Source organism: Candidatus Bathyarchaeota archaeon (assembly GCA_026014725.1).
Taxonomy (GTDB): Archaea; Thermoproteota; Bathyarchaeia; order Bathyarchaeales; family Bathycorpusculaceae; genus Bathycorpusculum.
In genome coordinates, this window is record JAOZHV010000008.1 from 1 (window position 1) to 57,671 (window position 57,671).

Sequence of the window (57,671 nt, forward strand, 5' to 3'; positions counted from 1 at the left end):
AATGACCGGTACAGGCTTGCAGGAATTGTCAATCTGAAGTTTCCAAGAGGTAACCCGCTCGCAGTTCACGCCGCCGATTTTGACATAACTCTCGCTGCCTAAAACAGCGCCAGCATAGTCAGTGTATGTTGCCCCTGTAATCTTGGCCGTGCCCACCTCGACGTCTTGGGCTGGGAACTCTGCTTCGCACTCCAAAATGCCGTCTATGTCGCATGTTAAGGTGGCTTTGTCGAATCTTGCGCCCTTGTAGAGTAGGCTTATGATGTCTGTGGCAGAGGCGAATTGGTCCTTGTAGTAGAGCACTTGCAGGGATAGGCTGTTGTTTAGTTCTTGCTTGACGTACTGCAGCAGGTTTATGGGGGCATCCGATGGAATGGGATACTTGACTTTGAGAAGCGGTTGCCTTAGTCCACGTTTGAGAGCAACAACATCAACTGAGCCTGTGCCTGGTACTTTGATGTTGTTTGGGTTTATGTCTGGCTCTAAGCTGCTGCAAGAGTGCCCCAGCATCGCTGGATTTGCTGGAACTACGCCAAAAGTGCCTTCGGTGGCGTAGTAGAACTTTTCTTGGTCGCTGTGATAGGTGTCAACCATGTTTTTCACCTGTGACTATGAAATGGCTACTGACTCGAAGAGCCAAGCCACGATGACAATTTCTTCTTTGTAGAGGAACGGCTTAACGTCGGTTACATCGACATCTCGGTAACTGTGCACGTCGCAAAACGTTATGCCCCGCACATCAACGGTTGCTTGGACGAAATCGCAGTACAAAACGGCAGGCGAAACCCCATCTGACGGGTTAGTGGTCCGTGCCATCATGTAGAGGAAGCCGTCGTCGTTGACGTAGTTCGTGAGGTTTGATGTTAGAGTTACAGTCAGGGTTTCGTCTGTTCCTGAAACGCCAGTTTGTGGATTGCTCCAAGCGCCTGCGATGTTATCCCATATTTTTAGGGTTATACCGTTTCCCTGTGCTGCAAGCCCAAAACCTTCAAATGCCAAAATTACTCGCTTTAAACACTGTTTTCTGGGTTCATTTCGGCTCTCTCCAGCTTTGGAGCCGATTTTGAAGCGGAAAAGCATAAACGCAAACTCACCGTTGCCAGTCGTGCTTTTAGTGGTCCTGAGGTCGTCGCTTCCCCAAAGGTTCGCGTACTCAGGATTTGACAGTTCTGTCCATGCAAGGCTAGACGGCTCAGGCTCGGTTGTGGATATTGCGTTATAGACCTTGTGAGTTGTAGACGTGGAGTCAATTGGGTAGAAGTTGTAGAATGTCCTGTAGGGCAGGTTGCGGTTTTCGGGAATAATCAACAGCAGCTGCTCAAGCGCTTTATCTCGCATTACCCTGCCAACGTCTGCGTTTGCAGATGGCTTATCAACGGTTACTATAGTTGCTCTGAGGGAGTAGCTGCGTCTTCTTAGTTTGCCGTCTAAGGTGTGTTTTAGCTGTTGGCAGGGTTCAGAGGTTTTGGAGATGGTGATTTGGGCGTCGTAATCTTTGAGGAGTTCCCGGTCATAGTTTGCTTGAGAGCATAAGACTTGGGCTAATCCGCCATCATCTTTGACCACTCTAATTCGCGATTCGATGAGACGCAGAACTGTTATGACAGGGTTCTCTGCTTCGCTCAACTTGCTATTAGCCTCCTGGCTATACTTTTGAAGTAGAACCGCTGATTGGCAAATGTGAAGGGCGTTACTGTCTGGATTTCGTAGTCTTCGCCTTGGCGCCTAATTTTGTCGTGCACTCGGACAGGAAGGAAAGTATAGAAAGCCAAGTAGTCGTTTAGGTAGTAGCCCGCTTCTAACATTACTTGCTCAGCTTTGAGTGATGAAACAGCGGTTAGTAAATCCAAAGGTTCGCCATAAGTCACTGTTGTAGCGGCTTCTCGAACAGGATAGAGTGTGACTGTTTCGCCTTTGCTCTTCAGAATCTTGGTGAACTGGGTTACTGGCTCCTCGTAGTGTAGGAAAAGTTCGGCTAGCCAGCAAACCGTGACCATTGCCTGTTTGTTTTCGACATAGCTGTGGTTCGCATGCTTGGCGCCCCAGAACATGAATTCGTCTGCATGCTTGCCGATGATGTCTACGCTGAGTTTTAGGCTTGGCTTGTCGTGGTTTTGGCGGATTTTCCAAAGGATCCCGCTTGTGACGGCGTCGTAGTAGTCGCAAGCTGAGAATCGACCGAGGACGTCTATGTAGCCTGCCCAGCAGACTGCAGGGTCATAGGCTGGATACTTGGCGCTAGCTCGAATGTTGTTTAGGCTGTTGTAGACTTTTTGGCAACTGACACTCCAACCCTCAACCTCGTACAAGCCAATCAAGGCATAGGCAAACGGGTCATCGTAGACCTCATTTTCAGTTAAGCCGACTCTGTGCCATTTGCCATCTGCAGGGTCAAAATCAAGCCAAAGGTTCTCAAAACCCTCTCGCAGAAAGCCTATTGCTTTGCTCATAATGCCCTGGTAGACTGAAGCGTTAGCGACATCGTGTTTTTCAGCTAACACCTTTAGGCCGATCAAGCCATAGAGGCATTCAACGTCCAGTTGCAGAAGCCATGCATCACCAATCGTGACGGCTCTTGCAAAGCCGCCGTAGGCCTGCTGGTCCTGCATGGTTTTAAGGAAAGTTCCACCCGCCAGCTTAGCAGCATCCAAATATTGAGAATGACCCGTGAGTTCATAGGCTCTTAGCAGCGAAGGTATCGTTCGGCAGGCGTCTACGCTGTAGTAGTAGGTGCTGACTTCTGCGCTTTGAAACCCTCCATATGCCTTACGCGCGGGGTCGAGGCACTGCTGAGTGAGAACCCAATCGGCTAAGCTCACGATTTTGGTGTAGATGTCGGCTTTTCTGTCCTCAAACTGTGGGGCAGAGTAGGCTTCACGTAGGAAGTCGATGGCAAAGCTAGCCGCTAAAACACCTTTACCAAAAACGGGGTCTGGCGTGCTGGGTGGAATAATGTAGACATAGGGCGCATAGTCCATGACGAATTGGTAGTAGGCTTCAGGTACAGTTCCCATGGCTAAGCGCTCCCCACGTAAGGCTCTTTGAGGCTGGCAAGAATCCGCTCGAATTCATTTTGCAGAACGGTTAAGCTGGGCAGTGAAGAATTGGAACTGCTTAGGTCGCCGACACTGAAATTTAATCCGATTGCTGAGCCGCCCGTCAAATAGCAGACAGCGTAAATGGCTGCCAAGAGCGTTATGGCTTCTTTTTGGGAGTCAGTGCAGTTTTGGTAGTCGATATCAGCGGAGAGTTCCAGCTCTAAAGTGACCTCTGCACGCTTAATCATCTTTAGAACTTTAACGTCAGAAATATCCGAATCCTTCAGGTTAAGGGCATCTCTGACGTCTTCCGCTGATACGCTACCCATCCTTTATGCAGCTCCTGCGCTTTCTTGCGGTTTGCCGCCGAGCAGTTCTTTGATGCCTGCAATTATTCCGCCAACCATGGAGCTGCCAAGAATGCCTAGCTCGACGTTTCCAACTGGAAAGCCAAGCCCCATCCAAGTAGCCACCGGTGGCAGAACGAAAGCGGCAAACATCAAAAGCGCCTGCTGCTTGTCTGACAACTTCATTTCTGTTTTACCTCCTTACCTTGAACACCCGTCTGCTCTGGTGTGCTTGTGGGTTGGGCGTCCCAGAGTTCCCAACCAAATTTGACCGCGTTCTTTCGGAACTCTTCAGCCCTAACCAGTCCAAGCTCAGCAGCCTTGATCAGGTCGGCTGGAACCAGTTCAGGCGTTTCGGGACTGCCAAAATTCAACCTAACCTTCGCTTTAGCAGCGTCTAATCCTGCCTGAGCTACGGTGATAGCGAAGATTTCTTTCTCTACTTGGCGCTTGATGTAGCGCTGGACAGGTTTTATGAGCATGTCCTGCAGGTCTAAGGCTGCCCTTGCGCTAGCTTCAGTGAAGCCTGGAGTGCTAAACAGCCGTGGCAAAGGCGTTTCACAACCCAGGTAGAATTGGTTGACCATGTGGTCGATGTAATACTCGAAGCGTGCCCGCGGGTCAATCGTTACTGGAAAAACGCCGACGTTTTTGGCGCCGCTGAAAAGCCACTGCCCCTCTTCTGGGCGGTTTTTGATTGCGCTTTCGTACTTTTTGATGGTGTCCTCTTTCTGCCCTTCGAGTTGCACGACAACGTCCGGTCCAGCGTACTTGGTGAATATGCTGGGCAAAATCTTCTCTATCTTAGCTTTCATCCAAGCGTAGGATGGGCGCTTGTCGGTGTCAACTGTTAAGGTGTGCAGGAGAACTTGGAGCAAGCCGACGCCAAAACCAGATGGCACGTCACTGTTAAGATGCCAATGGATAACCGCCTGGGGTTTGAGTTCGTTTCCAGCATTGCCGCCATAAGTGCCTGACAGCTGGTAACCCGTAACTTTGTAAGGAATTTTTAGATTGGGAACAGTGCTTAAGCCAATACGTTGGACTGCGTCGATGGGCATGCGGAGTGAATCGGTTAGCCGTTCAGGAGTGAGTTTGAGCCAAAAATCGTTACCGCAGCCAATCAAAGGCTTTGCCATTTCGTTAAGCAAGCCATCGAGGTTGATGTCTTCACAGAATTTGTCCACGGCTGCTTTGGCTTCGGCGGCTTTCTCGTATTTTTCATCTGCCGTAGTGTAGAACCCCATGCCAACAGTCGAAGCGGCCAGTAGATCCACGCTGCTTTTGCAGGTTGGGTCTCGGTCATAGAGCTTCATCACATCGGCGAGCGGAATGCATGACGTGTCAAAGAAGACTCTGCCGTTTGGAGACGCAACTCCTGAAGCTGGCGCATAGGAAAGTACTTCCTTGATTTTCTTGATGACTTTGCTCATGACGTTTTAACCCTGAAGTTTTTGTTTAGCCCAAAAAAAGAGGGAAAATAGCGTATTGTTTGCCATGGCGTTTAGGTCATGGTTTGCTTAACGTTGGTCATGCGTGCGATAGCTTTGGAGCGGAGAATGCCAGCGCCAAACCGTGTAGTTCCACGTACACCGTACTTGCCAGTTTTGACGTCTTCCCAGTCTTCCACGGTTACATCTCGGCGAAGAAGCATAACTGAAGCCACGCGGATATCGATTGCATACATTGTTCCGTTGGGAACCAGAGTGCTTGACTGTACAGTCATGCCTAGCACGCTACCGATAGTGCCTTGAGCGATGTCGGTCTCATTACTTGGCAAATAGACGGATTTCACAAACTTGTCATCATTGAGCAGTTGGTGCAGTTGCATCTCGTTAATCGCCAGCACGTTAGGATGCCATTTTTCTCTTCGGACGGCTTCATGCAAACTCAAAAGAGACGCCCAACTTGCCACGGCTCCGCCACCAGCTAACTCTGCGCCTGTTGCCAAATCAGCAGCCAGAACCGCGGCGTACAGAGCAAGTATGGCTTCGGTTTCTTTTTGTCCCAGTGCTCTGCCTATGTTGTCGACTGCTTTGCTCATGACGTTCCATGTGGCGTCTTCCAGGTATTCGCGGGTCCATTCGTCTGAGGATTCGGCTAGCTGGTTTGTGTAGATGTCCACGGTTGAGGGTTTCTTTGCGCTTAGTCTTGTGACTGCGCCTTCAGCATAGCGATAACCGACTGCCCCTTCATCAAGTGGGAACCGTTCCATTGCCTCGGTTGTCGGCATGACGGTTATGATGTTTCTACCGATCAGCTCTGGCCATGCGGCGTCCACCATGGTGTCGTGCATTCTGCCCAAGGCGCCTGCAGCATCGCTGAAGAAGCCTTCTTTGACGCCCATCTGCACGTACCGTTTGAGGAATGGGTGGTCGGCTTTCTGCTTTAGCTTCTCGTAGAGTTCCCGTTGGTCGTTTGGCTTAGCCATCAAGTTTTCATAGAGTCTTGGCTTCATTTCGGGTCACTTTCCAACAGTTATGAAAATCAGGTCGCCATCGTTGACTGCGGATTCAAGGGCTGTGCCAAGTTTGCGGTTGTAGAATATGGTGTAGGTTGCAGCGCCGCCTTCGTCTACTGGCTGGTCCACGAGCTGAGAGACTTTGCCGCCTGCAGCACTGCATACAGCTTTACCTCGTGCGATGGCTCCGTTTGCTACGACTTTGACTTTGCCTTTTCTGAGGACTGGGCACATTTCTGTGGCAAGAACGGTTTTGGTTGCGATGCCTATGGCGTCATCTCCGCCTGGGCTTGGCGAAACCTTGTCGTCAGCGCTCAAATAGACGGGTGAACCTTTGGTGATGCCGACTGCGGCTTCAAAAGATTCGATTTGGACTGTTGGGTCGTCGGTTTCTCCTGCAGCTATCGAAGCATTGTCTGTTTTATCGACCATTCAAAATCAATTCAGTTCTAAACTTTGAATTTCCCAAAGTTCGTCCTTTGGTACTCTTCCCCACAAAAGTGAGCAAAATCATGGTTTCTTCAACCTCTCCTTAGCAATAGAGCTCTCCTTGTCAAGCACTCCACGCATCTCTTGACACATCCTCTGTGGCCCCAGATGCCAAGAATGCTCAACCGCCCTAGACGGGAACTTATCCCGTACACGGTCAAGACTTGAAAGGTGCTCAACAACAGGCATCAACGTCGGCGGGTCTTTTAGCAGGTCCACGCCTGGCACCAGCTTTTTGAGTTGCTCAACAGTCTGGTTTGCACCCGCAAGCTTAGTCTCGGTTTCAGCAAGCTTGGCTTTCAGTTGCTCTGCCGTGTTGTCCAAATTGCATACGGAGCTTTCGATTTTGAGTTCACCAGCAGCCGAACACAACTTTTTGAGCGCTTGAGCCTTAAGTTCAGGCGAAATCTTTGTTTGGTCGAGCCGCTGCAGGGCAGCAACGACGTGAGCTTGGTCGAGGTTGCCTTCTGCGTTCTTGTACTCTAAATGCCGTAGGCTGCGTGGCGTGGTTTTGCCTTGATCGTCTTTGGTGCCTCCGGGTTCGATAGCGGCAAAACAATCGTCCGGCAGGTTGTTGACGTAGGCGGTGTCCCATTCTGCCTCTTGAACACCAGCCTTTCGGAGTGCCTCTGCGATTTTTGTATTTACGAGCTTTTCTAAAACTTGAACATTGGTTTCGGGGATGCCTGGAACGGCTACTAGGCTTAACTCAGCGTTGTGCAGGCCATGGGGAACTTTGCCATCCACAACATCGACCGCCTCATAATCAGCACCGACGCTTACATGCTGAACGAGGCCTTTGCGGATTTTCTCGGCGGTTTCCCCATCGTAAATCTCCGCCTCATACCAGAGGTTGTGGCCATCCCAGTCAGTTTTAGTCACCTTGCCGACGGCGTTAGGCACAGCGACATGCTCAATATACACGGGTGCATTGGCCAGTTTGCTTGAAAAGCTCTGCAGCTCCTCGGAAGTGTAGATATTGAGGTTTCGGCTCATACCTGTGCACATGGCCACGCCCCGAATACGCAAGGGCTTACCTGACATGGCTTCAAGAACGGTAAAAGGCAAAAGCGAAGATAGATGTTCCCGAACACGTTTATCCTTGCTGCCAGAGCTCTCTTGAGACATAACTAAATCACCAAGAAAACAATCCGAGAACTACCCATTAATGGATTGAGAGTGCAAATACGCTACTAGCGCAAACACGCTTACACAGAAATTTTTAAATTAAGACTCCTAAAAAACTCCAAATCAGCTTCCGCTTGCTTAATCTTCTTCAAAGCGTTTAACCGCGAACGAGTGACAGTTGGCGCTTCAATCCTAAGCTTGCCTGCAATCCTATAATCATTCAACCCCTCGGACCAATAGCGCAAAATCTTCTTTTCTCGCTCAGTCAACGCCACGTTATTTCTCCTCTTCAGAACCGCTATGTAGAGACACGCCTTCGGCTAGCAAATCCTTCTCCGATACTCTGTAAGCGTCCACACCGAAGCTTGTCATTGCCCAGCACCAACCCCGTCGCTCAACAACAGTCGAATCCAACTCCTTAGCCAGCCGCTTATTCATCCGAACAATCCGACGAGTAACCTGATGACGAGCAACCCTGAAGTCAGTTAGCTTCGCCGCTATGTCTTTAGGCAACAGCCCAGGAGCGCCCGCTTCAAATAACAACTGCAGAATAGCCTTGTCAACCTCGTCACAGCAGGCAGCCTCTTCAATAAGTGACTTCTCAAAATGCAGTGAATCCTTCAAACCCGCAAAAATAACCTTGAGCAACAGCTTAATCTCAGCTACGTCACGGTCCAGTTTCTTGTCCTTAGCAAGCAAATACTTGAGCTTTCCAACTTTATCGGCTTGGCTACGCTTCGTTTTTACCGCTTTTTCGCCTGAAATGCCCATGTTTTGAACAGGTTCTTTGCTTGCTTCCATATCAAAATGCACACTCCAAGAGTTCCGCTTCATGCAGAGCAACCACTTTTAACCGTCTGACAGCTACACCAAATAACCGTAGAAAAGCAACTCCTGAAAAGCATGGACTTTTTCCATGCCCTCGGTTATGTCTCAAAAGGGCTTTTGAACAGGTTTTAACAGCTAAAAACCTAAAACTGAAGCTAAGAAACATAGCTTTTTCCTCCCTCTCCACCTGTCTTGGGTGCCTCTTGGTTGCCGCCTTCTAGACTTCCAACAAGTCGTCCTAAGGCATCCGCAACCTTGGCTAAGTCGCAGCCCATCTTCTCCAACTTTGCAAGACTACCAGAAATCCGTTCCAAATCACTAAGAGCAGTTTCCACCTGACCCTCCAGTTTCTTAACCCGCTCAGGCATCAACAAATATTCAACCGCAGCGTCACGGCCAAGATGATCCAGCTCGCCCTCATCCTCGCCTGGGCTATCATCAATCAACCGCTTTGGCGTACTCACCTCAAAGTAACGGTTTAACAGGTTAGCTACTGGGTCGTCAATACCAAGTTCATGTCGCCTGTTAATTTCGCCCTGTCCCAAAACGCAACCATATTTTGCCATTAAGCCTTGAGCTACTCTATCCGCTGAATTCTTAGCTAAAGTCACTAGTTCCCCGGGACTACGCCCATACAGCGTTTCTACATGAACAATCCAAGATGTCGTCGTATGCCTAACTTTGACGCCTTGCTCTAACCCCAAAAGTGCGGTCCAGTTCTGCATCTCAATCCGCTTAAAATCACCCAACGGATAAACACCCTCACGCAAAATCGGAAACTTGAAAAAGCACCTATGCAACCGAAAGACGCCGCTACTGAAGAGGACGCCCTCACAGGATATGAGAAAATTTTGACCGCGCTCAGTTAACTCATAATCGATGATGTTGCTGCGCTTTAATCTGCGGATTAAACCAGCCTTTTCCAGCTTTTTAACATAGTAAGCTACATGCTGGCGCTTCCATCCACGGGCACGCCCTATCTTGGCAGGGTACATCTTAACCTCGATGCCTTTGAGTATGGGGATGACGCGGGAGCGGACAGTATTGAAGTCAAATTTGACTTTTGACTTTGAAAGCGAAAAATTTTGACTTCTATCTTCAGCGCCAACCAAAACATTTTCACCTCAGCTTCGGAACCACATTTTCCCTAATTCGCTGCCTAAGCGCCTCAATGCCATCGTCGAGCTCTGCCAAACTCAGCAAGCGTTTACCGTGGAAATCGGCTAAAGCTGCCCTCAAGGAATCGCGGTTTTCAACAGTGTCTTTTATGCGAAAGAAAGCAGAGATGCCAGAAATGCCCTTGACAAGGACTGGCGCCATCATGACTTCGAACTCATCGTTTTTAGGAGTCCCAGGCGCAAAATAGCAGTGCTCCAAATACTGCCCAAAGCCGCCGTTGTAGCCAAAAACAATCCAGCGCTCATCGGTCAGCCAATCAACAGCGTTTACTCTGCTAAGAACCAGATCCAACAAAGCCCTCCTTATGCTGGATAGTCTGCCCTCTCAATTTGAACGCCGAGCAGGCTTCACTTGATGCTATACGATTGACTGATTTCTTGCCCTTCATGGTGGGCTCGCTGCAGCGTCCGCACCAAGAAACGCAGTCCATACAGTAGAAAACTTGACTACTTAAAAACTCAGAATGCGCCCAGTCAGGACTTAACCTGTCTGGAGTAGGTTGTCTAGAAAAGAAAAAAGGGGAAGAAGAACAGGATGAATTCGAGTCAAATATGGCGGGCCCGCTGGGATTTGAACCCAGGACCTCCGGCTCCGCAGGCCGGTGTCATAATCCGTACTAGACGACAGGCCCATTTGATTGGACTACGGTACTACGTACCTAAATATGAAGTTTTTAGTTTGCGGAACAGCTTTGAATCGTTTATGTCAGTAACGTATTGGAACCCTGCTTCTATGAGTTGCGTTGCTTCTTCCACTGTTTTGGCGACTTTGCAGATGTATTCTTCGTTTTGCGGTAGAGCGAGCAATTGAGTATAGCGAAGTGTCGTTTTTATGTTTCTGTGACCGAGCATTTTTTGGACGTACAGGAGGTCTTTTGTTTTTGCGTATTCTGTGGTTGCTTTCCAGTGTCTGAGGATGTGGAAGTGGATTTGTAGTAGTTTTGGGTTTTGTAGTCTGAAGGCTGTGCGTTTTCTTTGTTTCCTAAATGTGCGGTCTAGGTTTCTCATTGAGGTGTATTTCCAGATTCTGCCTTCGTGTTCATGCGGTTGGACTGCGAGCATTTTTAGGAGTTTTGGCGAGATTGCGAATGCTCGGGGGTTGCTGCCTTTTTCAGGTGTTATGCGTATTGTGCCGGTTGTTAAGTCGATGTCGGTCCATTTGAGGTTGAATGCTTCTCCTCGTCTTGCGCCTGTTTCTTTTAAGACTTGTAGAAAGAGTGCCATTTGCCTGCTTGAGCCTGCGATTAAATCGTCGATGTCTTTTTCCGTTGGGATTGGCGGTATTTTTTCGATTGGGTAATACTTTGGTTTTTCCCATGTTTGCCCTTGCATTTTTAGGAAGAGCGTATATGCCTTAACAAGGTTCCATTTTCTGCCTTTTCCGCAGTTTTGTTTAGCTATGGCTTCTTTAACGCTTTCCGGGTCGTTTAGGTTTGCACCGTTTTTTGCGAGCATCTGCAGGATTTTAAAGTATGTTTGAGCAGTGGTTTCAGCGTATCCTTGCTTTTCCATGTAGCAGAAGAATTGAACGACTTTGCCCTTCATTTCTGCGTTTAATGCTACTGTGGCTCCCGCTAGCCCTTCTCTTAGCGGCTCTATTGCTGCCAAATTTTTCACTTGCCCATGGGCGAATGGTTCAGCGCCTATTTGGCAAATAGAACCTTTACCAGAAGTCATATTAAATGATTTGGAGCCACCCTTTTCTGAGAAACGGTAACCGCAGTCTCGGCAGAGATACCTCTGCACATCGCCCGAATCGGTTTGGCGAACACCATCCTTGTATAGTCTCTGCGATGTGCACTCTGGGCAACGTAGCAAATGCTTTTTCACCTGCAAGAGAGGTAGGTTTAGATTGAGAATTTATTCTGGGAGAGTTAATTGGCCATCGTACTCCCAATACGTCTTCTTAAACAGGTCATACGTTGATTGAGAAATATCACTCCAGTTGTTGTTTAGAACCGCAACTACTGAGTCGTTTTCAAAAAGGGTATCGCCATCTTCGTCCTCTTTGCCACAATTAGAGCAATTCTAGTCGTAAACTTCCTCTTCTTCCATGGCTGAAAGCGGTATTTTGATTGTCCTATGAGACCGCATTTAGCACAGGTCGAAATGCCTGGAGTGGGATAATCCTCTAAATAATCGATTGAGCCACATTTAGGGCATAGTCTGATTTCGTTCGATTGCATTTGCATAACAATTTCTCCTTATGTTTTTAACGCTTCTCCAATTCAACTAAATGAGATAACGAGGTACACAATTTGAAAAAGCGAGTTGAGGATTGCTCCTCAATAGTACACATTTTTACCCCAAAAATATGCCAGTAGTTGTCCAGACCACTTATTCGTTGAGGATTTGTTGAAAGAGCCAGGGTTATACTCATAAATCACTTAATTGTTTTAGAGCGTCAAGACTGTCTTGCGCCATCACTGGGCTTGCTGTTAGGCGCTCACCCCAGCCAGCCACGGCGGGAGACAGCTAATTAGGTTAACACCTATAATTAGCAGAGTTACAGCTTGCTATTAAGGCTATTTGACAGATACGTGTAAATTTCGTGCTTTGCGGAGTGTGCCTGCAAGAGGAACCAGCGAACTAAATTTTAGAGAATAAGCCTTGCTTGTCTTTGCTCAATAAAAGGGGTAAATGAGCCGTTCAAAGCCAAAGACTTCGTGATTAAATAAGTAAAATAGATTTAGCTTATCTAATAAGCGCAAATTTTATATGCTTAGATGTCGTAGCTTGCTTGGTTGGATTCCGAATGAAAAGTGACATGGCAGAATGGATAAACCGCCGCTACAGCCTCCTCTGGGACGCGTTTAGCGACAAACCGTTTAGATTTGAAGATGCAGCCAAACTCCTAATGGAAAAAAACAAAGACGCTTGGGAACAGGTACCCGTTTTCCTCTCGCAGCTGCGCAAAGCAGGCTTTTTGTCTGCTGAGTCTGATGCGAGGGATGCACGGCAGAAACTTTACCGCCTCCACAGCCGCGAAGCAAAAATCGCAGAGAAGCTGGGCCGCGGAGACATCGATGCCTTGCTAAAGCGGGCAGCCGACCTCATCCGCACCCGCGTGGACTACAAGTTCATCCTGATTCTGCTCTTCATGAAACGCATAAGCGACAAATGGGAAACCGAGTACGAGGAAGCCTACAAAGAGGCGCTAGCCGACGGCCTAACCCCAGAAGACGCCAAAGCAGAGGCAAAGCGTGACGAGTACCACCTCTTCAACCTCCCCGAAGAATACCTCTGGGAGAATCTGCGCCGAAACGTCAGCGGCCTAACCGAACAATTCAGCAAGGCACTTAAGGCGATTGCCGAGCGCAACCCCGAGCTAAAAGATGTTGTGGATAGTGTGGATTTTGTGCAGTTTGCCAGCAGCCGAGAAAACGCCGAAACGCTGCGCCAGCTTGTCGAGCTGTTTAGCGAGAAGAAACTCAATCACGTCAGCGCCGATGTTTTGGGCGATGCTTACGAGTGGATTCTCCGCTACTTCGCGCCTACTAAAGCTAAAGAGGGCGAAATCTACACTCCCCGAGAAGTCATCAAACTCCTAGTCGAAATCCTCGACCCCAAACCGATGGAAAGCGTTTATGACCCTGCTTGCGGCAACGGCGGCATGTTAATTGAAGCCTTCAAACACGTAGAAGCCAAATACGGTTTCGAGGAGACGCAGAAGCTGTTTTTGTTTGGGCAGGAAGTTAACCAGCGCACCATCGCCCTCGCCAAAATGAACATGTACATTCACGACATCCGCGACGCCCACCTCGAGTTTGGCGATACTTTCCTCTACCCCAAATTCAAAGAAGCCGACACAATCAAGCCCTTCGACGTAGTTTTAGCGAATCCGCCGTGGAACCAAGACGGCTACGACGAAGAAGTCCTCAAAAAAGCCGAGTTCTACAAAAAACGCTTCAGCTTCGGTTTCACCCCCCGCCAAAGCGCAGACTGGGCATGGATAGAACACATGCTCGCCTCCGCCAAAGACAACGGCAGCAGAGTCGGCATAGTCATAGACAACGGCTGCCTCTTCCGAGGCGGCAAAGAAAAAACCATCCGCACCGCCGTCCTCAGCGCCCAGCACGACCTCGTCGAATGCGTCATCCTCCTACCCGAGAAACTCTTCTACAATACAGGCGCACCCGGAGCAATCATAATCTTCAACCACCACAAACCCGCCGAACGCAAGGGCAAAGTGCTCTTCATAAACGCCTCCAAAGAAGCCGAACAGCACCCCGAAGTACGCAAGCTCAACCGCCTCTCAGACAGCAACATCCAAAAAATCGCCGACGCCTACAAACACTTCACTGAAGAGAAAGGCTTCTCCCGCATCGTCACGCTGCAAGAGATACTGCAAAACGACAGCAACCTAAACGTCACGCTGTATGTGATGCAGGATGAGGAAAACGAAGGAATCAACATAGCCCAAGAATACGCCGAACTAAAAGAACTAGAAAAGCAGAGACAGCAAGTTACAGAAAAGTTGGAAGGCTATATTTTAGAAATAAACCAAGCTTTAGGTGAAGTTGGAGGTGAGCAAGCATGAGTCAAGAAAAAGACGCTTGTATGAAGGCAATTCTAAAATTTCTCTATGATGTTCATGAGAGCGCTCGAAGCCTAAAAAACAATCGTGCATCTATAAGCGAATTGAAACAAGCATTAAAAAAGCTTGGTTACAAAGAGCAGGAAATAGTCAGTAAACTTGACTTTTTGATTGAAGCAGGCTGGATAAAGGTTGAAAAGGATGAGTATGAGTTTACAACTCCGAGAGGATTCACAAGGAAAGGCGTCAAGGAATATTACAAAATTTCCGACACGGGAATCAACTATTTCGCTGGTCCTTCCGAGTTTCAGAGAGTAGAAAAATCGATTTCGGGCATAAACATCAACAACGTTAACGGTGTAACTATAGTTGGAGATAGTAACTATGTTGTGAACAAACAATATTTGGACTTGTTCAGAAGTTTATCATTTCTTTCAGAAGTTGTGAGAACATCCTCTGAACTTACCGATGAAGAGAAACTAAACTACGTTAAAGATATGGAAACAATCAAAGACCAACTGTCCAAGCCATCCCCTGACAAGAGTATCATAAGGTTGGCATGGGAGAAACTAAAGCCGCTGGCAACTGTTGAAGGAATTGTTTCCTTTTTCAAGTATGCTTCAGAAGCAATAGGAGCATTACTAAAATGAGCAAAGTGCAACTTTATCGAGAAACAGTGTTTCAAGAATCACCTATAGGTAAAATCCCAAGCGACTGGCTAACTCGAACCACCGATGAACTATTTACGGTTGAAACAGGAACTACCCCTTCAACAAAAGAAGAGGCTTACTGGAAAGATGGCACAGTAAACTGGATAACACCAACTGACCTGAGCAAGCTGGATGGAAAACTGCGCATAAGGGGAAGCGAAAGAAAGGTCACAGAAAAAGCACTAAAAGAATCAAATTTGACACTAATGCCAAAAGGCTCCATAATCCTGTCAACCCGTGCACCAGTCGGCTATGTGGCTACTTTAGAGGAAGAAGCTGCTTTCAACCAAGGATGCAAGGGATTAATACCCAAAGACACAGGGCAGATATTCACAGACTTCTATAGCTACTACCTATCAAGCAAAAAGGAAGTACTCCAAAACTTGAGTTGCGGAAGTACTTTTTTAGAGCTAGCAAAAAACAGGCTGGAAAAGTTCAGCATGCCCCTTTTCCCAATCTCTGAGCAGAGGGCGATTGTTGGGGTTTTGGGTGTTGTTGACTGCGCCATCGAGCTTGCTGACCGCATAATTGCCCAGACGGAGCGGCTTAAGCGGGGGTTGATGCAGCAGCTTCTAACACGCGGCATAGGACACACAGAAACCAAACAAACACCAATAGGAAACATACCCAAAACATGGCAAGTTGTCACGCTTGGTGAAGTTTGCGAACAAAGAAATGAAATGTTTCAACCGACGGAAACAGACTCTTACACGTTTGTTGGGCTAGAGCACATCGGTTCAGGCGAAGCAAAAGTGAGGAATTATTCTAAAGACGCATCTCTAAGAAGCTCCAAATTCAAGTTCTACTCTGGAGACCTATTGTATGGCAAGCTGCGACCTTACCTTGACAAGGCCGCCTTGGTTGATTTCGACGGAATTTGCTCAACCGATTTACTGGTTTTGAAAAACAAAGAGGTCGTCTCAAAAGAGTTTCTTGCATATATTCTCCATTCAAAAGATTTCCTTGACCATGCAATAGCTACAACTTCTGGAACTAATCACCCACGAACGTCTTGGAAAGCTATTAGCAAATTCAAGTTTGCACTACCCCCCATACCCGAACAACAAAGGATTGCTGATACTCTTTTCACAGTTGATAAGAAACTTACAATAGAAAGTCAAGAAAAGGCAAAATTGGAACGAGTTAAGCGGGGTTTGATGGATTTGCTTCTTACTGGTAAAGTTAGGATTAAGGTGGATTGATTAGGGTATGCCGTTGTTTAGTGAGAAGTCTTTGATTGAGGATTATTTTGTTGAGCAGTTGGTGGAGCGGAGCGGGAAACGTTGGAAATTTGTAGCCGCCGACGAATTGGAGCGGGAAGCCACTGAGGAGCCGTTGCTGACTGCCGCGTTTATCCGCGCCCTCAAACGCCTAAATGCCGACATCTGCATTGGCGATGATGAAGTTAAGCAGGTCCTAAACGAACTCAAGCTCCGTGGCAGCGGCAGCGAGGATGCAAAGAAAATCCTCAACTACCTAAAAGACGGCGTCCCCGTCAAATTCGAAAAAGAACGCGTTGTCAAATACGTTAAACTCTTCGACTACGACAAAGTTGCAGCTAACGATTTTGTGGTCAGCCGCCAAATCACCCACCAAGCCGCAGACAAGCAAATCCGAAACGACATAATCCTCTACGTCAACGGCATCCCGCTGGTTAACATTGAATGCAAGAACCCCGCCAGCTTAACCGAAACATGGTACAACGCTTTCATGCAGATACTGGGCTATGAGCGGGATGTTCCCGAACTCTACAAATACATTCAACTGGGCGTGGCATCGGATAACAAAGCCAAATACTTCACGACGCAGCCGTGGCAGCAAAACGGCGAACCCCGATACTACGAATGGCGAGACGCAGGTAAAGACTCCATAGACTCCACAATCCAGATGCTCATGCCAGAAACCCTCCTAAACATCATCCGCAACTACCTCTTTATCCGCATCGAACGGGGAGCCACAACCAAAGTCGTCACCCGATACATGCAGTACCGCGCCGCCGAACAAATCAGCAACCGCGTCTTGGGCAACATTGAGGGCAAAACCGACAAAACCAAAGGCTTGGTTTGGCATTGGCAGGGCAGCGGCAAAACCTTAACCATGATTTTCGCCGCCAACAAACTCTACCGCCACCCCACATTGGCGAATCCGACGGTGTTTTTTGTGGTGGACCGCGAAGAACTCGAAGGGCAGCTCAGCGACGAATTCAACGCGCTAGACATAACCAAACCCGAAGTTGTAGACTCTATCCATGCGCTGCGGCGGATTATTCAGCATGACGAGTACCGCGGCAAAAGAGGCATATTTATCACGCTTATCCACAAGTTCCGCCCCGAAGAACTAGCCGAACTGCAGAAAGAACTTGATACCCTGAGCAAGACACGGGAAACCATCCAAAACCGCAAAAACGTCATCCTCTTCATAGACGAAGCCCACCGCACCCAATACGGCACCCTAGCCGCCCAAATGAAGGAAATCCTCAAAAACGCCCAACCATACGCCTTCACGGGCACCCCAGTCGCCAAACAAGGCCACGACACCTATGGCGAATTCAGCTATCCCCCAGACGAGAAATACCTCGACAAATATTTCATGACAGACAGCATCGAGGATGGCTTCACTCTAAAAATCGCTTATCAGCCTCGGCTGGAGGAGGATGTGCACCTCAAAAAGGACATGCTTGAAGCCTTCTTGGAAGTGAACATTGAGGAAATCCCCGAGAACCTCCAGGATGTGGTTGAGGAGAAGGCTAAGCAGAAACTCAACATCGCCAAAGTGTACCTGGAGAACCCTGACCGCATCAAAAAAGTAGCCCAAGACATTGCTGAGCACTTTAAGGAGAATTTGGATGGCCGATTCAAAGCCATAGTCGTCGCCGTGAACAGGCTTTCATGCGTGCGGTATAAACGGGAACTCGACAAGCTACTGCCAAAAGAAGCCTCAGAAGTCGTCATGACCTACAACCCCCTCAAAGACCCCAAAGAAATCCAAGACTACCTCAAAGAAGAAATCAGCCGCAACCACGGCAAAGACATAGAAGACATCCGCAAAGAAACCATAACACGCTTCAAAGAAGAGCAGAACCCAAAAATCCTCGTCGTAACCGACATGCTCCTCACAGGCTTCGACGCACCCATCCTGCAAACCATGTATCTCGACAAACCCCTCAAAGAACACCGCCTCCTCCAAGCCATCGCACGAACCAACCGCCCATTCAAAGACCTCAAAGAAGCAGGCCTAATCATCGACTACGTCGGCATCCTAAAAGAATTCACCCGCGCATTCGAAAACTACACCAAAGAAGACATCAGCGGCATACTCATCAACACCGACGACCTCGTCAAAGAATTCACCCAAAAACTCGACGAAACCACCCAGCTCTTCGCCGACGTACCCAAAGACCAATACGACCGAGAAACGATGAACAAAGCCTTCCAAACCATAACCACCAGCGAAGAAGCCACCAAAAAATTCCAAGCCAACTACAAACGCCTAAGAAAACTCTTCGAGCTACTAGGTCCACACCCTATTAAACTGGAAAAACTCAAAGACTACGCATGGCTAACCCAAATCTACAACTTCTACCTCCACGAAACCCGCCAAGACCTAGCCAAAGAAAACGCCTTAGCATACAAGTACTTCCAGAAAACCCTCAAATACGTCTACAAATCAACCGACGTCAAAGGCATAGACGAACAATACCCACAAATCGAATTCGACGCAAACTACCTCAAAAACCTCCAAGAGAAACTCAAAACCAAAGAAGAAAAAGCCGCCAACATCCTCTTCACACTAAACCGCTTCGTCAAAGTCGACGAACAACGCAACCCAATCTACGAGGACTTAGCAGACAAAGTAGAACGCCTCCTCAAACTCTGGAAAGAAAAAACCAAAAACTTCGAAAAAATCTACAACGACAGCGCCGAAATCTTCCAGCAAATCCAAGCACGCCAAGCACGGCAGAAACAACTCCAATTCACAAACATGCAGTACGCCATATTACTGGACATGGAAAAAACCATCCCCAACCCCGGCGACCTAACCAAAGACACCCAAGAACTCGCCACCCAGCTGCAACCGTACCTGTTCAAGGGCTGGCAATACCAACAAACCGCCAAAAAAGCAGTCGAAAGCACAACCCGCAGATACCTGAGAAAATACATAAGACAAAATAACCTCTCGCTAGCTGACTTAGAAACGCTTTACCAGAAGATTATTGATAGCGTGAAGAGCTATGCCTGAAACCCCCCAGTACAGCTTTGAATACCGAGATGTGAAGCATCCCCGGTGCGAGTTCAAGACGGGGTCGCTTTTGATTGTGCTGCCTAAGAAGGGCTGGACACCAGAGCAGGTGCTGGAGAAGTATGGGAAATGGATCAAGCGCAAACAAGCAACGATTAACACGGCGGTACAGCAGACTAACGGAACTGCCCTCATCAAAGACAGAACAGACAAAGAACTCAGGGCACTCGTGCAAAAATACGTTGAAGCTGCCCAAAAAGACCTCAACACAAAAATCAACAAAATCTACTACCGCAAAATGACCACTAAATGGGCAAGCCACAGCCAAAACAGCAACCTAACCATAAACACCCAACTCAAATACCTCCCAGAAAACCTCATCAGCTACATAATCTACCACGAAACCGCGCACAACATCGAAAAGAGGCATAACGAAAACTTTTGGGCGCTCGTAAACAAAAAGCAACCTGACGCTCAAACAAAAGAGGCAAGCTTGCTAACGTACTGGTTTCTCATTCAAAATAACCTAAAGCAATCCGTTCAAAAAACTGTTTCTTGAGTAACTTTCTCACCACAGCGCCTATTTAGAAGTTCAATTATTTGCTCTATAGACGCATGCATTTCTTTTAGTTCTAAATTCAAAGACTCAACCTTCTCCTCGATTGCATTAACTTGTTCAGGCATACGCAAATAATCAACTGCATTTTTAGTTCCAAAATAATCGATTTCTCCTAAACCTTTGCTGCGGTCAATCTTAGCTTCTGGCGTACTAATCTCAAAGTACCGGCTGACAAACTCGGCAACTGGGTCATCAATCGCAAAATGAGGTTTTCTGCAAAGCTGCCCTTCTTGCAGTAGACAATGGTATTTCTGCATTAACGCTTTGGCTGTTCTGTCAGCAATAGTTTTAGCCGTATCTTGAAGCATCGAAGGATTTTCGCCATACAAGGCGTCAACGTTAATGATGACGCTTGAAGGGGTGTGCTGCACATTCACGCCGCCTTCTAAACCAAGAAGCGCCGTCCAATTAATCAACTCGACTTTCCGCCACTCGCTTGGCCAAACCCCGTCTTGGAGCAAGCCATAACGGTATTTAGCGTTATGCAACCGCCAAATCTTGCTGCCGACAAGCACGCCCTCAGCCCTGTCGAGAAAGTTTTTACCTTCATCAGTAACTATGTAGCAGACCGAACTGCTTCTTCTTTCTCTGTGGATAAAACCGACTTTTTCCAGTATATTTGTGTAGTAGGCAACATGGGGCTTGCTCATTTTCAACATACGCGCAATCTCGGCACTGTACCTACCTGCAGCTAAGAGCTGAAGGATAGGAACAATATTAGCCCTAACACCCTTAAAGTTCAATTTAACTTTTAACTTAGGGCTAACTTTGTTTTTACTTTGGTTTTTTTGTTTACTCAACTTGATTCACCTGTTATTTTGATACAGTTTTCTGAGGCGCATGAAAAATTGTCAAGCAACTGGAGTTGAAAGACCTTTGGTTCATTTTGCACCAAAGGTACGCCTGCCTGCAGGCGCATAGAAAAATTCCAAGTAACTGGAATTGAAAGCATACTCGCTTTTTTAGAAATTGCTAGATTCATGTCAAATTGCCGCTTTTATGTTAAAATATAAGTTTAAAGCGCTGAACAATAGGAGTTCATTGACGCTGTATTCTGCACTTATGCCTCTAAAACTGCAATCAAAACTTAAATTCATCACTTTATTGAATACTTTCTGTACAAAACTGTCTATATGTTATGCTTCACAGTATATTATTAGCAAGTCGGGGAGTACGCTTTAAGGCATTGCATTATAGCAAAGGGCGTACCGATCAAAACAGCGAAAGACAGGTACGTGAAAAAGACTTTGCTTTAATGGGCTGCACAGCAATGTTGCATGGAAGCATTGAGCAACATGGTCAAAGCGGTGAAAGACCATGGAGCGTCTAAGACAAGGCTTCAATGGGCCGCAAACAACATTAAGGCTTAGACCCGACTTGCACTTAATTATGAAATTCAACAGCTTCTGTTTTTGACCACTTAGCTTTCGGTTTAAAGGGATGGCTTTGCTTAAACAAATTGAAGAGACACAGCAACAGATGTCGAACCATAAATTAGGCCAAAGTCACCTTCAGCAAACCCTGGAAAGAAATCTTTTATGTTTCTTATGTTCAATGAAAGTACTGGTTTAGATGGTGTTAGCTCAATTAATTGATTTTTACTCACGTCTATTCTACCCTTTATCATGAAGGTTACAGCAAAACGCTTTTTCGCTGATAAATCAAGCCTTCAAAAGACTATCCGCATCACTAGAGATTACGGTGAAAGTAATCTATCCAAATTCCTTATGAAAAATTGACTACACAACCTGCTATGATGAAATTAATTCATTTGCGTTTAGCAAAAATATTACTATTTAGGTTTATTATTCAGACTGGTTCAAGCCAGTTCCGAGAAGTACAGATTCTCCTATTAGCTATTCTTAAACTTAAACAACTTGTCTGCGGGCACATCTCGACACATCGCAAACATAATACACACATAGATGAATCCACGTCGCCGCCTTTTAATTCGTACACTTCGTTAACCTGAACTGGGCAAACTCGTTTACAGATACCACACTTAGTACATTTTTCTTCTTCTTTATTTAAACGCAAAAGCGGCACCGCTTTTAACCACCTAAACCTATTGATAACCGCAACCGATATGCCCGTTGGGCAGAACCTGCACCATAACCGTCGCACCTTAAAAGATACCGCTAAAATTGACAAAACAAATAGGTAAGATAAGGGCTGAGATAGTTCTGTATTCCTTAAGTAAAGCAGGATTTCCCCTACATATGGAAAGGTTAAGCTTAGCTCGTTTACTTCTAAGAGAGCACCAAAAGGCGACTGCCATGGTAGAATTATCGGCTGAAGCGGTTCCAAAAGAAAAGCATATGGTGTAAAAGGCGGGCGCATCCAAATAAAATTCAGGGCGTCAGAAGGTGAAGCGGTGCCCAATAAAAAACTTGCCACAGGCAATGCAAGAATTATCAAAGCAATTAAGTACCTGCTTTTATGCAACACTAAATTTAAGTTGTCTGGCAATCTCCAGTGGCGTATTCTCAATACTTTCCGCAGCAAGGTTATTGCGTCAAGATATAGTCCAAGAGGGCAAATCCAACCGCAAAAGACACGACCAATTAGCAAGGAAGGAAATATGATAATGACTAAAAGCAACCCTTTCCACACCCCCACTATTGAAACATAGAAGATTAAAAACCAGAATACCACTTGTACACTGATTCTTAAAAGGCTAAATCGCCTAGTCTTATCTCTCAACCATTTCAGCTATAAATTCACCCATTGGCTATGGCTAAACTAATTTTATATGTTCTTTATGTGCAATAATTGAGCCTTTTGTCAGTTAAAGTGTTTTCGCAGTTCCATGTAAAAGTACGGCGCCGAAGTAGTTAAGCAGGTAGATTCGAGTTTCTATGAAAGCAGTTTTAAACGAGTCTTTGCAACTAGGTCAAAATGTCTTAACGCTAAATTTCAAAGTTGAACTTGGCTGTTTTATGGTGTTTCTTAGACTTTCAAATGATGCTACGATTAGAAAAGTCAACATAGTTCAGAACGCGCTACATTGAAATTGTGGTTTGCTGAGGCTCTAGCACCAAATTAGGGAGATTTGAATGCAAATCACTATGACTATGATCCAATTGCGAGTTGTTAACCAGAGCCTACTCAGCCCACATCTTTTTCTCCCTTCACATTTTATGACTAAAAAAGGGGAAAGGAAATTTTTTCGTGCATGCTTATGGTCTTCTTTTTAGTGTCATTAGCAGTATTAGGCCGACTATTGCTATTGCAATTATGATTGCTATTCCCATGGCGATAACGTACATTTCGATTGGAGGCAGAGTAATTTGTGGGATTGGGGCAGGGGTTGCTTCTGGAGCGCCAACTGCAAAGCTTGTTTGTGCGAACGATGGATAGTAGGCTTTCGAGCCGCCGAATGTTGCAGTAAGGGTATATGCGCCTTCAATATCCGGTGTCCAGATGTAAGAGAATGTGCCGCTTGCATCGCTGATGGTGGTGCCTATATTGCGGTAGTTGCCATTAGAGTCGATAACATCAAGGCTAATTTCAACACCATTTATGTTTGTGGGGCGCTCAAAGTTCTTGTAGACATAAAGCATCCAAGCGCTTTGGTTATTGTCAGAAACTGCTGGGACTCCGTTTGGGAATCTTGCTTCAATGGCGTATTGTTTTGTGCCTGGTGATTTGTCCGTTACTGTACCTTTTATGACGACCGATTTTCCAAAGTCAACCGAAACGTCAGGCGCTGTCACGGTTGTAGCACTTGGTCCTTTACCAATTGCGTATACTTGCTGGTCATAGGAATCCATAGTGGCGATGATGCTGTCGCCTATAATTGCTCGTCCACCCCAATCGGTTTGACGGAACAAGCCATCTGCCCTAAATATTTCCTCTCCTGTTTCGGTATCAACGCAAGCGAATGGTCCACCGCGTGTTTTAGGGTCAACTGGCGAATGTTCTGATGTGCCCATGTAAATTCTTCCGTTAGTAAAGAATAGCGGTCTGATGTGCCATTGATTTGACCACAAGACTTGGTTATAGGGGTCGTCTGCCTCGTAGGTCCATTGTAGCTTCCCTGTTTGAGCGTCATAGCAGTATAGTACGCCACTCATGCCTTGAGAGAAGAGTTTACCGTAAGCAACGAAAGTACGCAATCCTAAGTAGTCTAGATAGTTCTGCGCTCCGGTTGGACCCCAAATGTAATCGCCTGTTTGTGTGCTAAAGCCCCAGTACTGCTGGGTTTCTTTGCTCCATACTGCAATTAACCCGTCATCGATGTTTCCTGCGGCTCGACTAATGGTTTGGTTACCGTTAACCCAGTCTGCTGGTGCATTCCAAACTTTGTTATAGAGCAAGGTTCCTAGACTTCCAGGGGCTAGGCTAATAGCCCATGTTTGAACATGTGTGGTGTTTGTGTTTGAGCCTACAACGCGGTCGTCTATCTTGTATAGGTATGCGCTTCCAGGCAGACCTCTTGGTATTGTTACGTTCCATTGATAGCCGTTAAGACCTAAGGGTGTCGATGCAGTCACGCGGCAGGTTCCTGTTGCGTTGAGAGTTTTTCCTTGAGGTCTCCAAGAGCCCCATTGGAATGACATTGGGTCTGTTCCCCAGTATGCATCTATGACTGCTGAGGAATTCCACATGGTCATGTATCCTCTTGTCAAGTCAACTTGGTATCTTATGATTTCTCCATGGGGACCATAGAGGTTGCTGCCCGTGGGGACGTTGGACATCGAGAATAGCCATCTGCCTGTTAATGGGTCAAAGGCGTGCCATGTGGTGCCAGATGTACACCACAAGTAGGCATGGGTTCCGTGAGCGTTGAATGAGTCCCAATTATATATTTGACCAAAGCTTGGGTTGAGGCGTTCTCCGGCGGGCGTAAGAAGCGGTTTTTCCCATAGTATCTGTCCAGAATGTAAGTCAACGGCAACGACCCAGTTGTCGACAGCAGTGCCTCCAATCGAATCGAATTTTACGTAAAAGAGTATTCCCTGTATTATAAGTGAGCCACTAAATTTGCCTTCATACGCATCACCTGTGTACGCACCCGCAGCTCCAAGGTCTCCTCCAGCTAAGCCACCTAGCACCAATGGGTGGTTCCAGAGGATGTGAGCTGTTTCAGGGGCATAGTCGTTGCCATTAGCTATACTATTTGAGGGTGTTGCAAGCCAACTTGCTGATATTGTTGACCAGTCTCTAAGTTGCGAGTCTATAGGTCTGCTCCAATATTCAGTTGGAAGGGCATGTTCTGGATATATGGGTATGGGGTCTTGTTGTACTATTAGTGTAAGTACTCGGCTATCACTGGCAAGCATAGTTGTGCCTAGTGGTGTGCCGGGTGTTGTTTTACCAGTCTCAGTTTTTTGCTCAGGGAAGTGAGTTTGTAGGGTATAGTTGCCTTCCATGGTTGGGACGTACACGGCTCCTGTTCCGCCTGTTGAGTCAGTTTTGAATGGTCCTAGCGTTTCTTTGCTGCCGTCTGGTCTTGTTACGGTTACTGTCAGTCCTGTCCAGCTTTCCTGCACTAGTGATAGTTGCTGTGTTATGCCTATGTGGAGTAGTGTTTCTTGGTTGACACCTACCGGGTTCGGTGTAGCACCAATATAAGCGTAGGTTGCTCTTGTGTCTGCAGTAACGGTTGGTATAGTGAGCAGGGGTATAGAAATAGCAAGAATCATAAAGAGTGCAAAAATGGTCTTATTTGTATTTTTTTGCATTTTTCTTTCTCCTAAGTTTGTTAAATTGTTCCATAATTAATTTAAGAACTGTTAACTAGCGCCTTCAGTGAAAATTGAATTTAAATAAATAATTCCAAGTGACTTGGGACTGTTTAAAAAAACTATTTATACATTCTACATCAAAAATATTGCTACGATAGAGATGCACTCGGACCTTTTAAATTGCCTAATGGCATACGGATTGACTCTAAACCAAGCAAAAATCTACATAACAATGATTCAATTCAAAGTCGATACTATTAAGGCAATTTCCAATTTCTCCAAGCTACCTGTAGAAAGTATTTATCGATCTATAGAAGGTCTAGAAAAAAAGCATCTTGTTGAAAAACAACTTAGTAAACCTATTAAATTTAAAGTATTGGCCCCTAAAGAAGCCTTACTTTTATTGAAAAAAATGGATAACGACAAGAGAGTTAGCTTATACAAGCAAACAGATTTTCTAGTTAAAGAATTAATAAACAATAAACCAACTGCTGAAACTCATTCCAACGAAACCGATACGGCACTAATATCTAGTTATGATGCATTCATACAAAAACTAGGTTTAGCTGTTCACAAAATGAACAAGACATTTCAAGGAATTACATGCTTGAACAATTTCAGGCTTGGCATGTTGCATAACGGCAGGTTTTATGAAAAGTGTGTTAAACGAGGAGTAAAATGTTATCATATTGTAACTTTGCCTCCAACACCCCAATCAATACATTTAGGCGATAGCCACTTATTGAATACTGGCTGTTGGGAGCGCAAATTCATCAAAGAACATTTTATGGAATTTGCTATTATTGATAAGCGAGAACTATTTATGTCCCTTACAGTTCCTCAGCAAGGAAAAAATCATAGGGCAATCCATACAACTAACTCTTGCCTGTTAACTATGGCTATGACTTATTTTGACATGCTTTGGATTAATGGAGAAGAAGCCTAAAACATCAATTAATGAATCTCATCAATCAACAATCAAGATTTAGCAATAATGTTTTAGCAGGCTCGCTTTAATGTTCCAAGAGCATTAATTTTGGTTTGTTTTTATTGTTCTTTTTCGGCATATCGTTTGTGTATACTGGAAGGATACGGTAATTCGCTTTCTACTTAGGCTCCTGCTAATTTCATTATTAATCCGGTTGTTTTCTTTTCCTTTGCTTGCATGCCCAAAACGTGCCACTTTCCAACGTTTCATGTCTCCTCTTATTATCTGGGGATTGCTGGTTAGTATGTAGAAGGGCAGTTTTGTCTGAGAAGTGTAGAGTTCAGCTATAAAGTTAAGAAGACGTTTACCAACACCTATACCCTGATAGTCAGGCAGCACAACTAAGCGGCTAACTCGAAAATATTTAGCCATCATCCTAACAGCAGCGACGGCGATAAACGCTATAGGCTTGTTTTGGTAGATAGCACAGTAGCACCTAACACCTGCTCCAAGAGAACCGTTTAGATAATGATAGCTCCGAAACATCTGCCAAGCTGATGTGCCGCACCGATAAACTTGGAGTTCAATGGGCGGCCTAATTCTTTTTTTCGGATAAACTCCATAGTGTCAGTGCAGAAAACCCAGTCTGGGTCAAGCCAATCCACTACATCATAGTGGCATGTGACGGCGATAAACTTCTTGCCTGAGCGTTTAACTGTTCTGCTAATCGCGAAGGCGCTAACTTTAGCTATTTCTCTGTCAACCACACTTGTGAACTCGTCAAAAACTATTAGCGGCTTATCCAAGCATAAGGCTCTGGCAATGTCAACCCTCATCTTCTCACCTTGGCTAAGGCAATCATAGCTTTTTAGCCAATCCCGTGGAGAGGCAAACCCTACGCTGCAAAGTATCCTTGTTATCTCTGAAGTCTCAAGCTCCTCTGGAAAATCATCTAAAACGCAACTGCTCTTGTATTCAAAGCCTCGAATATAAGCATCGGGGAACAGTTGCTTGGCTATGCTTGTCTTGCCTGAGCCACTGCGCCCCACAATAACACCAACTTGCCAATCGAAATCTTCCAGCTGCAAGGAGCCTTTGAAGCGCTTCTCCAACTTTACATCATTGAGCGTATAGCTTCCGACCACGCTTTGAGCGCGGAAACTATTGCTTTCTTGCCAGCTTTTTACAATGTCAAAATCCGTAGCTTATACCCCTCCAACTTTAGTTTTTCAAACTTAGTTTTCTGGTCAGCCTCGTCTTTGCACTCGACAATTATCTCGTAGGTTCCGGGAACCGAAAAAGAGATTTCACGGTCATCCACCTCCATTGGAAGCTTCTCGCCTACGGATTCAAGAAGCGCCTTCAAATCTTCCTTCTCTCCCTGTTCAACAATGCGCAAATAGTCAGCAGTGTCCAACTCCCTGTTGTGTTTGCCTCTTAGCTTGTTTAGCACCTGCCGCAGCAATCGACGGTCAACCTCTTTGACTGGCAAGCAGATGACGCTGCACTCGGTCATGCCAAGCTCCTTCATAGCCGTAATACGCTGTTGCCCATCAGCCACCAAAAGCTCACAGTTGGTTACGACTGGAACGATGTCACCCCACCGCTTAATTGAAGCTTTCAAGCGGTCAAGCTGCGCCAAAGTCATCCTGTTGGGATTATTTTCTGTGTCAAGTTTTAAGTCGCTGATTTTCACACGTTCTGACATAGGAATTGGAATTTCCCTTTCAAACTCACTCAATCTTTATTCTCTCCTACCTTTTCAAAATACCCCTTACACTTTTCCGTGCAACCTGGACATTTCTCTTTAAGGTAACGCGCGTTACGGGCATCAGTCTCCGCATTCGCCGCTTGTTCTTGCTGCTCTTCCAACTCATCTGCCCTATCTTGTTCTGGCGTGCGGTTGGCGATTAACTGCTCAATCTCCTCAGCGGTTTTGAATATGCGATGTCGTTCACAGTAGCGTTGAAAACTCTCAGGCGTGAATAGGTCATGGTTCCAGTTTGCATAAACAGGAGCCAAGCGCCGTTGCTGTTCACCTTCGCAAAGTTCCCAGTAGCCAGGCTGGTTAAGGACTGCTTCTTCGGCGTCGTATTGTTCTTTGAACTTGCTGGTTTCTTCTATTAACCAGTAAAACCGCGTGTAGAACACCCAGTTAACCACAGGGTCTTTGTACGTTACAAAAGCGTCTGTGAAGGCTTGGAAAATCTCAAGTATTCTTGCCATAAAGCGACGGTTGGCTGCCTCCACGATTGCTTGGTCGCTTGGCGACAGCGGATTATAAGCGGTTTCTCCCCCTTCAAGTGCCTCAGTCATTTTATCAGCGTGAGCTTGCAAGATTTGATTTGCTCGTCTATGTAATTCATTTTCAGCGCGGTCTAAATCTGCGTCACCGTTTTCCCATGTTATTTTTGTTGTGCCTTCTTGGGGAAGTTCAGGTAACACGTTTTTTTCTAATGCGTGCAGTTTCTTGCTTACGATATTCATTTCTTTTCATCCTCTGGTTTCGGTATTAGTATGCTGTTTTTGAGCTTCTCCTCTAGCTCTATTACCCTGAGTTCCAGCTCCTCGTCCTTGAGTAAGCCGCCGTAAGTTGAGACTGCTGAAACCAGCACTCTAGCCCAGCCCTGCTGAGCCCGGTCGCTGCCGCCTCGTGGCGTGTGAATTTTTCTGTGAGCTAAGCTCAGAACACCGTCTAAAACGCGAAACAACGTGTTTCTGCGCTCTTTTACGTTACACTTTTCTGCTACTTTCCCTTCAGTTTTAACCATTAAAACTACCCCTTTTAGTTCTTAGATAAGTAAAAGATGAATGCTTGAACACGCTTCAAACCTTGGACTGACGAAACAAAGTTGATTGACTCGCTAATCTGACATTATTAATAAGCGAGTTAGGAGGAACTTATAAAAAAAGGGGTTTTGCGGGTGATGTCTCCATAAAAAGGTATGTCCGTACTAGACGACAGGCCCCTTGTTTTGTCTCCTCAGAAAAATGAGGGCAGAGAAGTAAATACTTTGCTGGAACTTAAGAATAGTGGTTGCGGCAAAACCGCAAGTTGTCGAAAAGCCGATAAAAACTAAAAAAGGGAAGGGAATTTTTGTTACTGTTTTTGCCCTTTGAAATATATTTGCGGTAGTCTTCTTACCATCATCATTAGTATTAAGCCGATTATGACGATGGCGATGATGATTGCAGCTACGGCTGGTATGAAGTATTGGTCAGCTAATGACTGTGAAATCTCCAGTGGCGCCGTTTTTGTTGGGGCTACTTCGTCTGCGTGGAATGATGTTTCAGCGGATGATGGATAGTACGATTCTGTACCTGCAAAGCTAGCGACTACTGTGTAATCGCCAGGTATGTCAGGAGTCCATGTTAAGGTGAACATGCCGCTGCCATCGCTTATTGTGGTGCCGATTTCTCGGTAGTTGCCGTTTGCATCTAGGACGCTTATGGTGACTGGAACGCCGATTACATTGTCTGGCATTGGTTGTTGCATGTAGACGTATTCCATCCAGCGGCTCATGATAGCGTCAGAGACGCATGGTACGCCGTTGGGGAAGTTGGCTGCTTGCGCTTCTTGTTTTGTGCCTGCCGCAATGTCGGTAATGGTGCCTCTTATTACTACTGGTGTGGCGGTTGTAACGCCTACTTGAGGTGCGGTAACAGTTAATTTGCTTGGTCCTTTACCGTAGGTGTATAGTTGGTTGTCATATGCATTTAACACTGTCACATAACCGTCTACGATGGTGGCTGCGTTCGTCACGTCAAATCCGGTTATTTCCCAAATTAGCTCTCCGTTGGTGATGTTTATAGCCAGTTGCTTAGCTCCACGAAACAGTGGTGGGCTGTACTCATGACCTACGTTAAGGAAGTACACTCCTCCAGCGATTGAACCACCGCTAAAGACCCACAGTGGCCATACACCGTATGGCGTGTCTGATCCAGCCTCGCCTAAGAGTTTGTTGGTGCTTGTGTACCAGACTTCTTTACCTGTGTTTGCGTCGATAGCCCATATGTCGCCTCCGAAGCCCATAATGTAGAGGATGCCGTCAGCGATTTCAGTTTGGTAGCCGCCGATGCTGTTATATGGGTTAGGTACTGGAACGTTTCCGTTGTCGCCTTTGAGTTGTATTGGGCCCCATTTCAGTTCACCTGTTCTCAAGCTGTAAGCCCTTAACTTGCCTGTGGCTGATTCAAGATAGAAGTACATTCCGTAGCCAGATTTGGTTATTTGGTCCCGTGTGAAAGGTGTTAGCGTTCGGTTAGCGATCCATAATTGTTCTCCCGTTACGGCATCGTATGCTGCGTCGATTTGGAAGCCGATGTTAAAGTATGATGCACCCACCGCTGTCATAAGCACAACGCCGCAGTCAACCCTGTTAATAGATAGAGATGCTGTTACTGGGTTACCTGACAGATCAGTTCCTGCTGTGAACGGGCCAGTAGACATGTTGGTGGCTACTGGTTTAGACCACATTATGCCACGCGTAAAGTCAATGGTGCTGTTTTGGCCTGGTCTCCAACTCCAGCTGTCGGAAGTGACGCCTTTTATGTATTGGCTGTTGGGGTATAAAATCGCTTGCGTAGAGTTCCAGCAGTTCAGTGTTGGTTTGCCGAATTGGTTTGCCGTGCTTGAGTTAACATAGTAGCCAATCAAGTTTCCTCCTTCGTCTGAAACTAGGTTCATTGTGGTGCCGTTGACGATGCTTAGTATGTAGTCGCCTGTCATTGCATCAAACATGTTCCAAGTTGTTGAACCTGCCTGTGTTCTCATTCCTGCGGGAGTACCTGTGCTCCATAAGTATGCGATGCCTCCGAATTGGTTGGGGTTCACCATATCTAGTATTTGCCCGCATCTTAGAATCGTCTGTGCGCCTGTGCTGGTCATTGGGTATTGGTCTTCTTTAGTCCAGATTGTTTCTCCAGTCCTCAAGTTTACCGCGGACCAGCCGACTGGGTTGTTTATGCTGCCAGGGTAATTAACGTAGTACATTATTCCGTTCATTATGATTGGCGCCCATTTTGGCTCGTACTGCGAGGTTGAGTAGAAGTTGCTTGTGTCGTCTCCGCCGTATTCGCCTCCCATTAAGCCTCCGAACGCGACTGGTTTTGTCCACATGATGTGGGCTGCTAGTGGCGCGTTAGAGTATGGGTTATAGTTGCCTGTAGCGTTGTATCTTCCAGTTGCAGCGAATGAATGTGCACCGAGGCCTAGCCAGTTGCCGCCAAGTTTGTACCACGGGTAGTTCATTGCTTGTATTGGGCGTGTCCAGTATTGTGTTGGAAGAGGAGTCATTGGAAGCGGGGGAGTCGGTTCTTCTTGCACTGTTAAGTATGCTACATCGCTGGTGGAGGGCTTAAAGTAGTCGCCGATGTATGCATTGTTGGGGTTTGCTCGGTTTTCACCTTTTAATGTTTCTCCTGGATAGTTAACGACGAAGGAGTAATTGCCGAGTTTGTCAGGTGTGAAACTAGTCCATGTTCCTCCTGTGGCGTCAGATGTGAATGGGCCTAGCGTTGTTTTGATTCCATCAGGATCGGTGATGGTCACGGTAAAACCGTGCCATCTGTCGCCGTTTGTTCCAGAAGCTGTGGGGGGCGGTATTTGGACCCACATGCCGATTGTTACTGTTTGTCCTATCCCTGCAGGGTTAGGTGCAACGCTGCAATAGGCGTATGTTGGGATTTGCCATGGTGGGGTATGTGCATTAGCAAGTGTCATTGCTCCTATTGAAACTATCAAGATTGCTGTGATTATAATTCCCATTATTTTAGTTCTTGTTTTTTGCGTTTTCTTATCTCCCTAAATTTTTTGTGAAAGTGAAAACTTTTCTACCTTCACAATAGAGGTTCCATCTCATTGTATCAGTTTAAAAAACTTGTGCACATCAGGTGTTTTCAAAGTTGAGTAGTTTGTTTTGCAATTTTTTGTCTAACTATAAATTTAACTGTGGGATTCAAAGAATAGAAGAAGGCGACCCGAGGAAACTCCAACAGGAGTCATTAGTAATTATTAGCCTCTATTTGGTTGAAAAAGTGGTTATCTGGGGAAGGTTATTTTGAATTGGGTGCCTTTGCCCTCTTTGCTTTCAAAGTTTATGGTTCCACCTTGCGCTTCGATAAGGCGTTTAACCACGGCTAATCCGAAGCCTTGTCCTCTCGCTTTTGTAGTCATAAGTGGTTGGAACAATTTTGGTTTAATATCGTCTGGAATACCAACTCCCGTATCCGAAACAGTAATGCATACGCTATCGTCTTGCTGGAAGGCTTTTATTGTTAGTTTGCCGCCGTTTGGCATGGCTTGAATAGCGTTTGTTGCAAGGTTTATCAAAATTCTCTGCAAGAAAGTTAAGTCCAGCTTCAGCTTTGGCAGTTGCCTATCGCATTCTGCAAACGCTTGCACATTGCTGGGAACAGGGACCGTTGAGAGCAACTGAGGAATAGCCGTGCAGAGGTCGACTTCCACTAGTTCAGGTTTTAATGGTCTAGCATAGTCTTGCAGGTCAGAGAGAATCTTATTCATATAATCCACTTGCTGCTGGATTGCATTCAAACTTTCCTGCACGTTTCTTTTGCATTGGCTATCAGGTGAATTTTCAATTTCCTGCGTCATTAAGAACAATTCGCCTGCAATAGCTTGTAAGGGATTACGGATGTCGTGACCAATCATGCCTGCCGTTTGACCTATAGCTGATAAACGTTTAGTTCGTTCTTCCACGGTTTTGTCCTCGACAATAATGATGATTCCGACTGTGGAAGGATATGTTGAAATTTCAAAAACCGCTTCATTACCTGTTTCTCGGCTTACAGTATTCATCATAAACCGTGCAGGCTTTCTATCACGCAAGGACCCATAACAATTGGTTATATCAATGGAACCCATTTCGGGGAAAATGTCATAAATCTTTTTACCTAACGCCTCTTCAGCAGATATTTTGGTTATACGTTCTGCTGCTTTGTTCCAGTGAATAACGTTTAGCTCCCAGTCAGTGGCAATGAACGCCTCTCCAAAACTCTCGTATAGTTCTCTGTAGCTTTGCTCACTCTCAAAGATTTTCTTTGTACGCTCCTCTACAAGCCTCTCCAAGTTCTTTGCATATTCCTCTAGCTTCTGTTCATTCTGTTTGCGCTCTGTTATGTCCTGCTCAATCCCAGCTATCCTCACGGGCTTGTTATGCTCATCAACTTCTCTAACCATACGCTCCGAATGAATCATGCGAACAGAGCCATCTTGACGAATAATGCGATAATCAAAACTTACCGTTGACCCCAACCCCTCAGCGAAAAGAACCCGCTCCATAATCTTGTTCATCGGTTCACGGTCATCAGGATGAATTTGTGCAACATAATCAGTTACTTTTGGACCATATTTTTGGACTGGAAGACCAAAAATTCGGAATAGTTCTTCAGACCAAACTGCCCTATCTTCTTTGACGTAGTATTCCCAGCTTCCTAAATGAGCGATTCGCTGCGCCATATTCAAGCGTTCTTCACTTTCTTTTAGTGCTTGTTCTGTTTTAGTGCGCTCGGTTATGTCATCAAAAACTGCTATGGCGGCATTCACTTTGCCGTCTTTATCATAGAGTGGCTTTACGCTTACATTAACGATGGAACGCTGCCCGTCTGGGCGTTCAATAATTATTGGTGCATCACGCAGTGTCTCTTCATTATACAATGCCCTGTAAGTGTAGAGTTCTTTCGTTGGGCAAACCTTACCATCTAATGTTAAAAGCCTTAAAGACGTGGCGTGCTTTTTTAATTTGATGCCACGAGGGTCTGTACCGTGAAGCTCAAGGGCTCTCTTGTTCGCGTAGGTTACCATGCCATCGGGTTTTTCAATAACAACCACGGCTGAGGGGATATTGTCTAAAATATCTTTGAGACGTTCATTATAGAGAGATACATCACACGAAGAGATAGAACTCGCACTTTTATTTTCACCGACATTAACAGAAGCTTTTTTTGCTTTCGAGGCTACGTTGGTGGAGTTTTCTGATAACTCGACCATAAAATCCTCCCGATAAAACCGATACTCCTCTAAAATAGTAATAGCAACCAGAAAAAGTTAAGGGTTTTGTAGTCTCAGATTCTCTCAGATAGACACGTATAACGTAACATGCAACAATGATAATGCCTTTGAAAGAGTCATTCGTCTTGCATTAGCTTTTCTTTAAGACCCTTTCAAGGGCAGCAGTTACGTTTTGTTTGCCCATAGCAAGTACATATGGCCCTAAACGTGGACCTTGCGGTGCGCCCATCAAAATTTGGTATAGCAACTTGAAGAAGGCGGCGGGTTTTATACCGTTGTCTTTGGCGGAGGAAAAGATGGCGTTTTGGATTTTGTCTGCGTTATCTTCCCCCTGTAGTTTTTCAATAAGCTGGCTAACTGCTTTCTTCTCCACGTCAGTGAGGGTTACTTCGGTTTCCTTGATTTCCTCAAAATCCCTAATCCAATTTGACGCGTACTCTATGCGTTGCATCAAACCAGCATCTAAGGCTTGGTTCTTTTGGAGGTAACCATAACTCTGCAATTTCTCAGCCACATAGTCGTTTAGGCACTCTTTAGGAGCCATCTTGACCAGAAAAGCCATCAGGTTGTAGGGTACGTGAACGCTGGGTTTTGCAGGCGGCTTAGTAACATAGCAGTATTCAAGCAAGCCTTTGAGTTTGGTTTTTTCTTTTTCGCCAACTTGCTTTTTGCCAAAGTAAACATCCTCTAAATAGTCAAGCTCATTCATGTACGCTGGAATGTCTGAAACGTCTAAGGTGCGGGTTCCGACAAACCGTTTAAGCATCAGCAAAAGCAACGATTGAGGCGAACCGTACTGGAACCACACTTGCGGGGTGAACACGTTGCCAGCGGACTTGGAGATTTTTTTCCCGCCCTTGTCAAGAAACATTTCGTACTTTGCGTGTGATGGGGGTTCAAAGCAGAGCACTTCGCGGCAGACGCGGTCGTTTATTTTTACTGAGTCAGCGATGTCTTTGCCGTAAGCCTCAAACCGAATATCCAAAGCCTTCCATCGCGCGGCGAATTCGCCTTTCCAAGTGAGTTTGCCTTCGCCTTTTGTTATGTCTGCTTCGCCTTCGTAGCCACAACCCTCGATTTTCCTGCCGCGGATTTCTAAGCCCTCACATTTGTAGTGAACTTTGTCGGTTTTTGGGTCAAACGAGTAAGCCCGTGTGGTGTAGATGCGACCGCAATTGTGGCATACAGCAAAGAAGGGTAAAACTTCTGTGTAAGTGTCTTGCCCCACCTCTTGTTTAACGATTTCGCCTACTTGTTTGGCGTTCGTCAGGATGGTGCGGATTTCGTTTAGGAGTAAACCTTTCTCGTAAACTTCCTTAGCTGAGAAGTACTTGTATTGGATGCCACACTTATCCAGAGATTCCAGCAGCAGAGAACTCATGTGTTTGCCGTAACTTTCGTGGCATCCAAAGGGGTCAGGAATACTTGAAACTGGATAACCCAGATACTTCTCTAACTCTGCTTTTGATAAGCCAGCGGGAACCTTACGTAAGCCATCTTTATCGTCGCAGTAAGCAACCAACTCGGAATTAACACCTAATCCTTTTAGCGCAAGCGTAACCGCATAGGAACGCGCGGCATCGCCCAAGCTTCCGATATGAGGAAAACCTGAAGCGCCAAGACCCATCTCTGTTCGCACTAAACTTAAACTGCGACCAAGCTCTTTCTCTCTATCTATGACTTTCTTAGCCATCATGTCATACCATGTGCCGCGACCGATAGTTTCTTCACTCATACCCGTTGCCTTCTGACAAGAGACTGTGCAATGACATAAAAAAATGTTTAGAGCAAAATGCTCACAAGGTCACTTTCTTTTTAACGCTGCCACGATTGCAAGAGCACCAAAGACAAACAGTATCAGCACAACAGAGTACAACCAGTTAAACGTAAACAGGTACCAAGCCCCACCGACAGCTATCAACAGCAAACCCCAACTCATGGCGCCAAACCAGCCTTGCTCATACTTCTGTGGACTTGAAGCACGCATAGCTGCCAGTGCCAGCATCCAGATGCCGAAGACCAAAAGAAAAACTGGAACAATCAAAGTCCAGTTGATGACGTTAACCGCGTAGAGTAGGATGGCTACAACAAGAGAGACAAAGAAGGCTCCTATGGTTAGGAGGTTTCTTCTTTCTTCCGCCATAGCTTACCTCACCTAAGTAGAGATGGGGTTGCCGCATTCTGGACAGAATTTAGAGTGCGCTGGAATGGATTTTCCGCATTTGGGGCATTTGATTGCTTCTGTTGATGGAGGTGTAAGGTTGGTTCCGCATTCGGGGCAGAACTTGCTTGTCGCAGGCACCTTCGAACTGCATTTGGGACAAATCACTAGTGCTGCTGCAGGGGCTGTTTGGGTTCCCGTCGGCGTCATGATTTGTGGGATGAGCACCATGCCTGTTCCTAGGGCTGCACCGCCACCGCCTGATTTTCCAAGTGATTCAGCGGCGCTTTTGACGGTTTCCATGCGTAGCACTTCTTCAGGTGCAGTTTTTCCTGTTCTGAGCCAGAAGAGGCGTTCGCGGTATTCGGGTGTTGTGTCTACGCCTTCGAAGCGCAGGTCGGTTAGTTCGATGCCGACTCGTTTGAAGTAGTCAATCAGCGTGTTCTTGACGATAACTGAAGTCTCGTCTAGGCGCGTGAAGACCGTGATTAAGTCATAGTGACTTAACTCATCAATTATTTTCTCATTCAAGAAGCCCCTGAGAAAAGTGTTGACTTGGTCAGTTGTGTACGCGCTCTGTCCACCGACGACCTCGTTGACAAATAATGAAGCGTCGCCGACTTTGAACCAGAATTGCCCATACACCTGAAGCGGCGCAAGCTCTGTGGTTTGTGCTCTTGTGCCCCATTTGCCAGCGAACACTTTTGTGCTGATGAACAGGACGGTTGCTTTGAAAGGTTTATTGCCGCCAAAGCCAGCTAACCGCGTCAGCAAGCTGGTGAGGATTGGCAGATTCAAAGTTGTAAGCGTGTGTCGTCCTGGGCCGAACACGTCGTAGGCTTTTCCATCTCTAAAGAAGACTGCCATCTCGTACTCTTTCACGATCAGTTGCGCACCCCATGTGATTTCTTCGTTTGGGTAACGCCAGACGATGGCTTCTGAGCCAACGTTTGTCCATTCTATTACTTGCGGCATTACTGTATCACTCCTGTTATTACTTCTTGTCTTTTATCAAACGTGTCCTCAAGCAACTCCAGTTTATCAGTCATTGCTTGGATTTTGTCTTTTACGTTTGAGTAGTCGCCGCTCATCAGTTGAGCTTTAACAGAATCGATTTCAGAGGTCAAAGCGTTGACGCTTTCGAGAAGTTGGTTATCGAAAGCTATCATTCTGTCGAGGTTTTCCTCTTTTATTTTCACTATATCAAAGAAACCTGAGTAACCATAAGACGCATGGTTAACCTTCTCGGCTACGCGGTCCATCTTTGCAGTTAATCTGTCAATGTCTGGTAGGGCATCTAAGTAACGTTTGTCTGCTATTCTTTGAGAAATACTTCTAACATTATCTTGACCTTTCGAAAGCTTGCCGTACAAGTGGTTCCTGATTAGTTTGTCTGATTCTCGGCGAAGTTCCTTTTCTTTATATCCGTGGAATCCCGGAAGCGCAGCTGCAATGCGCTCTGAAAGCCTCATTTGGCTTTTCGCTTGTCCATACACATCTTTATTTTCGCTCATTTCTCAATTCCTCCATTTTTCAATCTCGTTATAAAAAAATGCTTGCTTTTAAAGTTTCTTAAAGCCGATTAGAACTTGGAAGAGGGTATGTCTCCCTTGAGTACCATGCCTTTTGCACCATCAATTATCATCTGGTACATATTACCTTTGTATTCGTATTTTATAAACCAGACTGGCGCGTGCAAGTAAACCATCTGCTTGAGGTTTAAGTCTGTGTTTATTTCGATAATTCGGTCTACGTCCTGTTGTAGCAAGAAACGGTGGAGTTCTTCGATTTGTTGTTTGGCAATTTCAAAGGCTTCATCACGATCAATTTCGCTATTCAATAGTTGAGCGTAGCCTTCGATTTTTCTAAAGTCGTAGGGTACCTTGCCAGCTAAAGGCACATTATACTCTTTTGTTGGAAAACCAGCTGCCTCTCGCGCTAAAACCAGCCAGTTATGCTCTTTTTTGATTTCCCCTTCCTTAACAATCGGGGGGGCAATCCGCTCAAAAATTCCCTTGTACTTGGTTGTGAGAGCAACAGAAACTACCCAGAAGGGCAAGTAAACAAGACTTTTCTCGGTTATTTTCGATTTCTTGGCTAAGTCGCTTGGTTTCATGAAGCCTGAGCGCATCCAATTTTGGATAAAGTCTTCGATTTGCTTTTGGTCATAATTATTTAGTAACAGAGAGTGTTCAAAGTTGAATGCTTGCCCAGTTTCGATGACGGTTGTGAAGCCACAGTACTTGCAGGTAGCAACTAATTCGCCTGGCTTAAACTCGACTGGTGCACCACAATGTGAGCAACGTATGTTTTGAGCGATAGCCATTTTTAGGGAGCCTTCAGTTTTTCTCTTTTGAGAATTTCCCTTGCAACTATGATTCCTGAGGCTGACGCTTGAACTAAACCGCGCGTTACGCCCGCGCCGTCGCCAATGGTGAACATGTTCTCAATTTTGGTTTCTAACGAGTTGCTCAGTTGCAGATGCGAAGAGTAGAATTTCACTTCCACACCGTAGAGCAGTGTGTCTGGTGAAGACACCCCTGGCGCTATTTTATCTAGTGCTTGAAGCATTTCTCGTATGTCTGCTAAATAGCGGTAAGGCAGAACGAAGCTCAAGTCGCCAGGCGTTGCGTTCTTGAGGGTCGGGTTGATTACGCTGTGTGATAATCGTTCAGGTGTGGAACGCCGTCCAAGGTTTAGGTCACCTAGGCGTTGAACCATGACGCCGCCGCTGAGAAGGTTAGAGAGTCGGGCTATGTATTTGCCGTAGGCTATGGGTTCTTTGAAGGGTTCAGTGAATGAGGTGCTGACAAGGATGGCGAAGTTGGTGTTGGCTGTTCTTCTCTCGGCATGACTCCCACCGTTAACGGTTAAAACGCCGTCGTAGCTTTCAGTGGTGACTTCACCGTAAGGTGAAACGCAGAATGTGCGTACCATGTCGTCGAAGGCGCGTGAGTAGTAGATGAGTTTGGGCTCGTAGAGTACCTCTGTAAGTTTATCCATAACTGAAGCCAGCACTTCGACGCGGACGCCGATGTCAACGGGGTTATTGACTGTTTTTAGTCCGTGAAACTGCGCTTCAGTTTGGAGCCATTCTGCACCGCCTCTGCCTGGAGCGATAATCACATATTTGGCCTTGATTTTCTCTCCGCCAACCGTTTCTACACCCGCGACTTTGTTGTTTTCTATAATTAGACTCTTTACATCTGTTTTTGGTTGAAAAGTAACTTTACTGGCAAGTTCTTTGCGCATCATTCGCAGAGTATCAGCACATTTTTCTGTACCCATGTGACGCACAGTTTGCCGTATGAGTTTTAAGCCTTGCAGGGAAGCTTGGCGTTCTATTTCATCCACTTTGTCGGTGTTTTCGCCGAATACTTGTTCGCTTGCACCGAACTTGAGATAGATGTCATCAACATACTTTACGAGCGCTTCGAGTTCTTTTTGAGAAATATACTGGTTTAGCCAACCGCCCACTTCGGTGGAGAGCGTTAGTTTTCCGTCACTGTAAGCGCCTGCGCCCCCCCAGCCTGAAAGAACCGAGCATGGCTCACAATGTACGCATTCGAAACCTCGGCTTGAAGGGCACTTGCGGTTGTCTATGTCTGGTCCTCTGTCAAGGATTAGGACGTTGAGGTTTGTTTTTTCGGTTAGTTCTAGCGCTGAGAAGATACCTGCTGGACCTGCGCCCACGATTATTACGTCGTATTTCAAAGGATTTTCCCTCTGGAACCCAGAATTACATGCAACAGGTGGCATATATTTGTTAGTGCCCTATCGATTAGGTTAGGACAGATTATTTTTTAACGTCAGCGGTTATGCATAGGAACCTTAGAGGCTTTTGTCCTATGTTTCTAAATTGGTGCAGCTCGTCCGCAATGATGATAATTACATCGTCTACATGTAAAGGAAAGGTTTTTTCTCCATCAGAAACTGCGCCTTCTCCTTCAAGGACAAGAACAGTATGTTGTGCGTCATGGCTATGTAGTGGACTGCAACCGCCAGGTTGCATTTCAAAAAGTTCGACTTCTGTTTTTTCCAAGTTAGACATTTGGTTTAATTTTCTCCTCTTAGTCTTTGTGCAGCAGTTTTCTGTTTTTTCAGGCAGGCATTTATAATGGCGGATGTTCATGACTGGTCCCAGCATCATATGTGTATTTTTGAGATATATCTAATAAACATTTAATACCTAAAACTCAGCCATTAAACAAGGAACAAAATGCCCAAAAACAACCAGACTGAAAACATAGACGAGTTAATCAGCGACTTCAGTCGCTTCTACATACTCACAATACTCTACGAAGGACCCGCCCACGGCTACAGCATAATCAGCCAATTCAAAAAAAGAGTCAAAAAAGAAATCAGCCCGAGCCTAGTCTACCCCTTCCTGCAACAACTAGAAGAAAAAGGCTCAGTCAAACACACCATCAAGCCAGTGGGCGAGAAAGAACGCAAAATTTTTGAGTTAACCTACGAGGGCAGGGAACTCTGCACGACGTTGTTCAAGCGTTTTGCTGAACTTGTATCCATCGCTATCACGCCAAGTTTGGACGTGTGTGCCCACTGCGGCTGCAAAGTCTATGAAGGCGCCTACCGAGAAGCCATTGATGGCAAAGAAATGGCGTTCTGTTGCATGCACTGCGCCCGCTCATACAAAGAAATAAAAAAGGTAGCTAAACAAGCAAGGCATTAAAAACTCAAAAATTATTTTTTGCGTCACGAGTAGTGTACGCGTTTAGGGTTGATTTTTTCGGGATTTAATTAATTTAACCTCTGCAAGGATTCTGCTCAAAATTTCTTTATCACTTAAAAGGGCATTTGGGGGTTGGACAACTCTTTTGAGAGGAAGAGGCACTTGATCCATACGGTATGCCGAGCCTTCGGTTTCTATACCTGCAATAGCACATGGAAAAACGACATCTGCCATCAGTGATGTAGCATTTAGGTGGGGGTCAATAACAATGAGTGGGTTCTTAACGAGATGCTCAACAGCACGCTTTGGAAAACCGGCAATTGGGTCTGATGCAACAGCTAAAAAGGCATCAGACTCATGACGTAGAAGAATCTCAACTGCGGTGGTTTCTCCAGGATTGTATCGGGGGTAGCCAAGGGAAAAATCAACACCGAATGGATAGCCAGTTTGCCCTGCAGATACAATATCTGCTCCAGTAACGTTAAAATGCCCCTTCATGGGCATGATTGAAAATTTCGTTCGGGCATTTAGGTCACGAACTAAACTAATGGCAGCCTCGATATTTCGGTATTTTCCCTCGCTCTGGGCTAAACCCATTCCGTAGAAAATCACACCGAAGGCACAGTTTACTAAAGCATCAGCAATTTCACGTAGACAATTTAAAGAAACACCCCCAATATTGGCAATCTCAATTTCTTGGTCTTTAATTAACATACGCAGGGCTTGAATAACCTCAAAGTCTTTGTTAGGCTCAATTTGAAGAAACAAATCAGCAATCGCCGCAGTTGAAGTTTTCCGAACATCTATTACAACAAGCTTGCGGGGCTTCTCTTCTAAGTCTAACAAACAAGTTGAGGCTGAGCTGTTTTTTTCAGCTTGAGGCTGAGAATTACCTGAATTTTTTTCTTTGTTGTCTTTTATGACTTTTTCATTTACAGGTTTCTTTGCTTTATTTTCAAATGTTCGTTCCGTAAAGACTGTATATCTCTGCAGGTGCCTTGGGTGGGAACTTAAGGGATCGCATCCCCAATACAGAATAAGGTCAGCCCGGTGCCTAACCTGCCCTAAGGTACAAGAAGGCAAGCCTACCTCCTGCATAGCTAACACGGATGGTCCATGACAAACGCTTGAAGTATTGTCGAATACACCGCCTACTTGCTCTGCTAACTCTACTCCAACCCTCTGAGCTTCGCAACTTGTACTACTCCACCCGTACAATAAAGGGTATGTTGCTTTAGCAAGGATTCTCGCAGACTTTTGAATAGCTTCTTCTAATGAGGCTTCGGTTAATTTACCGTTCTTTCTTATTAGCGGCTTTTCAATTCTGTGTTTATTATTGAAATTCATAAATTTGGCGTTACTCAAAAAACACCCATTTTTCATCTTCTGGATTTTGCCATCCGCCACGGTTAACTCGATATCATCGCATAAGCACCCGCAATAAGGGCAAACAACAGAATTTATTATTGTCAGTTTACCAACCACACATTATCAATCGTTATTTCCAAATTAAAAACATATTTGATATAAGGTGTTGAATAAACTAAAACTCAACGCTAAAGTTCGAAGTTGGCTTTGAATATATTGCAGAAATAGATGGAGCAAGAGTCTTCAGGAAGCGAAAGTAGTCTTATATGCTCCCAGTTAATCTTTTATGGCTTCTATGAAGCTCATAACGTTCCAGAGTTTAACTCGTGTGTAAGGTGGCATGTTGGGGTCTTGCAAAATTTCATCCAAAAGCGAGACAGCGTTTGAAGCTCTCACCGCAGGCGTGTATTCAGGGCTCTGCAACGCATTCATAGCGTCTTTAGCTGAACGCCTAATATTTCGCGGCGTTGTACTATCTTCGCTGACTTCGCCAAGCACAACTAACGCTTGTTTAATTTTTGCTTCATATTCTTCAGCTTTTTTCTTACGAACCATGAATCAACACCTATCTCTGGCAGTAAAGTAATCAAATTATATAAGGATTGAGACCTATTTACTTTGGGGTTCTAAATTGCAAGGTAACACGGAAGACACGCCACTAAAACGCATGGCAAGCTTGCTACGGGAAGGCGCCACCTTAACCGACCTTTCCTGTCCAGCATGCTCGTCTCCACTTTTCAGGCTAAAAGACGGCACGTTGTGGTGCGCAAAGGATGAAAAAAAGGTCATAATCGTCAAAGAAGGACAAGAACCGCCCAAACAGCTGACGACGGGCAACAAAGCTAGCGCCGCTTATGATAAGCTTGAGGCGACCCTTTTAGCGAAAATACAAGACATAGAGGGCAGGATTGAAAAAACTCAAGATGTAGATGAACTGCAGAAGCTTGCCTTGGCGCTTTCCGAGTTACTAAACAGTTTAGACAAGATTAAGAAAATGAAGGCTTGAACACAACCCCTTGACAATTGGACATTACAATAACTTTCCTTCAAATTTTCACAGCGTCGAAAGTTTTAACTCAACCTATTCAAGCAAAAAACTTCAAGAAAAATTAATTGAAATTGTTAATGAGATCAACAGGAAGGAGTACAGCTTTGAAGAAGTGTCCATTCCCACGGTGCCTGATGGCAAAGTGATTTTTGAGTTCGGCTTGGCTGAAGATGACGACTTCAATTACATAGACCAAGAGGAAGCAAAAAGAGCCCTTGATTTGCTTGCGAGCGCACGTTTAGACACTTTAGATTTTTTCTGCGCGATACGGTATTATAAAGGCACTGGTGAGAAGAGGCAAGCCTTAAAATTTGACTATTACTTGTTGCGGACTATTTTTGGTAAGGAATTGTTTGAGATTCAGGTTTTTCATGAACGTGGTCCACGGTACATTTCACCTGAAGAGCTAGTACAGTTTATTTTTAATCAAATTAACAAAGATTCTTTGAAGAAGATTCTAAAGAAACAAACGATTAATTCATAATTTTATGCAGTAGTTTCTCTCTTTCAAGTGAAACTGCCGAAACTCTTATCTCTACCCTACAATACCTAAAGAAAAGCAGAATTGTAAAAATCCTACAGGAGTCAGCAAAACGTGTATCCAATTGAAGTCTCAGACCTAAAAAAATACTATGGAGATATTAAAGCAGTAGACGGCATCTCCTTCACAGTTAACCAAGGAGAAGTTTTCAGTCTTTTGGGTCCAAACGGCGCAGGCAAAACCACAACCATCGAAATTCTTGAGGGCTTACGCGCCAAGGATGCGGGCACAGTAAAAGTTCTGGGACTTGACCCTTGGAAGAAAGGATATGAACTGCACAACAAAATCGGAGTTATCCCTCAAGAGTTCACGTTCATTGAAAAAACGACTCCGCGGGAAGCCATAATTTATTACGCTGCCTTATTCAACGTTAAAGTTAACCCTGACGATATTTTAAAAGATGTTTTGCTCGAAGAATCAGCCAAAACATACTTTGAAGAACTATCAGGCGGGCAGAAACGAAAAACAGGACTTGCCCTCTCACTTGTTAACTCCCCGGAACTCCTATTCCTTGATGAACCCACAACAGGATTAGACCCAAACGCTAGACGCGCCATATGGGAAGTCATACGCGGCTTAAAGGCTAAAGGCAAAACCATAATTTTAACTACCCATTACCTTGACGAAGCACAGCAACTCTCGGACCGAGTGGCAATCATGGATCATGGAAAAATTGTTGCTGCAGGAACTGCTGAAGAAATTATTCGAAAACATGGTTCAGGCGAACGGTTAGAGATTCATGGAAGCGAAAAACTGGCAGACTACATCAGAGCAAACACTGAATTGCAAGTTAACTACAACAAGCAAAGAGGCGAAATTGTAATACCGCTAAAGCAGAAAATCGATGCACTCGCCGCGTTGGCCGCCGCTGAGCAGTCAGGAATTGACTGGGGGCACATCCAAACACTCCAAGACAGCTTAGATGACGTGTTCGTTAAGCTTGTCAGCGAACCAGTAGGCGAGCAAGGCGAAGTTGCAGTAGAAGAAAAACCACGCAAAAAGGGGTTGTTCTAAAATGGTTAGTGGAAAAAGAATCTTTGCAGACTTCAAAGTATACAGTCGCGGATACATTAGAAACAAATTTGGATTGTTCTTCGGTTTAATCTTTCCAGTTATACTTATTCTGATTTTCGGAGCAATCTTTTCAGGAGGCGGCTCTGGCACAATAACAGTGTATGCACAGAATAAAGATACTGGTCTAGAGCTTCCGATGGTGGCGCTAAACTTCTCAACAGAATATCTTAACGCTATCAACAAGACGGAGACACTGAAAGTAATAACAGTCGAAAACTCTTTGAACTTCACAGAGTACATGGCTAAAAACTCCATTGAAAATGGTTTGATTATCCCCGAAAACTTTACAGAAGCTTACGTTATGCATCAACCCGTAAACATCACAGTATACACTAACCCCTCAGGAAGCACAGGCGGCACAGTCCTTAGTATACTCCGTGCCATAAACAACCAATTCAACCTCGGCGCATACAACGGTAGCACAATAATATCAATAAATCAGAAGAACATAGGCGCGCAAGAAAGTTACATAGACTTCCTAGTACCAGGTCTAATCGGTTTTGCTATACTAGTTAACCCGATGTTTTCCCTCACAGAAATATCTTCAACCTACAAGAAAAACAAACTTTTCAAGCAGTTATCATTGACGCCGTTAACAAAAATGGAGTGGTTGGTCTCAAAGATAATGTGGTACATCGTCCTATCCTCAGCCTCTTTCCTACTTATGGCAGCAGTAGGCATCCTTTTATTCGGCGCAAACATAACCTTGACAGTTTGGCTAATACCCTTCCTAATTCTTGGACCTATGCTGTTCTCTTCTCTTGGCATGCTCATTGGAACAGTAACCAAAAACCCTGAAACAGCAGGCGTCATCGGAAACGTTGTCACTTTCCCAATGATGTTCCTTTCAGGCACATTCTTCCCCATAGCGTTCATGCCAGAGTACCTGCAAACGTTTGCCCACGTGTTACCCCTCTTCTATGTGGTGGAAGGCTTAAACAACGTCATGGTTTACCAAAACTACAACGGCGCATTAATTGACCTTGCGGTAATCGCAGTAACAACAATCATCATATTTGCTTTGGCTGTTAAACTGTTTAAGTGGAGAGAAGACTAAACCGCCAACCTACTTTCCTTTTCTTTGCCTTTACCTACGGCACAGGGGTATATTTGTATCCTATTAGTGGTTCTATGTAAAAACCTATAGGGGGTTAGGTGCTGTTATCTTATCCAGTTATTTAATCAGTGGAATAACAATCCATTTGACATTATCAAACCCGTACTTTTCTATCAGCGGGTCAACAAAAACTGGAGCCAAAGAATCATCAATGTCTGATAAGACGACACTGTCTCCTGCTCTGTAAACGAGCCCTACAACGCTTAGGTCTTTTAGGGGAGCGTATTTGCCTCTGATTTCCCAGTAATCGCCTTTTCCTTTCTGCATTATCCAAGAATACTTATCCTCAGGATGAATCCCTTGAACAAAACTAAAACTACAAATAAGGTCGCCTACAGCCTTGGGCTCGTCTTTTGTTTTGACATAAAACCGTATAGTCATCTAAATCACAACATTAACAATGCAACGTTACCTTTATTTGCTTTTCACACAGGCAAAAGGGCAAAACTTTTTGCAATTCAATAAAGCATGGCTTCTATCAGCGTTAAGGTCTCAAAGAAAGGCAAAGAACACTCTACCTTGACAGCGGCTTTGAGAGTATGCTCTTCAAATTTGAGAAGGGTTTCTTTAACGCCTGCAAGAGTAGACTGCATCAAAAGAACACGACCACCAGCCCTTAGATGAACAGGGGTTTGTGAGATAAAACTGTCAATTACTTTCCGCCCACTTGCGCCTCCTGCCCAACTACGACCAAGCCAAGAAGCCTCTTCACTTTCTTCTGATGGAAGGTAAGGTGCATTAAACAAGATTAAATCGAAACGGGCGTTATTGCTTAATGCAGAAAATAGGTCTGCTTGCAGAAAAGCTATTTTACCACGTACATTGTTGAGAGCTGAGTTAGCCTTTGCACAACAGATGGCATAAGGGTTAATGTCAACCGCAAGGACCGCACGGGCTTTCTGAGCTGCCACTACGGCGAGAAGCCCGCAACCAACGCCCATATCCAGCACTTCAGCGCCATCTGCGACATCAAGGTTTTCAGCGAAAAGAAAAGAGTCTTCCGCTGGCTCATACACGTTTTCGAAAATATCAAACGGGTGACTGCAAAAATACACTCTCTTAATCGTTTTCGAGGGCATTTGCTATTGCTCCAAACTGTTTCGCAGAGAGTTCTCTAACCCGCATATCACGAAAAGAAAACTCAAAAGCTCGCTTTTCCGCTTCCTGCTTGCTTAACTTCAGCGTAGTTCTAAGAAACGGCGCAAGTGCCTTGCCCAACTTTTTATTGCGTTGAGTAAAAAGCCACTTAACCATTTGTCTAAAAAACACTCCATCCTTGATTTCAAACGGTTTTTTGCTCCAAGGTTTTAATCGCAAAATTACAGAATCTACTTCTGGCTGAGGATAAAACATCGGTGCAGGCACTTCATCTAAAACCTCAGCTTCTGCCGCGTGCGAAGTCACAACGGTTAGCCAACCGTAGTCCTCACTACTTACACGCGCAACAAGGCGGCTAACGAATTCTTTTTGCAAAATCAACACTGCACAATCAATTTTGCGGTCAAAAAGCCAAGTTACCAAATTTGAAGACAAATAGTAGGGAGGAATGGAGATTGCTTTGTTGAATTGCGGAAGTTCAGCCTTTAACACGTCTCCCTCAATCACCACTACATTATTTATCGCTTGAACTTGCTGTCGAAGAACGTTTGCCACTTGACGGTCTTTTTCAACAGCTATAACGCTCTTACACTTATCAGCCAAAAAAAGTGTCAGAAAACCAAAGCCTGCACCAGCATCCAACACCACATCAGAAGCATCAAGTGAAGCATAACTGCACAGTTTCGGATAAAGAGACGACTCAACCATGAAATTCTGCCCCAAAACCTTGTTCGGGGCGATTCGGTAAGTTCGAAGTAGTCGCTTCGTTTCCTCAAGGCTCATCGCTTATGCCTTACTGCGCCCGCGTGAACAATCGGTACTTGCTGTCGCCCTCAAGTTCTTCCATAACCCGCTTCGTAATCAACTTTGCAGGGTTCGGCAACTCAGTGCGCTTTTGCAAATCATCGAAACTCTCAAACGGTTTCCGAGTACGCTCGTTAATGACTTGCCACATGTACTTCTTACCAATACCGGGCACAAGTTCCAATGCATGCATCCGCGGAGTAATCGCCCGCGCCGTATTGAAGAAGTTGACAAACCACTGTTCCCGATTAAGCACTATACGGTTAATCACAGTAGGAAGCTCTGATTTCGCAGCCGCTGTTAACTCCTCGTAACCAACACGTCCTATAATGTACGTAACCTCTTCACGTGAATCTTTTCCCACGTACACACGGTCTCCTGGCTTGACAATTAACCCTTCTTTAACTAAAGCCTCCAAAAGCGTAAAGAATTCTTCACCAACACACTGAATAAGAGCTCCCGCTCGGTAACCTGCCCGCCCCGTGGGACGGAATCCTGGCTTGCCGTGCTGTAAGAAATCTAACACGTAAGCGTACTCTTCATACCGCTTTTCCATTATAGTCACTGCGTCCTCTACTCTATTCAGTGGTTAGTGCTTAAAAATACTTAGCCGTTTTCCGCTATTTCAAGAGCCTGTTTTCATTCAAAAGCTCAACAATAGCCTTCAATTTTGTAGTCTCGATTATTTTGCGGCCACCTGCCAAGAATACTCTCAACTCGTCCACTGTCTCAGGCATACAGTTGATAATCTGAACCGCTTCAGCCTCGTCAAGTTCATATTCTTTTATTAGAGTTTGCAAGAGCGCTTCAGCTTTTTCAACGTCAACTTTACAGAACTTATTAACATAGTCAAGTGTGCGCCGCTGGAACTGGTCTAGGTTTTCTTCTCCAATACTGTCCAGAACCTTCTTGACTTGCGGCAGAGTCAAGCGACTTTCGCTTACTTCTCTCTTGCTCATCTTTTTACCTCAACTACCCGTATATGGCTCTAAATGCTCTGAACGAACGATTATCTCTTTAACAGCCTCACCTTGAGGAACACGGACTACGTATCCGCGGCCACGCTTTTCAACTATGGTGCCTATTTTACCGTGGAATCGTTTGTGGGGCATACTCTTCTGCACGCTAGAATCCATCTTTATAATCACTTGAGAGCCAGAAGCATAATCTTGAAGTAACTTGCCAATCTGTGGTTTACCCTTAGCACGAGTCGGTTTCCTAAGTAGACTGCGCGTTCCCGAGTAATATCCTTTTGAACCTTTCATCCAATTTCACCTTTTCCATTATCCATTATTACGTTTAGAACGTCAAGCTTAAGCGTCTTCGCTGGGTTTCCAAGCAAATCCGAAACGTTAGGTACTGTACGTCCTTCATCTCCAGACACCAATTCTTTAACGTAGAGCCCCCCTTGACAACGAATTTCCAGTAAGGCTCTCTTAAGCGACACCTTCTTAACTTTAACCTTATATATGTACTTTTCTCGCATTAAATCCGCCCTTCGATGCATAACACGCAAAGGCGTCTGCTGTTTAATACATGAACCTGAAAGCTTTTCCTCTATCATGCGTAAGTCCTCATCTGACACTTCCTTCTCAAACTCTGCCAATAACTGATACTCCTTCTGCGCCCCCTCACCCCTTTTGAGGCGCCTAACAACGTCCTTCGTAGCAAAATGCAGACCCGAAACCTCAACCGTGCCAACAGCACCCGCATTAACCAGCGTTTCTATCTGCTTTAAATCTATAAATCGCTTCTTGGGTTTTGAAACCTCAATAACAAAAGGTCGCCCATTTCCAAGCATCCGAGCGTCTATGTCTTCTCTTCCTGAAGCATGAAAGAAAGTGGTTTCACCTTGAGCAGTTTCAAGTAACGGTTTAGATACCCATTCTTCCACTGATTCAGGGTACATTTTGCCTGTTCCACCGCATTTCTTGCAACCCCTACCGCGGCAACTTGAACAGAACCATTTCGACTGAGGGATATCTCGCACGAGTTTACGATATTTACCAGCAACAAAAAGAGGGTTAACCTGCAAGCGAATCTGCTCTGAGAAGGGGTTAAAGACTACAACAATGTCGGGTTTTAAGTAATCAGCGTCTTTGCCAGTGAGCTTGCCAAGTGCTTTGCCCAATAACCGTCCGAATTCATGCCTGATACTCTCGCCATAAGCAATGTTATTCGTTGCCTTAAACTCGTCTTCCCGCTCCTCAACCTCTGTGGGCAACTCAATCCCAACAAGGTACGTAGTAAACTCATAACCCTCAATAATACCCAGAGCTTTTTTTGCTAAACTGTGAACAAGCTCAAATTTGCCATCACAAAGAACACACTGTTTTTCTGAGTCTTTTTTTAGCACTCGTTTTTTGAGGTGTTTTAGGGTTTCTTGGGCTTCTCTTGAAAAACCGTTAGATGCCAAAACTTTGAGCCGCTTTACGCCTTCAAGGTTCTTTTCTGCGACAAGGTCGTTTGCTTGCAGGGTTAAGCTGACTTTAAGCGCTTGACCTCGAACATTGTTCTCCATGCTGTAGCCCAGTAGAGCGAATTGTCTGCCTAAGCAGTGGTCGCACAGGGGATATTTGCTGAGCAACTCGTAGGCTTTTTCTAAAACATTCATAACTTGAGCCTACTTGAAACCTGCGGGCAGCCCTTTGCCGCCAAGCCCGAAAGGCAACTTTTTCTTGCGCTTAAACATTTTAAGCATTTTTCGCATCATAACGTACTGCTTTAAGAGTTCTTTGACATCCTTTTCAGTTGTTCCTGAGCCGCGCGCGACACGTCTTGCCCGTGAAGCATTGAAAATTTTGGGGTTCTCTCTTTCCTGCGGTGTCATTGACTGGATAATCACGCGCCACTTGTCTAAACGCCCTTCTGCAGTGTTAAGCATGTCTTCGGGCAGGTCATAGGACATCCCAGGCAACATTTTGAGAACTTTGCTAAAGGGACCCATGTTTTTGACGGCGCTGAACTGGTCATACATGTCGGTTAATGTGAATTTGCCACTGAGAATTTCCTTGGCTTTCTTCTGCGGGACCTTGATTTCAGCATCATGCACCTTTTCGAGAAGTGTTTCTAAGTCGCCCATACCTAAGAGGCGCCCGACAAAACGTGAGGGAACAAACGGTTCCACATCTTCGATTTTTTCGCCTGTACCGATGAATTTGATTGGTGCTCCTGTAGCTGCAACCGCGGAGAGTGCGCCACCCCCTCTTGAGGAGCCGTCAAGTTTTGTGACGATTATGGCACCGATTGGGGTTGCCTCATGGAAAGTCTTAGCTTGAATTAGGGCTTGCTGTCCGATGGTGCCGTCTATGACCATTATGACTTCGTCAGGTTTGATGTGTTTTTCAAGGTCTTTCATTTCCTTGATCAGGTCTTTTTCTTCTTTGTGGCGGCCTGCCGTGTCAACGATGATTAAGTCCTTGTCGGCGAATTGTTTTAGCCCTTCCTTAACGACTTTTACGGGGTCTTTGGCTTTCACGTCACCGTAAACTGGAATGTTAATCCTGTTGGCGAGCTGTTGGAGTTGGGCAAAGGCGCCTGGGCGATATGTGTCGGCGCAAATCACGGCTGGTTTTAAGCCTCGTTTCTGGAAGTAGCGTGCCAGTTTTGCGGCGTGGGTTGTTTTTCCTGAGCCTTGGATTCCGACGAGCATTATGATTTTCTTTTTGCCTGGCTCCATTTTGAGTGGCACAGGCTTGTCACCTACGAAGCGGGTTAATTCTTCGTAGACTACTTTTATGACGTGTTCGCGTCTTGAGATGCCGGGTGGTACTTTTTCTTTTAGGGCGCGTTCTTCTATGCGTTTTGAGATTTCTAGAACTAGTTGTACGTTTACGTCTGCTTGGAGTAGTGCTCGCTGGATGTCTCGGACTAGTTCCTTCACTGTTTCTTCGTCTATGACGGAGGCTTTGAAAACCTTCTTTATTGCGTTGTATAGTGAGGAGCCTAATTTGTCGACAGCCATCAGAGTTCTCCAGCCTTAAATGATTCGTTAATTCTTTTAGATAAAGATTACAGTTGAAAGCCTAAGAATAAGCCTAATTTTTGGTGGTTTGGGCGGGGTTGTTGTTTATTGGAAGTGCAATTTAGGTCTTTTGTTGTTTTTTCGCTTTTTTTCGGTTTTTTGAAGCCTCAGTTTCCCCATTTTAAGAGTTCTTCACAATTCAGACGGCTCTTCATGCATCATTGGCTTCATCAACAATTAGGTTGGGAGCTAGAACATAAATGTTAAAGGGTTTGTGTGTGGCTCGGTATGTTTGTTTTTTTTTCTTATAATAGTTGTTGAAAAAAGGTTGCTTAGCACAACAACAATCAGTGGATTGTTCAAGGGGTTGCTTTCTTGTATGTGGGGTTGTTTTGGGTTGCTGGCTGTTGTGAAGTTGCCACAAGCAATGGGTGCCGTTAAGAAGCCTAGAAATAATTGTGATTTTTTCTATAGCCTTTAGGATAATTAGCGACAAGCTGATTTGCAAGATGATTGCTAGCTCATCTTTGGCTTATATAACTTGCCTTATGCTTGTGGAGGCAAGGTTAGGGTTTGCTGAGGCTCTGGTCCAAACTTTCAGGAGAATAGAAAAATGTTACAGCCACGACGTATTGGGCAATCAAGCCGTGGAAATATAAACCAGAGCCTACTCAGCCCCAACTTGCTTGTGTTGTTTGAACTAAAAAAGGGAGGAATGATGGATTTCATTTTTACCATCTTTATGGTCGTTTTCTGAGCATTAAGATGATCAACAGCCCTATGACTATTATTGCAACGAATAAGCCTGCGATTGCTGGTAGGAAGTATAAGTCAGCCATTGATTGTTCCACTATGGGTTGTGGTGTAGCGGTAGCAGCTGCTTCGTCTACTGCAAAGTAAGTCTGTGCAGAAGAGCCATAGTATGAATTTGAACCTGCGAAGGCTGCGATAACCGTGTATTTACCAGGGATGTCGGGAGTCCATTGGATGCCATAGGTTCCGCTTGAGTCGCTAAGGGTATTTCCTATAACGCGGTAGTTACCGTTTGCGTCGATGACAGCGATTGAAATTTCAACGCCAGTTGCGTCTGTTGGTTTTTCCTTATGCATGTAGACGTATTCCATCCATGCACCTTGGCTCTTGTCAGAAACGCATGGTACACCGTTGGGGAAACGTGCCGCTTGCTCTTTTTGAGTTGTGCCTGCAGCGATGTCAGTGATGGTTCCTCTGATTACTACGCTTTGACCTTGAGTTACTGCCGCTGGCGGTGCTTCTACAGTGAGTTTGCTTGCACCTTTGCCGACGCAGTAGACTTGCATGTCATAGATGTTTAGGTAAGCAAAGTATCCGTCTGCAATAACGTCCGTCATGCCGACATACATGCCTGAGCCCATTCCTGTGAGAGCCCAGATTTCTTCGCCTGTGGTTGCGTTTATGCATCTGTATTTTGCGCCTTTGTAGAGCGGTTGGTCTGGCGAGTGTTCTGTGACTCCAACGTAAACTTTACCGTCAGCAATGACGTCCACGAAGATTGGGTAGTGACCATAGACTGTGTCTAAGCCTGCGTAAGTACTGTTACCTTCTCCACCATTTCCGTATGACCATTTAAGTTTCCCCGTTGCGTCGTCATAGCAGTAGAGTATGCCGTCGTATCCTGCAGCGTAGAAATTACCATAAGCACTGAGTGAATCTCGTCTTAGTGTATCCCATTCCACTACAGGTGTTTCTGCAGTCCATAGGTGATTTCCATTTTGGAGACTAAAGCCATTGAGTTCTAGGGTTTCTTTGTCTTCAGTGACGAATGTTCCTGCGATTGCATCAACCGCTACGATTACTCGTGTCACATTGTTTGGTGCTGGTGCATAGTATTTGCTCCACAGAGTGGTTCCTCTTGAATTGGCGTTAAGATTTATTGCTGTTATGTTTGCGCCATATCCTTGAGTTCTTGGTCCAGTTCCTAAGCTTCCTTGGACGAGGAGTAATCGGTCATCGACCAGAACATCTCTGTAGATACTCCAACCTGTTCCAGCAAGCGATGGCAAGGATACGTTCCAGTCGTACATGCGAGAATCAGTCGCATTGAATGTTCCTGGATACCAGTTGCCTGCTCCTATTTGTCCAGCTGTTAGTTGATGTATTTTTGAGAAGTTCCATTGTGATAGATACCATTTAGGACTTGCTGTAGTTCCTAGGTTTGCTAGAGTGTATATCAAATATTCGCCTCTTGGGCCTGCTGCTGATGCGCCAGTTGACATTGATGCGGCTAAGGTGCCAGTGGCTGTACCGGAGGGAATGTTGGTTACGTTCATTGTTGTCAATACACCTGTTCGAGCGTCATATGCTTTCCAAACTGTACCGAGACCTGTATAGGATGTGGTTGTTGCGATTAGTAGACCGTTGGGTAGAACGCCATGTTGGTTACCGTCATGGAAGGAGTATAAGTAGCCGAAGGAGGGCACAAGAGATACGCCTGTTGCTGAGGCATTGATGCGCCATAGCTCTTTGCCTGTTTGCAGGTCAACTGCAATATAAGCTCCTCCGCCGCCCGAGTTGCCGTATGGTTCTTGATAATAGAGGGTTCCATGCATGATGATAGCGTTAGAGAACCGCGTATTGTATGAACTGCCTGTATAGTATCCTTCACCTATGTTTCCAGTTGAAGTCCCGCCGACAACGCCTCCGAACTGAAGCTCTTTAGTCCACATAACGTGTGCTGTTTCTGGTGCTGACCCGTCTTTTTGATACCTGCCGTAACCTGCACCACCAGTAGCACTAGCGCCGCTGCGGATGTAGGGGCCGTTAAGCCAGTTGGAGGATATTGTGTACCAGTCGCTGTTTCCACCGTCTATGGGTCTTGACCAGAATTCAGTTGGAAGAGCGCCGCCGCCTGTTGTGGGGGGAACTTGCTCGTCTTGCACAGTGAGTTTAGTTACTGCTTGGGCAGGAAGGTAAGTATCGTTTTGGAAGTCACCGCTCCAAGTATGTACTTGCCCAGGATAGTTGAAGGTGAGGATATATTCGCCTACTGCGTCAGGGGTAAACGAGTATGATTGTACTCCAGTGGTATCTTGTGTAGCAGCCCACGTTTGAGTTTCGTTTTTCCCGTCTGGTTGGGTAATAGTCAACGTATATCCATGTCGGCGAATGTCGTTAGTTACCAGCGCGCCTGATAAAGGCGTGTCAACCCACATGTAAACGTACACTGTCTGCCCGACGCCTACAGGATTCGGAGCAGCAGTTACATAAGCGTATGAGACGATTTTCCATGCAGGCGTGTGCGCGCTAGCATTTGATAGAGTCATCATAGGAATAGCTATTGATAGCATAAGTAGTAATGTAACAATAGAGAGAGTTTTTTTCGATAGATTATTTTGCATATTCAATTTGTTTTTCTTTCTCCTTTTTTTGGTGGCTTATTAGTCGGGTATAAAGTGCTAATAAGCCTCGCTCACCTATCGTGAGGAGCTAAAAAAGTGCTAAATTACAACCCCACACGTAGGGCTAAACAGAAGGCTAATTAAAACAAATTTAAAATGCGCACCAAAATTTTGCTTCAGAAAATACTTCGTTATAAGCATCAGGAAAAACATCTAAATGGGTTTACTGAAGCCTCTAGGTACCAACTGATTTAGGAGAATTACTGAAAAATGTAGCACCATAATGCAACATGACAAACTAGGCTTACTCAGCCCGTTGCAAAACCAAGACTTAAACTAAAAAAGGAGGGAAAGATTGGGTTTCAAAGCTTTCGCCTTATGGCCGTTTCTTAAGTAGCAACAGCGTCGGTATTGCCCCTACCAATATGATTGCGGCAATTACGCCGATTACAGCGGGAACAAAGTACACGTCAGCCATGGATTGGGGTGTTTCTGTTGGCGCAACAGTAGGTGTCGCTTCGGAAACGACAACTGCGGTTTCTGCGTAGGAGCCGTAGTAGCCCTCTGTGCCAGCAAACGTAGCGGTTACCGTGTATTTGCCAGGGACATTAGGTGTCGTCCAAACCAAGCTGTATAATCCGCTGGCGTCACTTGTTGCGGTGCCAAGGACGATATAGTTGCCGTTGGGGTCAATTGCGCTGATTAGTACTTCAACACCTTTTGTGTCTGTTGGCTTTGGTTTTTGCATGTACACGTACTCCATCCATTCGCCCATGCTTTCGTCAGAAACACAGGGTACACCGTTAGGGAAGCGCGCGGACTGTTCAGACTGCTTGGTGCCTGCAGCGATGTCAATTACCTTGCCCTGTACGATTATGCTCTCACCTGCTGTTATCTGGGTTAATGGTGCCTGCACTGTAGTAGCACTTGGTCCTTTACCGATGCTGTATATCTGCATGTCATAGTGATTGGTGTATACGTAGTACCCTTCTGCAAGGGCATAGCCCTCACGTCTATGATGCCCGCCCCACGAGAGCAATGTCCATAATTCTTCGCCAGTCTCAGCGTCAACGCATCGTGCCTTTGCACCCTTGTAGAGTGGAGTATTCGGTGAGTGCTCGCCAGTTTCCAAGTAGACTTTGCCGTCAGCGATTGTTGTTATGAAGATAGGATAATTGCCCCAAGCTGTTTCAAGACCCGAGTTAGTGCTGTTGCCTTTGCCGCCGTTTCCGTAAGTCCATAGCAAGTTTCCTGTTGCTGTGTCGTAGCAGTAGAGTACGCCGCCAAAGCCCGAGTAGTAAAGTTTGCCGTAAGCCGTGTTAAAGCCAATACTGCCCAAATAGTTGTAGAAGTCAAAGTCAGAAGCGTTTTCTGGGTGGCTTATTTTCCATAGTTGATTACCAGTGTCTAGGTCGAAGCCTGTGAACGCCATCGTGTCTTTGTCGTAGGCTATGAACACGCGATTAACTTCATCTATCGTCTTCAATGCAAAACTTCTGGTTACATTGCCCTCTGGTGGATTGTAGGTTTTCATCCAAAGCAACTGCCCTCGTGATGATTCTTTTAGACTTATCGCCCACATCGTGTAAGGCGCTTGACTAGTCATCGAAGGCAAAGTGTTGTTGTAGCCAAGCAGTACATCGCCAAAAATGGCTCCAACGACCGTTGCTGAGGCCATTCCTACGCGCCAAGGTATTGAAACGTTCCAGTCATAGCGATCTGCGGTGCCGCCATCATTGGTTGCAGAGATTGTTGGTGTTGAAAGTGTCGTAGTCATGTTCCAAAGTCTAGACGAGTTCCATTGTAGCAAACGCCAGTTAGGGCTTTGGGCTGTTCCTGCATTAGAGATGACATATCGGAGGTGTTCTCCTTTTGGACCAAGAACTGCAGTACCTGTGGGAACGTTAGTGACGTTGAACAAGGGGTCTCCTGTACGTGCATCGAACGCTCGGGCAAAGTTGGCCGTGAAAAGTAATCCCTCGTAGAAAACACCGTGCTGATTTGGTACGTCTACGTCGTAATAGTAACCAAATGATAGGCTGGGCAAATCTGTTCTTCTCCACAGTTCTTCCCCTGTTCGTAAGTCAACGCATACTGTCGGTCCACCTGTACCTGTGAGCCCCAATGGTTCTTGATAGTATAGCCTGCCGTACATGATTATAGGGTTACCCATCCTTCGATTGTAGGTTAGTCCAGTATAGAACA

The 57,671-nt window shown here is 45.5% G+C and carries 55 protein-coding genes and 1 tRNA gene (1 of these 56 running past the window's edge); 12 read left to right on the forward strand and 44 right to left on the reverse strand.

All coding sequences use genetic code 11. The features are described from left to right. The 16 genes from NWE95_00765 to NWE95_00840 all read right to left on the reverse strand — a co-directional run. Positions 1-594: hypothetical protein (locus NWE95_00765; GenBank protein MCW4002433.1), on the reverse strand; the 594-nt coding region annotated here is incomplete at its 3' end. Between the two features lie 15 nt (positions 595-609). Beyond that, positions 610-1,626: a hypothetical protein gene (locus NWE95_00770; GenBank protein MCW4002434.1), complete on the reverse strand. Its 1,017-nt coding sequence runs from the start codon at positions 1,624-1,626 to the stop codon at positions 610-612. After that, entirely contained in the window at positions 1,623-3,014 is a 1,392-nt protein-coding gene (locus NWE95_00775) for a hypothetical protein (protein MCW4002435.1), read from the reverse strand. Before NWE95_00775 ends, NWE95_00770 begins: the two co-directional genes overlap by 4 nt. A gap of 2 nt (positions 3,015-3,016) precedes the next feature. Then, positions 3,017-3,367, reverse strand: a complete 351-nt coding sequence (locus NWE95_00780) for a hypothetical protein (GenBank protein MCW4002436.1) — start codon at positions 3,365-3,367, stop codon at positions 3,017-3,019. A 3-nt stretch (positions 3,368-3,370) separates the two neighbouring features. Further along, on the reverse strand, positions 3,371-3,571 hold the full coding sequence (locus NWE95_00785) for a hypothetical protein (protein ID MCW4002437.1): 201 nt from the start codon (positions 3,569-3,571) through the stop codon (positions 3,371-3,373). Then, entirely contained in the window at positions 3,568-4,818 is a 1,251-nt protein-coding gene (locus tag NWE95_00790; GenBank protein MCW4002438.1) for a hypothetical protein, read from the reverse strand. Before NWE95_00790 ends, NWE95_00785 begins: the two co-directional genes overlap by 4 nt. Positions 4,819-4,889: 71 nt before the next feature. Continuing rightward, positions 4,890-5,843 carry a phage major capsid protein gene (locus NWE95_00795; GenBank protein MCW4002439.1) on the reverse strand — a complete coding sequence of 318 codons (954 nt, stop codon included), beginning with the start codon at positions 5,841-5,843 and terminating at the stop codon, positions 4,890-4,892. A gap of 6 nt (positions 5,844-5,849) precedes the next feature. Continuing rightward, on the reverse strand, positions 5,850-6,278 hold the full coding sequence (locus NWE95_00800) for a DUF2190 family protein (protein MCW4002440.1): 429 nt from the start codon (positions 6,276-6,278) through the stop codon (positions 5,850-5,852). Positions 6,279-6,356: 78 nt separating this feature from the next. Next, positions 6,357-7,463: a hypothetical protein gene (locus NWE95_00805; GenBank protein MCW4002441.1), complete on the reverse strand. Its 1,107-nt coding sequence runs from the start codon at positions 7,461-7,463 to the stop codon at positions 6,357-6,359. Between the two features lie 80 nt (positions 7,464-7,543). Beyond that, positions 7,544-7,738, reverse strand: coding sequence for a LuxR C-terminal-related transcriptional regulator (locus tag NWE95_00810; protein MCW4002442.1), 195 nt, complete (start codon positions 7,736-7,738; stop codon positions 7,544-7,546). Between the two features lies 1 nt (position 7,739). Then, a complete protein-coding gene (locus tag NWE95_00815) occupies positions 7,740-8,297 on the reverse strand; it encodes a hypothetical protein (protein MCW4002443.1) in 558 nt (185 codons plus the stop codon). Between the two features lie 149 nt (positions 8,298-8,446). Then, on the reverse strand, positions 8,447-9,403 hold the full coding sequence (locus tag NWE95_00820) for a hypothetical protein (protein ID MCW4002444.1): 957 nt from the start codon (positions 9,401-9,403) through the stop codon (positions 8,447-8,449). A gap of 7 nt (positions 9,404-9,410) precedes the next feature. Beyond that, a complete protein-coding gene (locus NWE95_00825) occupies positions 9,411-9,761 on the reverse strand; it encodes a hypothetical protein (GenBank protein ID MCW4002445.1) in 351 nt (116 codons plus the stop codon). Positions 9,762-10,022: 261 nt separating this feature from the next. After that, positions 10,023-10,101: transfer RNA gene (locus tag NWE95_00830), tRNA-Arg, on the reverse strand. 19 nt (positions 10,102-10,120) lie between these two features. Next, positions 10,121-11,287 carry a tyrosine-type recombinase/integrase gene (locus NWE95_00835; protein ID MCW4002446.1) on the reverse strand — a complete coding sequence of 389 codons (1,167 nt, stop codon included), beginning with the start codon at positions 11,285-11,287 and terminating at the stop codon, positions 10,121-10,123. Positions 11,288-11,433: 146 nt separating this feature from the next. After that, entirely contained in the window at positions 11,434-11,661 is a 228-nt protein-coding gene (locus NWE95_00840) for a TFIIB-type zinc ribbon-containing protein (protein ID MCW4002447.1), read from the reverse strand. Between the two features lie 563 nt (positions 11,662-12,224). Between NWE95_00840 and NWE95_00845 the strand changes: the two genes are divergently transcribed. From NWE95_00845 to NWE95_00865, 5 genes are read left to right on the forward strand one after another with little or no spacing between them, the layout of a single operon-like run. Then, complete coding sequence (locus tag NWE95_00845; protein MCW4002448.1) at positions 12,225-14,009, forward strand: type I restriction-modification system subunit M; 1,785 nt, start codon at positions 12,225-12,227, stop codon at positions 14,007-14,009. Continuing rightward, positions 14,006-14,656: a hypothetical protein gene (locus NWE95_00850; protein ID MCW4002449.1), complete on the forward strand. Its 651-nt coding sequence runs from the start codon at positions 14,006-14,008 to the stop codon at positions 14,654-14,656. The genes NWE95_00845 and NWE95_00850 overlap by 4 nt, the downstream gene beginning before the upstream one ends. Then, entirely contained in the window at positions 14,653-15,918 is a 1,266-nt protein-coding gene (locus tag NWE95_00855) for a restriction endonuclease subunit S (protein MCW4002450.1), read from the forward strand. Before NWE95_00850 ends, NWE95_00855 begins: the two co-directional genes overlap by 4 nt. A gap of 7 nt (positions 15,919-15,925) precedes the next feature. After that, on the forward strand, positions 15,926-18,955 hold the full coding sequence (locus NWE95_00860) for an HsdR family type I site-specific deoxyribonuclease (GenBank protein ID MCW4002451.1): 3,030 nt from the start codon (positions 15,926-15,928) through the stop codon (positions 18,953-18,955). Then, positions 18,948-19,514, forward strand: a complete 567-nt coding sequence (locus NWE95_00865) for a DUF45 domain-containing protein (protein MCW4002452.1) — start codon at positions 18,948-18,950, stop codon at positions 19,512-19,514. The genes NWE95_00860 and NWE95_00865 overlap by 8 nt, the downstream gene beginning before the upstream one ends. On the opposite strand, the gene NWE95_00870 is transcribed toward NWE95_00865, so the two are convergent. Further along, entirely contained in the window at positions 19,496-20,374 is an 879-nt protein-coding gene (locus tag NWE95_00870) for a helix-turn-helix domain-containing protein (protein ID MCW4002453.1), read from the reverse strand. The two genes, NWE95_00865 and NWE95_00870, sit on opposite strands and share 19 nt — an antisense overlap. A gap of 1,574 nt (positions 20,375-21,948) precedes the next feature. Here NWE95_00870 and NWE95_00875 point away from each other — a divergent pair. Beyond that, positions 21,949-22,206, forward strand: coding sequence for a hypothetical protein (locus NWE95_00875; GenBank protein MCW4002454.1), 258 nt, complete (start codon positions 21,949-21,951; stop codon positions 22,204-22,206). Between the two features lie 547 nt (positions 22,207-22,753). Here the strand turns inward: NWE95_00875 and NWE95_00880 are convergent. Continuing rightward, positions 22,754-25,261, reverse strand: coding sequence for a PQQ-binding-like beta-propeller repeat protein (locus NWE95_00880; GenBank protein MCW4002455.1), 2,508 nt, complete (start codon positions 25,259-25,261; stop codon positions 22,754-22,756). Between the two features lie 190 nt (positions 25,262-25,451). On the opposite strand from NWE95_00880, the gene NWE95_00885 reads away from it, so the two are divergent. Then, positions 25,452-26,210, forward strand: coding sequence for a hypothetical protein (locus NWE95_00885; protein ID MCW4002456.1), 759 nt, complete (start codon positions 25,452-25,454; stop codon positions 26,208-26,210). Positions 26,211-26,294: 84 nt separating this feature from the next. Here the strand turns inward: NWE95_00885 and NWE95_00890 are convergent, their stop codons facing one another. The 14 genes from NWE95_00890 to NWE95_00955 form a co-directional block, all read right to left on the reverse strand. After that, on the reverse strand, positions 26,295-26,738 hold the full coding sequence (locus tag NWE95_00890; protein MCW4002457.1) for a GNAT family N-acetyltransferase: 444 nt from the start codon (positions 26,736-26,738) through the stop codon (positions 26,295-26,297). Continuing rightward, positions 26,714-27,337, reverse strand: coding sequence for an ABC transporter ATP-binding protein (locus NWE95_00895; protein ID MCW4002458.1), 624 nt, complete (start codon positions 27,335-27,337; stop codon positions 26,714-26,716). Before NWE95_00895 ends, NWE95_00890 begins: the two co-directional genes overlap by 25 nt. A gap of 38 nt (positions 27,338-27,375) precedes the next feature. Beyond that, positions 27,376-27,933: a ParB N-terminal domain-containing protein gene (locus NWE95_00900; GenBank protein ID MCW4002459.1), complete on the reverse strand. Its 558-nt coding sequence runs from the start codon at positions 27,931-27,933 to the stop codon at positions 27,376-27,378. Next, positions 27,930-28,679: a hypothetical protein gene (locus NWE95_00905; protein ID MCW4002460.1), complete on the reverse strand. Its 750-nt coding sequence runs from the start codon at positions 28,677-28,679 to the stop codon at positions 27,930-27,932. The genes NWE95_00900 and NWE95_00905 overlap by 4 nt, the downstream gene beginning before the upstream one ends. Further along, entirely contained in the window at positions 28,676-28,963 is a 288-nt protein-coding gene (locus NWE95_00910) for a hypothetical protein (protein ID MCW4002461.1), read from the reverse strand. Before NWE95_00910 ends, NWE95_00905 begins: the two co-directional genes overlap by 4 nt. A 329-nt stretch (positions 28,964-29,292) precedes the next feature. After that, on the reverse strand, positions 29,293-31,959 hold the full coding sequence (locus NWE95_00915; GenBank protein ID MCW4002462.1) for a PQQ-binding-like beta-propeller repeat protein: 2,667 nt from the start codon (positions 31,957-31,959) through the stop codon (positions 29,293-29,295). Positions 31,960-32,232: 273 nt separating this feature from the next. Next, a complete protein-coding gene (locus tag NWE95_00920) occupies positions 32,233-34,200 on the reverse strand; it encodes a PAS domain S-box protein (GenBank protein MCW4002463.1) in 1,968 nt (655 codons plus the stop codon). Between the two features lie 151 nt (positions 34,201-34,351). After that, on the reverse strand, positions 34,352-35,956 hold the full coding sequence (lysS, locus tag NWE95_00925; protein ID MCW4002464.1) for a lysine--tRNA ligase: 1,605 nt from the start codon (positions 35,954-35,956) through the stop codon (positions 34,352-34,354). Positions 35,957-36,025: 69 nt separating this feature from the next. Further along, complete coding sequence (locus NWE95_00930) at positions 36,026-36,364, reverse strand: hypothetical protein (protein MCW4002465.1); 339 nt, start codon at positions 36,362-36,364, stop codon at positions 36,026-36,028. Positions 36,365-36,376: 12 nt separating this feature from the next. Continuing rightward, on the reverse strand, positions 36,377-37,357 hold the full coding sequence (locus tag NWE95_00935; protein ID MCW4002466.1) for an SPFH domain-containing protein: 981 nt from the start codon (positions 37,355-37,357) through the stop codon (positions 36,377-36,379). Beyond that, positions 37,357-37,896 (reverse strand): hypothetical protein, encoded by a 540-nt coding sequence (locus NWE95_00940; GenBank protein MCW4002467.1) that lies wholly within the window; start codon positions 37,894-37,896, stop codon positions 37,357-37,359. The genes NWE95_00935 and NWE95_00940 overlap by 1 nt, the downstream gene beginning before the upstream one ends. 68 nt (positions 37,897-37,964) lie before the next feature. Then, positions 37,965-38,708: a hypothetical protein gene (locus NWE95_00945; GenBank protein ID MCW4002468.1), complete on the reverse strand. Its 744-nt coding sequence runs from the start codon at positions 38,706-38,708 to the stop codon at positions 37,965-37,967. 2 nt (positions 38,709-38,710) lie between these two features. Next, the gene (locus NWE95_00950) at positions 38,711-40,141 is read right to left on the reverse strand and encodes an NAD(P)/FAD-dependent oxidoreductase (GenBank protein ID MCW4002469.1); all 1,431 of its coding nucleotides are present in this window, start codon (positions 40,139-40,141) and stop codon (positions 38,711-38,713) included. 37 nt (positions 40,142-40,178) lie between these two features. Then, entirely contained in the window at positions 40,179-40,433 is a 255-nt protein-coding gene (locus tag NWE95_00955) for a cupin domain-containing protein (protein MCW4002470.1), read from the reverse strand. A 168-nt stretch (positions 40,434-40,601) separates the two neighbouring features. On the opposite strand from NWE95_00955, the gene NWE95_00960 reads away from it, so the two are divergent. Further along, positions 40,602-41,075, forward strand: a complete 474-nt coding sequence (locus NWE95_00960) for a helix-turn-helix transcriptional regulator (protein MCW4002471.1) — start codon at positions 40,602-40,604, stop codon at positions 41,073-41,075. A 42-nt stretch (positions 41,076-41,117) separates the two neighbouring features. Here the strand turns inward: NWE95_00960 and NWE95_00965 are convergent, their stop codons facing one another. Both NWE95_00965 and NWE95_00970 read right to left on the reverse strand, forming a co-directional pair. Beyond that, on the reverse strand, positions 41,118-42,440 hold the full coding sequence (locus tag NWE95_00965) for a formylmethanofuran dehydrogenase subunit B (protein ID MCW4002472.1): 1,323 nt from the start codon (positions 42,438-42,440) through the stop codon (positions 41,118-41,120). 279 nt (positions 42,441-42,719) lie between these two features. Continuing rightward, positions 42,720-42,998, reverse strand: coding sequence for a UPF0147 family protein (locus NWE95_00970; GenBank protein MCW4002473.1), 279 nt, complete (start codon positions 42,996-42,998; stop codon positions 42,720-42,722). A gap of 76 nt (positions 42,999-43,074) precedes the next feature. On the opposite strand from NWE95_00970, the gene NWE95_00975 reads away from it, so the two are divergent. The 4 genes from NWE95_00975 to NWE95_00990 all read left to right on the forward strand — a co-directional run bounded on the left by NWE95_00975 (position 43,075) and on the right by NWE95_00990 (position 46,163). Next, on the forward strand, positions 43,075-43,449 hold the full coding sequence (locus NWE95_00975; protein MCW4002474.1) for a hypothetical protein: 375 nt from the start codon (positions 43,075-43,077) through the stop codon (positions 43,447-43,449). 154 nt (positions 43,450-43,603) lie between these two features. After that, positions 43,604-43,975, forward strand: coding sequence for a hypothetical protein (locus NWE95_00980; GenBank protein ID MCW4002475.1), 372 nt, complete (start codon positions 43,604-43,606; stop codon positions 43,973-43,975). 111 nt (positions 43,976-44,086) lie between these two features. Beyond that, positions 44,087-45,046, forward strand: a complete 960-nt coding sequence (locus tag NWE95_00985; GenBank protein ID MCW4002476.1) for an ABC transporter ATP-binding protein — start codon at positions 44,087-44,089, stop codon at positions 45,044-45,046. A gap of 1 nt (position 45,047) precedes the next feature. Then, complete coding sequence (locus tag NWE95_00990; GenBank protein ID MCW4002477.1) at positions 45,048-46,163, forward strand: ABC transporter permease; 1,116 nt, start codon at positions 45,048-45,050, stop codon at positions 46,161-46,163. A gap of 117 nt (positions 46,164-46,280) precedes the next feature. On the opposite strand, the gene NWE95_00995 is transcribed toward NWE95_00990, so the two are convergent. From NWE95_00995 to NWE95_01040, 10 genes are all read right to left on the reverse strand, one after another. Further along, a complete protein-coding gene (locus NWE95_00995; protein MCW4002478.1) occupies positions 46,281-46,604 on the reverse strand; it encodes a hypothetical protein in 324 nt (107 codons plus the stop codon). Between the two features lie 77 nt (positions 46,605-46,681). Next, positions 46,682-47,302 (reverse strand): class I SAM-dependent methyltransferase, encoded by a 621-nt coding sequence (locus NWE95_01000; GenBank protein ID MCW4002479.1) that lies wholly within the window; start codon positions 47,300-47,302, stop codon positions 46,682-46,684. Next, complete coding sequence (gene rsmA, locus NWE95_01005; GenBank protein MCW4002480.1) at positions 47,283-48,104, reverse strand: 16S rRNA (adenine(1518)-N(6)/adenine(1519)-N(6))-dimethyltransferase RsmA; 822 nt, start codon at positions 48,102-48,104, stop codon at positions 47,283-47,285. The genes NWE95_01000 and rsmA overlap by 20 nt, the downstream gene beginning before the upstream one ends. A 10-nt stretch (positions 48,105-48,114) precedes the next feature. Then, positions 48,115-48,681: a DUF655 domain-containing protein gene (locus NWE95_01010; GenBank protein ID MCW4002481.1), complete on the reverse strand. Its 567-nt coding sequence runs from the start codon at positions 48,679-48,681 to the stop codon at positions 48,115-48,117. 64 nt (positions 48,682-48,745) lie between these two features. Beyond that, positions 48,746-49,084: an RNA polymerase Rpb4 gene (locus NWE95_01015; GenBank protein ID MCW4002482.1), complete on the reverse strand. Its 339-nt coding sequence runs from the start codon at positions 49,082-49,084 to the stop codon at positions 48,746-48,748. Positions 49,085-49,093: 9 nt separating this feature from the next. Then, positions 49,094-49,390 carry a 50S ribosomal protein L21e gene (locus NWE95_01020; GenBank protein ID MCW4002483.1) on the reverse strand — a complete coding sequence of 99 codons (297 nt, stop codon included), beginning with the start codon at positions 49,388-49,390 and terminating at the stop codon, positions 49,094-49,096. Beyond that, on the reverse strand, positions 49,387-50,739 hold the full coding sequence (locus NWE95_01025; protein ID MCW4002484.1) for a tRNA pseudouridine(54/55) synthase Pus10: 1,353 nt from the start codon (positions 50,737-50,739) through the stop codon (positions 49,387-49,389). Before NWE95_01025 ends, NWE95_01020 begins: the two co-directional genes overlap by 4 nt. A gap of 9 nt (positions 50,740-50,748) precedes the next feature. Continuing rightward, complete coding sequence (locus tag NWE95_01030) at positions 50,749-52,089, reverse strand: signal recognition particle protein Srp54 (GenBank protein ID MCW4002485.1); 1,341 nt, start codon at positions 52,087-52,089, stop codon at positions 50,749-50,751. Positions 52,090-52,829: 740 nt separating this feature from the next. Then, positions 52,830-55,394: a PQQ-binding-like beta-propeller repeat protein gene (locus NWE95_01035; protein MCW4002486.1), complete on the reverse strand. Its 2,565-nt coding sequence runs from the start codon at positions 55,392-55,394 to the stop codon at positions 52,830-52,832. A 448-nt stretch (positions 55,395-55,842) separates the two neighbouring features. After that, positions 55,843-57,671, reverse strand: the 3' portion of a protein-coding gene (locus NWE95_01040) for a PQQ-binding-like beta-propeller repeat protein (protein MCW4002487.1). Its footprint extends 724 nt past the window's final position; the window shows 1,829 of its 2,553 coding nt (coding positions 725-2,553); its start codon lies off the right edge, out of view; the stop codon is at positions 55,843-55,845.

What these genes read in the sequence shown, in the direction of transcription:
- NWE95_00775 (MCW4002435.1), bottom strand. Translation starts at nt 3,014, where the DNA reads ATGGGAACTGTACCTGAAGCCTACTACCAATTCGTCATGGACTATGCG.
- NWE95_00780 (MCW4002436.1), bottom strand. Translation starts at nt 3,367, where the DNA reads ATGGGTAGCGTATCAGCGGAAGACGTCAGAGATGCCCTTAACCTGAAG.
- NWE95_00785 (MCW4002437.1), bottom strand. Translation starts at nt 3,571, where the DNA reads ATGAAGTTGTCAGACAAGCAGCAGGCGCTTTTGATGTTTGCCGCTTTC.
- NWE95_00790 (MCW4002438.1), bottom strand. Translation starts at nt 4,818, where the DNA reads ATGAGCAAAGTCATCAAGAAAATCAAGGAAGTACTTTCCTATGCGCCA.
- NWE95_00795 (MCW4002439.1), bottom strand. Translation starts at nt 5,843, where the DNA reads ATGAAGCCAAGACTCTATGAAAACTTGATGGCTAAGCCAAACGACCAA.
- NWE95_00800 (MCW4002440.1), bottom strand. Translation starts at nt 6,278, where the DNA reads ATGGTCGATAAAACAGACAATGCTTCGATAGCTGCAGGAGAAACCGAC.
- NWE95_00805 (MCW4002441.1), bottom strand. Translation starts at nt 7,463, where the DNA reads ATGTCTCAAGAGAGCTCTGGCAGCAAGGATAAACGTGTTCGGGAACAT.
- NWE95_00815 (MCW4002443.1), bottom strand. Translation starts at nt 8,297, where the DNA reads ATGAAGCGGAACTCTTGGAGTGTGCATTTTGATATGGAAGCAAGCAAA.
- NWE95_00840 (MCW4002447.1), bottom strand. Translation starts at nt 11,661, where the DNA reads ATGCAAATGCAATCGAACGAAATCAGACTATGCCCTAAATGTGGCTCA.
- NWE95_00845 (MCW4002448.1), top strand. Translation starts at nt 12,225, where the DNA reads ATGAAAAGTGACATGGCAGAATGGATAAACCGCCGCTACAGCCTCCTC.
- NWE95_00850 (MCW4002449.1), top strand. Translation starts at nt 14,006, where the DNA reads ATGAGTCAAGAAAAAGACGCTTGTATGAAGGCAATTCTAAAATTTCTC.
- NWE95_00855 (MCW4002450.1), top strand. Translation starts at nt 14,653, where the DNA reads ATGAGCAAAGTGCAACTTTATCGAGAAACAGTGTTTCAAGAATCACCT.
- NWE95_00860 (MCW4002451.1), top strand. Translation starts at nt 15,926, where the DNA reads ATGCCGTTGTTTAGTGAGAAGTCTTTGATTGAGGATTATTTTGTTGAG.
- NWE95_00865 (MCW4002452.1), top strand. Translation starts at nt 18,948, where the DNA reads ATGCCTGAAACCCCCCAGTACAGCTTTGAATACCGAGATGTGAAGCAT.
- NWE95_00880 (MCW4002455.1), bottom strand. Translation starts at nt 25,261, where the DNA reads ATGCAAAAAAATACAAATAAGACCATTTTTGCACTCTTTATGATTCTT.
- NWE95_00885 (MCW4002456.1), top strand. Translation starts at nt 25,452, where the DNA reads ATGGCATACGGATTGACTCTAAACCAAGCAAAAATCTACATAACAATG.
- NWE95_00890 (MCW4002457.1), bottom strand. Translation starts at nt 26,738, where the DNA reads ATGTTTCGGAGCTATCATTATCTAAACGGTTCTCTTGGAGCAGGTGTT.
- NWE95_00905 (MCW4002460.1), bottom strand. Translation starts at nt 28,679, where the DNA reads ATGAATATCGTAAGCAAGAAACTGCACGCATTAGAAAAAAACGTGTTA.
- NWE95_00910 (MCW4002461.1), bottom strand. Translation starts at nt 28,963, where the DNA reads ATGGTTAAAACTGAAGGGAAAGTAGCAGAAAAGTGTAACGTAAAAGAG.
- NWE95_00915 (MCW4002462.1), bottom strand. Translation starts at nt 31,959, where the DNA reads ATGGGAATTATAATCACAGCAATCTTGATAGTTTCAATAGGAGCAATG.
- NWE95_00920 (MCW4002463.1), bottom strand. Translation starts at nt 34,200, where the DNA reads ATGGTCGAGTTATCAGAAAACTCCACCAACGTAGCCTCGAAAGCAAAA.
- lysS (MCW4002464.1), bottom strand. Translation starts at nt 35,956, where the DNA reads ATGAGTGAAGAAACTATCGGTCGCGGCACATGGTATGACATGATGGCT.
- NWE95_00930 (MCW4002465.1), bottom strand. Translation starts at nt 36,364, where the DNA reads ATGGCGGAAGAAAGAAGAAACCTCCTAACCATAGGAGCCTTCTTTGTC.
- NWE95_00935 (MCW4002466.1), bottom strand. Translation starts at nt 37,357, where the DNA reads ATGCCGCAAGTAATAGAATGGACAAACGTTGGCTCAGAAGCCATCGTC.
- NWE95_00940 (MCW4002467.1), bottom strand. Translation starts at nt 37,896, where the DNA reads ATGAGCGAAAATAAAGATGTGTATGGACAAGCGAAAAGCCAAATGAGG.
- NWE95_00945 (MCW4002468.1), bottom strand. Translation starts at nt 38,708, where the DNA reads ATGGCTATCGCTCAAAACATACGTTGCTCACATTGTGGTGCACCAGTC.
- NWE95_00950 (MCW4002469.1), bottom strand. Translation starts at nt 40,141, where the DNA reads ATGCCACCTGTTGCATGTAATTCTGGGTTCCAGAGGGAAAATCCTTTG.
- NWE95_00955 (MCW4002470.1), bottom strand. Translation starts at nt 40,433, where the DNA reads ATGTCTAACTTGGAAAAAACAGAAGTCGAACTTTTTGAAATGCAACCT.
- NWE95_00960 (MCW4002471.1), top strand. Translation starts at nt 40,602, where the DNA reads ATGCCCAAAAACAACCAGACTGAAAACATAGACGAGTTAATCAGCGAC.
- NWE95_00970 (MCW4002473.1), bottom strand. Translation starts at nt 42,998, where the DNA reads ATGGTTCGTAAGAAAAAAGCTGAAGAATATGAAGCAAAAATTAAACAA.
- NWE95_00990 (MCW4002477.1), top strand. Translation starts at nt 45,048, where the DNA reads ATGGTTAGTGGAAAAAGAATCTTTGCAGACTTCAAAGTATACAGTCGC.
- NWE95_00995 (MCW4002478.1), bottom strand. Translation starts at nt 46,604, where the DNA reads ATGACTATACGGTTTTATGTCAAAACAAAAGACGAGCCCAAGGCTGTA.
- NWE95_01000 (MCW4002479.1), bottom strand. Translation starts at nt 47,302, where the DNA reads ATGCCCTCGAAAACGATTAAGAGAGTGTATTTTTGCAGTCACCCGTTT.
- rsmA (MCW4002480.1), bottom strand. Translation starts at nt 48,104, where the DNA reads ATGAGCCTTGAGGAAACGAAGCGACTACTTCGAACTTACCGAATCGCC.
- NWE95_01010 (MCW4002481.1), bottom strand. Translation starts at nt 48,681, where the DNA reads ATGGAAAAGCGGTATGAAGAGTACGCTTACGTGTTAGATTTCTTACAG.
- NWE95_01015 (MCW4002482.1), bottom strand. Translation starts at nt 49,084, where the DNA reads ATGAGCAAGAGAGAAGTAAGCGAAAGTCGCTTGACTCTGCCGCAAGTC.
- NWE95_01020 (MCW4002483.1), bottom strand. Translation starts at nt 49,390, where the DNA reads ATGAAAGGTTCAAAAGGATATTACTCGGGAACGCGCAGTCTACTTAGG.
- NWE95_01025 (MCW4002484.1), bottom strand. Translation starts at nt 50,739, where the DNA reads ATGAATGTTTTAGAAAAAGCCTACGAGTTGCTCAGCAAATATCCCCTG.
- NWE95_01030 (MCW4002485.1), bottom strand. Translation starts at nt 52,089, where the DNA reads ATGGCTGTCGACAAATTAGGCTCCTCACTATACAACGCAATAAAGAAG.
- NWE95_01035 (MCW4002486.1), bottom strand. Translation starts at nt 55,394, where the DNA reads ATGATGACTCTATCAAATGCTAGCGCGCACACGCCTGCATGGAAAATC.